Below are 56,644 nucleotides of genomic sequence, written 5' to 3'. Positions count from 1 at the left end.
CCGGTGGGGCGTGACGGGCAGCGCCGGCTTCTCGCTCGCCTGTCCGCACAACGTGCTGCGTGCCGACAGCGACCTTGACCTCGTCGTGCAGGCCGCACAACCCCTCCCGGCCCCGCATCTGGACCTGCTGGCCGAGCTGCAGCGCGCCGCGCCGGCCAGGCTCGATATACAGGTCGCGACCCCGTTTGGTGGCTTCTCGCTGCTGGAACGCCTGCGCAGCGGCGGCAAGGTGCTGCTGAAGACGGATCACGGCCCGCGGCTGTGCGACGATCCCTGGCAACCCACGGCATGAATGTCCTGCTTACCTTCCCCGGCCAGGGCACACAGCGGACCGGCATGCTGAAGGACCTGCCCGCGCATGCCGCGGTGGCAGCGGTGCTGGCCGAGGCGGAAGACGTGCTGCAAGTGCCGGCGGCGGAGATGGATACGCCGGCAAGCCTGCAGTCCACGGTATGGACCCAGCTTTGCCTGCTGACGGCGGGCGTGGCCATGGCGCGCTGCCTGGCCGCGCATGACGCCCGCGCCGACGCGGTGGCCGGTCTCTCCATCGGCGCCTATGCGGCGGCGGTGACCGCAGGTGTGCTGGACTTTGCCGATGCGTTGCGGCTGGTGCGTTTGCGCGGGGAGTTGATGGCGCAGGCCTTTCCGCATGGCTATGGCATGACGGCGATCCTCGGCCTGGACCGGAACCGGCTTGAACCGCTGGTGGCGCAGGTCTGCACGCCGCAGCAACCGGTGTACCTGGCCAATTTCAACGCCCCCACGCAGATTGTGATCGCGGGCAAGCTGTCGGCGCTGGCGGAAGTGTCGACGCTGGCGCTGGCGGCTGGTGCGCAGGCGGCCAGGCCGGTCGCCATCCACGTGCCGTCGCACTGTCCGCTGCTGGCTGACGCCGCGCGCTCCCTGGGCGAAGCCATGCAGGGGGTGGCGATTTCGGCGCCTGCGCTGCGCTACTTCAGTGCGAGCAAGGCGCGCGAACTGCGCGATCCACGCAGAATCGCGGAGGATCTCGCGCAGAACATGGCGACGCCAGTGCGCTGGCATGAAACCATGTTGCTGGCCCACGCCAATGGCGCCAGGCTGGTGGTGGAGGCACCGCCGGGCGATGTGCTGACACGGCTGGCGCAGCCGGTGTTTGCGGACGGCATGGCGCTGGCCTGTGACAGAACCCGGCTGGATTCGATCGTGGCAATCATGCGGCGCTGATTTTGCATCCGGCCGGCTACCCGACGCCGCACTACCGCACCGGGACACGCCGCGCCCTTCAACGCCCAAACCGTCCGACAAAGCTCTGTGCCTCCAGGGCATGCCCCTTGAGCGCAGCCATCAGTTCCTCGCGCGTCATGCCCGCAGGCAGGTTCGGCGCCAGATCCGTCGCGATGACCGTGACGACGTAGTGGTGGGGCGCCTCGCCGGTTGGCGCGCAGGGGCCGCGGTACGTTGCCTCGCCACGCACGTTCTTGCCGACCGTGATGCCTGGCCCGTCCGCCTTGCCTTCGCCTTCCTTCAGCTGGCCGCGATTTGCGGCAATGTTGTAGGCGACCCAATGCGAGACCCCGAGACCGGCGACGCCGTCCATGTCATACATCAGGATGGCGACAGACTTCGCGCCCGCGGGAAGCTTCGTCCACGAGACCTGCGGCGACACGCCCTTGCCACCGCAGGGCTTCTGGTCGCCGCCAACGCCATCATGCGCATACTGCGAGCCGATCGTGGCTCCCTCGGCGTACGAGGTGGACGACACCTGCATGCCGGCGGCGTGTGCGGTGCCGATGCACAGGCACATCAACGCCCCGGCCACCGGAGCGGAAACTGCGCTAGCGATCTTCATTCGAATTCTCCAGATAGGTAAGCAGCGGACCAGGAAAGGGAAGGCCCCGCTAACCGGAACCGACCTGCTGGCGCAGCACCTGTCTACGTGCCATCAGGTAGGTCAGGTTTCCTGACAGGAAAGCCGCCAGCAACAGGGCACCGGCACTCCAGGCCACGGCTGGCAGCCATGGCAGCAGGCTTGCCAGCACGGCGGTCTTGCTGGCGCCCGATGACACCAGGGCAATGCGCATGAACGCGGCAACCGCCAGGGCGGCAAATACGAGCCCGGTGTACATCCCTTCGCGGCCGACTTGACCGGCGTCGAGCGCCGCATTGGCCGTCGCGGCGAACATGATTCCCCACAGGCCGCCGGCAAGACATTGCACGGCGAGGATGGTCCGGAGCGAGCCCGCCACGGTGAAGCCGAACAACGACAGCGCGCCAAGGGCCGCGGCGGTCACCAGCAGCGTATAGGGCGGATAGCGCCGCAGCAACGATGTCGCGGGCAGCAGCGCGCCCAGCGCGAAGCCAATCCAGAACACCGGCGTCACGCGCTCCAGCCCGGCAGCCGTGACAAAGCGCAGGTAGGCCGGCGCGGAGTTGACGGTGGTGTGGATCTGGAAGCCGAGCGCAAGCACCCAGACTGCGGCAAAGAGCAGCCAGACGCGCCTGAGCGCAACGCCGGCTGCCGGCGCGGGCACGGCGTCGGCATCGTGGCGCGCCGGGCCGGATTCCATCCATCGCAGCGCGGCCACGGCCACCACCAGCCCCGCGCTGGCGGCCAGGAACGGCAGCATGGGCGACGCATCGCGCAGCCGGGCGGTCAGCAGCGGCGCCACGGCTCCGGCAAGGCCGACGCCGAGCAGCGAGCATCCCACCAGGAACGACGACGCGGTCGCGGGCAGCCGCCGGGCAATGATCACCATGGGCGGCGCGCGCAATGCCGAAGAGGTGGCCGCCCACAGCGCGGTCAGGCCCAGCAGCAGCACCGGTGAAGTTACCCGGGGCAGCAGCACGAACGCCATCGCGGAGATGACGGACAGCCCCAGCACCCAGCCTCCCAGCCTGCGCATTGCGTTGGCGACACGGTCGGCCGCGATGCCCAACGTGAAGTCCATCGCGACAAAGATCAACTGGTCCATCAGCAGGATCAAGGCGACGTGCGCGCGCGCGATGCCGGCCTGCGCGGCCAGCTGCGGCAGGAAGGCCACATAGAGGGTCCATGTCACCGCCAACAGGAACTGCACAGAGCAGAAGACCAACGCGCGCATGCCGCCCTCCCGCCGGGATTGACCAACAGCCGATTCCTGTGCCCGACGGCAGGATCGCCGCGCGGAGCCTCCCATAGCAAGGATAGGCCAGCGCCTTGCCATGGGAGTGGCGGGTTGTGCAGGTGCGATTGGGCCTCGCGAGTCGCTTGCGGCCCAACAGTCCTCGGGAAGTGCCGGGCCGGTGCCAACACCGGACCAATAGCGCCGCACCGGCGCCGCGCTCAACCGCCGCTCGCGCAGCCAATGCCGGGGCGTAATGTCATAAACGGGCGGTAGGCTGCACTTTTGGCATGGCCTGGCCAGGAACTTGCTTGGTCAATGCGTAGGATCGCAAGGCGACAACCATCCGTTGGGAGGATCTATGCAGCACGCACGCATCACCGCGCACAGGGGGATTCTGGTCGTCGAGCTGTTACCTGACCAGGAAAACGGCGAGACCACCTCGACCAACAAGCTCCGCAACCTGGCCACGGTCATTCATGACACAGGGCGGCACCTGGGGGTTTCAGAGGAAGCCCTGGCGCTGCTGAAGATGGTGAAGCGCGGCCTTGACGCCATCGGCGACTTCGCGTGGTTCCGGAGTGACGACGGGAGAGATCATTTTGCGTGGCTGGGCGGCCCGAAGCGGCTGGTGAATCCCGCCGCAGTGGCGGCTGCCCGGAGCTACGCGATACTCGCGCACCGCGTCATACCGAACGAGGTGCCAGAGGGCGCCAGGAAGGCCATCGAAGCCAATTTTTGAACGCGCGGCATCGCGCTCCGGGTCGGGCCGATCTTCCGAATGATCCGCGCAGCTAGAGCGTGGAGAGTGTGGAGCGATACCTTTCCCAGAGCTCTTGCAGGATGGATTCCGAAGGCGGTGTGATTTCAAAACCGGCGACGTTTCCGAAGACACCGAGAATGCGAGCCCGGAACGAAGCCATATCCGTCGTCGCCTTCGGTGAGAGCTGCGCGATATCGATAATCGTATGCAGTTGCTCGCCCGAGAGTTCGGCGATAGCGGACCACAAGCTATCAGGCTTGGCGCTGGGCTGGGAGGGCATCTTTCGTATCGGCGCCAGGCAGCGCTTGCTATCGGCTTGCCGGGCCATAGCTACGCTGGTACGACGACGAGAACGTGGCCAGCGCGCGCAGCGCCGCTGCCGGGTCGTGCCCGGGCTTGAGCGCAAAGCTGTTGAAACCGCAACGCGCCAGGTAGTGCACGGTGTCGATCATCACGTCACCCACGGCGCGCAGCTCTCCGGTCCAGCCTAGCTGGTGACGGAGCAGCTGTGCGATCGAATAGCCACGACCATCCGTGTAGACCGGGAAATCGATGGCAATGATCGCGATGCCTGTCGGGTCAACGGTCGTGGCACCAGGTTCCAGCAGGGTCTGAGGCTCCGCGTCCGGCGACAGGTAGACCGCGAGCGGATACTGTCGCAGCCGATATCGCTGGCGGTGGGCGATCCAGTTCTCCAGTGTCACCAGGTAGCCGGGCGCGTCGGGCGGGCAGGTGTTGTCGGCGTCTTGCGCATCCCAGATGTGAGCGAGCCAGTCATCCGCGATCAGTCGTCCGTCACGGATGACGTTGTGCCGGTCCTGCCCGGCGCAATGGTCATGGTCAGGCATTTACTGCCTCCTGGCGAGCTCGCCGCGCGCCGCTGTCAGGGTCCGGGTACACCGCGCGCTGGAAGGGTTCGATGCCGATACGGCCAACCACGTCGACAAAGCGTTCGGCTTCGCTGTCCCGATGCAGCAAATAGGTCTCGATCAGCCTCTCCACCATATCCGGAACCTGCTCCTGGGCAAAGGACGGCCCAATGATGCGGCCGATGGCTGCGCCGCTGGCCGCCACGCCATCCGGGCGGCGTTGGCCGTCGCCGCCGTTCTGCCGGCCGCCGATGGTGATCTGGTACCAGGCCTCGCCGGCCTTGTCGACGCCGAGGATGCCGATGTGGCCGATATGGTGGTGGCCGCAGGAGTTGATGCAGCCGGAGATGTTCAGGTCCAGCTCGCCGATGTCGTGTACATGGTCGAGGTCGTCGAAGCGCTCCTGGATCGCCTGTGCCAGAGGGATCGAGACCGCATTGGCCAGCGAGCAGAAGTCGCCCCCGGGGCAGGCGATGATGTTGGTAATCAGGCCCACGTTCGGCGTGGCCAGCCCGGCAGCGTCCAGCGCTTGCCACAAGGCGTGCAGGCCGCTGCGGCGGACATCGGCAAGGATCAGGTTCTGCTCATGCGACACGCGCAGTTCGCCGAAGCCGTGGCGCTCGGCCAGGTCAGCCATGATTTCCATCTGCTCCGCAGTGATGTCGCCGGGCGCCTGGCCCGCGGCTTTCAGCGATGCCGTGACGGCTGCGTAGCCAGGCACCCGGTGCCGATGCACATTGCTTTTCAGCCAGAGGCGGAAGGCACGGTCAGTCTTGGCCAGTTCGGCTGACTCGTCCGGCTCGTCGGCGGCCGCGGGCTCATACGGCGGGATCGTGAAGCGCTCGGCAATGGATGCGACAAAGCCTTCAGACACGGTGTCCGGGCCCCCGCGAATGCGTTGCCACTGCTCATCCACCTGCGCCCGGAACACTTCCGGGGTCAGGTCCTTCACCAGGATCTTGATGCGCGCCTTGTACTTGTTGTCGCGGCGGCCGTGCAGGTTGTAGACGCGCAGCGTGGCCTGCAGGTAGGTCAGCAGGTCCTGCCAGGGGACGAAGGGGTTGATCAGCTTGCCGACCATCGGCGTTCGGCCCATGCCGCCACCGACCCAGACCTTGAAGCCGGCCTGGCCGTCCTGTTCAACGGCCTGCAGCCCGATGTCATGGACGCCAACCGCGGCCCGGTCCGTCTGCGCGCCACTGATGGCAATCTTGAACTTGCGCGGCAGGAAGGCGAACTCCGGATGCAGCATCGACCATTGCCTGACGATCTCGCACCACACCAGCGGGTTCACCAGTTCGTCGGGCGCAATGCCGGCAAAGTGGTCGGTGGTGGTATTGCGGATGCAGTTGCCGCTGGTCTGGATCGCGTGCATCTGCACCGTGGCCAGCTCCGCGAGAATGGCAGGCGCATCCTCGAGCCGCGGCCAGTTGAACTGCAGGTTCTGCCGCGTGCTGAAGTGCCCGTAGCCGCGGTCCCAGCGGCGCGCGATCTCCGCAAGCTTGCGCAACTGCCGCGACGCCAGCATGCCGTAGGGAATCGCCACGCGCAGCATGGGTGCATGGCGCTGGATATAGAGGCCGTTCTGCAGCCGCAGCACGCGGAACTCATCCTCGGTGAGCTGGCCGCTCAGGAAGCGGCGGGTTTGGTCGGCGAACTGCACGACGCGTTCGTCGACGAGCTTCTGGTCAATGGCGTCATAGATATACATGGTGGAAAGCCTCCTTGCGCGCGAGCGCTAGTCTTTTGCACGTGCCCGTTCGATGGACATGTCGGTCGGCATCATGTTGATATCGGCGTTGTGCATCACCCACAGCGAGCCGGCCACGACGATGACGATCAGGAAGCCGGTACAGGCAAAGATGGCGGTGTTGCCGCGCTGGCCGGGACCGGCGCCCAGATGCAGGAAGTACACCAGCTGCACCAGCAGTTGCGCGACACAAAGGCCCACGACCAGCGCGATCGCGGCCTGCGTTGGCAGGGATCCGGTCATCACTGCCGCAAACGATGCCATCGTCAGCGCGACCGACAGCAGCAGTCCGATGGTGTAGCTGCGCACGCTGCCGTGCGCGGCCGTCTGGTCCGCATGCACCGAATGAAGGTGGGACGATTTCATGCGAACTCCCGCAGATAGACGAAGGTGAAGACACAGATCCAGACCAGGTCCAGGAAGTGCCAGAACAGGCTCAGGCAGGCCAGGCGGCGGCGCACGATATCGTCCAGCCCGAAATGCCTGATCTGGTGGATCATCACCGCAAGCCACAGCAGGCCAGACGTGACATGCAGCCCGTGCGTGCCGACCAGCGTGAAGAAGGCCGACAGGTAGGCGCTGACGCCGGGGCCCGCACCCTCATGCAACAGGTGCGCGAACTCATAGACCTCCATGGCGATGAACAGTGCGCCGAGCGCGAAGGTCACCGCCAGCCAGCGGATCATCCGCGGCGCGTCGTCGGCGCCCTGCCTGAGCATGGCCAGGCCGAAGGTATAACTGCTCAGCAGCAGCACCATGGTTTCGGCGAACACGAACGGCAGCTCGAACAGTTGCCGCCCGCCGGGGCCGCCGGCCGTGTTTCCGGACAGCACGCCGAAGGTGGCGAACAACACCGCGAAGATCAGGCAGTCGCTCATCAGGTAGAGCCAGAACCCCAGCGGAGTGTGCGCGCCGGCTTCGTGATGGTGGTGCGCCGCGTCGTGGGCCGCCTCGTGCCCGGGATGGTGCAGGGTAGGGGAGAGAGTCGGAGTCATGGTCAGGCAGCTTCCTGCAGTTGTGCATAGCGCGCGCGCTCGATCCGCTCGACTTCGGCGGCTGGCACGTAATAGTCGACGTCGCGGTCATAGCTGCGCACGATGAAGGTGGCGATGGCGCCGACCAGGCCGACGGCGGCCACCAGCCACATGTGCCAGACCAGCGCGAAGCAACACAGCAGCCCGAACGCCGACACGATGAAGCCTGCCGAGGTGTTGCGGGGCATGTGGATGTCTTCGTAGCGGGCCGGCTGGCGCCATGCGCGCCCGGCTTCCTTGTCGTCCCAGTGCTGTTCCAGCGAGGTGATATGCGGCACGTGCGCGAAGTTGTAGAACGGCGCGGGCGAGGCGGTCGACCATTCCAGGCTGCGGCCATCCCACGGGTCGCCGGTCAGGTCCTGGTTCTGCTTGCGGTCGCGGATACTGACCGCGAACTGCACGATCATCGCCAGGATGCCAGCGCCGATGACGAAGGCACCCACCAGCGCCACCACCAGGTAGGGATGCCAGTCGACGTTGGCATAGTGGTTCATCCGGCGGGTCATGCCCTTGAAGCCGAGCACGTAGAGCGGCATGAAGGCCAGGAAGAAGCCGGTCAGCCAGCACCAGAACGACACCTTGCCCCAGAACTCGTTCAGCTTGAAGCCGAACACCTTCGGGAACCAGAAGGTGATCGCGGCCAGGCAACCGAACAGCACGCCGCCGATGATCACGTTATGGAAGTGCGCGACCAGGAACAGGCTGTTGTGCAGCACGAAGTCGGCGCCGGGAATGGCGAGCAGCACGCCGGTCATGCCGCCGACCGCGAACGTCACCATAAAGCCGATGGTCCACATGGTCGAGGTATGGAAGCGGATCCGGCCCCGGTACATGGTGAACAGCCAGTTGAACAGCTTGACGCCAGTGGGGATCGAGATGATCGAGGTCATGATGCCGAAGAAGGCATTGACGTTCGCCCCGGAGCCCATGGTGAAGAAGTGGTGCAGCCAGACGAAGAACGACAGCACGCCGATCGAGGAGGTGGCGTACACCATCGACTTGTAGCCGAACAGTGGCTTGCGCGAGAACGTGGCGATGATCTCGGAGAAGGCGCCGAACGCCGGCAGGATCAGCACGTAGACCTCCGGGTGGCCCCAGATCCAGATCAGGTTCACGTACATCATGGCGTTGCCGCCCAGCTCGTTGGTGAAGAAATGCATGCCGAGGTAGCGGTCGGCGGTGAGCAGGGCGAGCGTGGCGGTCAGTACCGGGAAGATCGCCACGATCAGGATGTTGGTGATCAGGGCGGTCCAGGTGAAGACCGGCATCTTCATCAGGTTCAGGCCCGGCGCGCGCATGCGCAAGATCGTGACGATGAAGTTGATGCCCGTCAGCGTGGTGCCAAGCCCGGATATCTGCAGTGACCAGATGTAGTAGTCAACGCCTGGCGTGGGGCTGTAGCCCAGCTCGGACAACGGCGGGTAGGCGACCCAGCCGGTGGCGGCGAAGTCGCCGACGAACATCGACATCATCACCAGCACCGCGCCCATTGCCGACATCCAGAAGCTCAGCGAATTAACGAACGGGAAGGCAACGTCGCGCGCGCCGATCTGCAGCGGCACGATCACGTTCATCAGGCCGAGCACCAGCGGCGTCGCGACAAAGAAGATCATGATCACGCCGTGCGCCGTGAAGATCTGGTCGTAGTGGTGCGGCGGCAGGTAGCCCGCGGCATCGCCATAGGCGATCGCCTGCTGGGCGCGCATCATGATGGCATCGGCAAAGCCGCGCAGCAGCATCACCAGCGCCAGGATGATGTACATCACGCCGACCTTCTTGTGGTCGACCGAGCAGATCCAGTCGTTCCAGAGGGTCTTCCACTTGCCGTAGTACGTGATGGCGCCCATCAGTGCGATGCCCAGCACGATCACGACGGCCAGCGTCCCCATGATGATCGGCTCATGGAGAGGGATGGCGTCCAGGTTGAGTTTTCCAAGCATTCTTATTGCTCCATGCGGCCAGCGGGCGCCGGCGGGACGCGCTGGAAGGCCTGCAGAGATTCCGGGGTGTCCGCGCGGCAGATCTGGCCGTTTGCCAGCATGTATTTGTCGACGACCTGGTCGAACAGCTTCGGCGCGACGGCGGCGTACAGCGTCACGGGGTCCTTGCTGCTGGGCAGTTCAAGCGTGCGGTAGGTCTTGAGGTCGAGCGCCTGCGACGAAGCGCGGGCAGCCTGGATCCAGGCATCGAACTCCTCGCGCGAGGTGGCCAGGGTCTTGAAATGCATGTCCGAGAAGCCGGGGCCGCTGTAGGCGGCGGACTGGCCGAGATAGACGCCGGGGGTGTCGGCGATCAGGTGCAGGCGCGTCTGCATGCCCGCCATGGCGTAGACCATGCTGCCGAGCTGCGGGATGAAGAACGAGTTCATCATCGATTCCGCGGTCAGCCGGAAATTGACCGGCGTGCCGACCGGGATCGCAAGCTGGTTCAGCGACGCGACGCCGTATTCCGGATAAATGAACAGCCATTTCCAGTTCAGCGCGATTACATCGACCTGGATCGGCTTGACCTGCGATTCCAGGGGCCGATAGGGATCGAGCTTGTGCGTCGAGTCCCAGATCAGCACAGCCAGGCAGGCCACGATCACGCAGGGGATGCCCCAGACCACGACCTCGATCTTGGTGGAGTGCGCCCATTTGGGGGCATAGGGGGCGCTCGTATTGGTTTCGCGGTAGCGCCAGGCGAACCACAGCGTCAGGACGATCACGGGGATGACGACCATCAGCATGACGAACAGGGAGATCAGGATCAGTGACTTTTCCTGTTCCCCAATGCTGCCCTTGGGGTTGAGCAGTTCGAGGTTGCAGCCGCTCAGCAGGGCGCTCAGGCAGGCGCACAGCAACAGGGTGGGAAGACGGCGCTTCGAGCCGGGGGATGGGCGGGGGAGCGGGCCTTGTCGATTCTTGTCTGCCGGCCCGGCAATAGGTTTGAGCATTTCGGACACCTTGGTTACGGATCACCGAAGGCTCCCGGCCACGCGCTCCGATTCAAGTGCTGGCTCAGCCCCGCGCGGGCGTGGTTTGTATGGATTCCCTCGGTGATGTCTGGCATGCTAATGCAAGACAAAACCCATACATCGAAGAAATATACGGGATGAAATCCATGCAAGGAAGCGATGTCAGTGCTAAATGGGATCTTGAGATCACAATCGGTGGCGGTGCCCGCTACTTGCAGATCGTGGACTTTATCGAGCGGGCGATCGGCGAAGGCCGGCTGGTAACCGGCGATCGCGTGCCGCCACAGCGCAGCCTGGCCAAGACCCTCCGCGTGGACCTGACCACCGTCACGCGTGCCTACAACGAGGCCAAGCGCCGCCATCTGATCGATGCCCGCGGGGCCCTCGGCACCTTCATTGCCGCGCCGCGGGCGGAGCTGGCGCGGGTGATCGACATGAGCATGAACGTGCCGCCGCCACCGGCGGGGCTGGATTTCCAGGACCTGTTGCGGCGCGGCCTGTCGCAGGTGCTGCTGCATAGCGACCCGCACCTGCTGATGACCTACCAGCTCGGCGGCGGCAGTGCTGCCGACCGGTCGGCCGGAGCGCTCTGGCTCGCGCAGATATTCGGGCCCATCGCCACTGGGCGGCTGGTGGTATGCCCGGGCGCCCAGGCTGCGCTGGCCGCCGTGATCCTGGCCCGGACCCGGCCTGGCGATGCGATCGTGAGCGAGCCGCTGGCCTACCCCGGCATTCGCGCGGCCGCGGCACAACTCGGGCGGCGTGTGATCATCGCGCAGGTCGATGCCGACGGGATGCTCCCCGACGCCCTCGAAGCGGCCCGTGCCGACGGTGCAACGCTGGCCTACCTCAATCCGACAGCCCAGAATCCCACTACGCACACCATGCCGGCCTCACGCAGGGAGGCTATTGCCAGGGCCGCGGCGCACTGTGATGTCACCTTGCTGGAGGATGATCCCTACTGGCTGCTGACGCCGTCAGCGCCGCCGCCGCTGTCCAGCTTCGCTCCCGAGCGCACGTACTATGTCTCGACCCTGTCCAAGACGCTCAGTCCGGGGCTGCGGACCGCATATGTCATGCTGCCCGAGGGCAGGCGCGGCGACGATCTGCTGGCATCGCTGCGGGCTTTTGCCCTGATGGCGGCACCGATGACCGCCGCCCTGGCGACCCAATGGATCCACGATGGCTCGGCAATGCAGCTGCTCGACGGCATCAGGACCGAAGCGTTGGCCAGATGCGCGCTGGCAAGCCGATGGCTGAGCGGGATCGGCCAGCTCCCGCCCAGCGCCATCCACGCATGGCATCGCTTGCCCGAGCACTGGTCGGCGCAGCAGCTCACCAGGGCCGCGCTGGCGGAGGACCTGCGCGTGACGCCGTCCGACGCCTTCTGGGAGGGGCCCAACGCGCCGAATGCCATCCGCATCTCGCTCGGTGGCGTGGAGGACCGCGCGCAGTTATCGGCTGCGCTGCGCAGGCTGGCCGCATTGCTGGAACGCCGGCCGACGCCGGGTCTGGAAATGGTGGTGTGAATTGCGGCGTGCGTCGGCTTGCTAGTTGCCAGCATCGTCCGCAGGCGCAGACTGTTTTGTCGCAAACTCGCCCGCGGCTTCCAGCAGCCACTCGCGCAGCCGCTGCATCGCCTCGCTCATCGGCCGCGTATCCGGCGAGACCAGGTGATACGCGCTCGTGGAGCGCTGCGAATGGGCGACGGGCATGACCAGCTGGCGGTTTGCCAGGTATTCCCCCACGAGGAAGCGCGGCACCAGACCAACGCCCAGCCCGGTGCGTGCGGCGGCGATGACCATGGAGTGGTGGTCGAAGCGTGCACCGCGCATGGCGTTGACGTCGTCGATGCCGGCCGCTTCCATCCATTGCTTCCAGCCGAGAATGCGCGTGGCGAGGTGCAGCAGCGGGGACAGGGCGATGTCATGCGGGGTGATCCGCTTTTTGCCTTCGAAGAAGTCCGGATGGCAGACCGCGACCGATTCTTCGTCAAACATCCGGTCGGCACGCGCGCCGGGATAGACGGCCTCGCCAAAGTGAATCGCCGCGTCGTAGGGCGTGCCGTCGAACAGGAAGATGTCTGACTGCGCGCTGATATTGACGACGATCCCCGGATGGCGCGCATAAAAGGCCGGTAGCCGCGGTATCAGCCACTCGACCGCCAGCGTGGGCACGCAGGCCAGCTCGACGGTGCCGCCCGCGCCCTCGTGCGCCATCAGGTCGAGCGTGTCGCGCTGCAGCTTGCGCAGCAACTCCCGCACCTGCCCGCTGTAGAGCGTGCCGGCCGCCGTCAGCGTGATGCGCTGGTTGGCGCGGTGGAACAGCTGCACGCCCAGCAGCCCTTCCAGCGACGCAATCTGGCGCGACACCGCGCTCTCGGTGATAAACAGGTCCGCCGCCGCGCGGCGCAGGTTCAGGTGCAGCGCGGCTGCCTCGAAGGCGCGCAGGCTGGACAGGCTGGGGAGTCGTTGCCGCATCGGGGGGCTGAGTTGATGATTTTAGGTCATCATCCTATACGGAAATCTCGCTTGAAAGCTTGGAGTTGATGAGAAATCATTCGATCCTTGCGTTGCCGCCTCTTCTCGGCATCGTCATCGCGACAACCTCATAACGACAACCATCAGGTAGACAGGAGACTGCATGAAACACTTGTTCAGCGCGCTCGCCGCCGGCGCCCTTGCATTCGGCGCGACCATGCCCGGCATTGCCGGCGCGCTCGAGTTCCCGGCCAAGCCGGTGCGCATCATCGTGCCGTACCCGCCGGGCGGCACCACTGACATGGTGGCCCGGCTGATCGGTGAGCAACTTGCCACGCAATGGAAGCAGTCGGTGGTGGTCGACAACCGCCCCGGCGCGGGCGGCATCGTCGGCACCGGCACGGCGGCCAAGTCCACGGCGGACGGCTACACCTTGCTGATGGGCTCAGTGGGCGAGTTCGGCATCAACCCGGCGTTGTACAAGAAGCTGCCCTATGATGCCGACGCCGATTTCGCGCCGGTCGCGATGGTGGCGCGCGTACCCAACGTGGTGGTGCTCTCGCCGGCGTTTGCGGAACGCGCGCGCGTGCAGACGCTGCCCGAGTTCATCGCCTACCTGAAAGCCAATCCGAAGCGCGTCAACATGGCGTCGGCCGGAAACGGCACCTCCACGCACCTTGCGGGCGAGCTGTTCCAGCGCATGACCGGCACGGAGATGAGCCACGTCGCCTACAAGGGCAGCAGCCCGGCCATCGCCGACCTGATGGGCGGCAGCGTCGACGTGATGTTCGACAACCTGCCGGCGTCGCTGCCGTTTATCCGCTCGGGCAAGCTCAAGCCGCTGGCCGTGACCACGCCAGCGCGCTCGTCGGCGCTTCCGAATGTGCCGACGGTCGCCGCCGCGGGCCCCGTCCCCGGCTTCGATGCCAGCCCATGGTTCGGCCTGCTTGCGCCGCGCGGGGTGCCCGCCGCGGTGGCCCAGAAAATCAGCCAGGACCTGACGCGCGTGCTTAGCGAGCCAGGCGTGCAGGCAAAAATGCGCGAGCTGGGCGCGGAACCGGCGCCCAGCTCGCCGGAGGCGTTTGCCGACGTGTTGAAGAAGGACCGCCAGAAGTGGGGCGAGATCGTTCGCCTGTCCGGTGCTTCGGTGGACTGAAGCACGCCCATATCCAGCACGCTCTGCATCCGCTCATGATTTCCGACGCCGCTTATCCCTTCGTCCCCGCGCTGCGCGACCCGGCAGGCTCGCCAATCCGGGAACTGTTCAAGTACCTGTCCGACCCCGGGATGATCTCGTTCGCCGGCGGCTACCCGTGCGCCACGCTGTTCGATGTCGACGGCATTGGCGCGGCGTCGTCGACGGTGCTGCGCGAGCGGCCCGCCGAATGCCTGCAGTACGGCGCCACCGAAGGCGCGCCGGCGCTGCGCCAGGCGCTGGCGTCGTTGATGGCCGGGCGCGGCGCGCCTGTGGCCCAGGACGAACTGCTCGTGACCAGCGGCTCGCAGCAGGGCTTCGATTTCCTCGTGCGTGCACTGGTCGAGCCCGGCAGCGTGGTGCTGGTCGAGGAGCCGACCTATTCCGCGACGCTGCAGGCATTGCGGCTGGCCGGCGCCGACATACGCGGCGTGCCGTCTAATCACGACGGCATGGACGTGGCTGCACTTGAAGCCATGCTGGCCGAGCCGTCGTTGCGGCCCCGGCTGATCTATACGGTGCCAACCTTCGCCAACCCCACCGGCGCCACGCTGTCGCCCGCACGCCGGCTGCAGTTGCTGAAGCTGGTGGCGCGGCACCGCGTGGTGCTGGTCGAGGACGATCCCTACGGGGCGCTGAGCTTCGATGGCGCACCGCCGCCTTCGCTGCTGGCGCTGTGCGCGTCGGTACCCGAGGCGCGGCCGTGGCTCGTGCACCTGGCCAGCCTGTCGAAGACGCTGGCCCCCGGCCTGAGGATCGGCTGGATGGTCGCCGCGCCCGGGATCGTGCGCCGCGCGGTGATTGCCAAGCAGGTATCCGACCTGTGCACGCCGCCATGGATCCAGCTGGCCGCGGCGCAGTATCTGGAAGCGGGCCGGCTGCCGGCACAGGTCGCGCGGGAAGTCGCGGCCTATCGTGACAAGCGCGACCAGCTCGCGGCGGCGCTGCGCCAGGCCTTTGGCGACCGCATCCGCTTCGCATCGCCGGCGGGAGGGATGTTCCTTTGGGCCGCGCTGGATGGCATCGACGATGCCGCCGCACTACTGCCGCACGCGATCGCGGAAAAGGTGCTGTTCGTCGCCGGTGCCGGATTCTATGTGGAGCGGCGCCAGCGCGCCGCATTCCGGCTGTCCTTCGCGAGCACGAACCTGACGCAGATCGGGGAGGGCGTCGCACGGCTCGCGCGGGCGGTTGCGCGGGCCGGATGAGGGCACCCACGACGCAAGCGGTTTGTGGCAGCCGGCGGATGCTATCCTGCTGCGGTCGAAACCACACGGCCGAACGCGGCAGGAGGACGGTATGACCATGACGCTCTACTACAACCCCCAAAGCCGCGCCTCGGTGGCGCGCTGGATGCTGGAGGAGGTCGGGGCTGACTACAAGCTGCAGCACATCGATTTCACCAAGGGCGAGAGCCGCTCGCCGGAGTTCCTGGCGATCAATCCGATGGGGAAGATTCCAACGCTGGTCTTGCAGGACGGCACGGTCCTGACCGAGAACGGCGCGATCATCGCCTGGCTTGCAGATGCCTTTCCGCAGGCCGGGTTGATGCCGCCCGCAGGCTCGTCCGCGCGCGGCACGGTGCTGCGGTGGCTGTTCTTCTGCGGCAGTTGCTTCGAACCGGCGCTGACTGACCGGATGATGCGCAAAGAGGCGCCGCTGCCGAAGCAGGCGGTCGGCTGGAGCGACTATGACGATGTGATCGACACCATCGAGAAAGCCCTGACTCCCGGCCCCTTCGTGCTCGGCGCAACCTTCAGCGCGGCGGACGTCTATCTCGGTGCCTCGCTGGCATGGGCGGGGCGATTCGGTGCGCCGCGCATCAGCGAGAGCCCGTGCATCCAGGACTACGTCAAGCGGATCACTGCGCGCGACGCGTTCGTGCGCGCGGCGCAGGCCCGGTGAGACGCGGCATGTCCTGCGGCCTCAGTCCAGCGCAATGTTCGCCTTGCTGATCACCTCGCGCCAGCGCTGGGTCTCGAAGCGCACCAGGTTGGCATAGTCGGCACTGGTGCCGGGCAGCGGGACCGCCCCTTGGGCAGCGAGACTGTCGGCAGTCGACTTCTCCTTCGCGATCTTGTTGATCTGGAGCGAGAGCTTGTCGATCACAGCCTTGGGCGTTCCCGCGGGCGCCAGCACGCCGGACCAGGAGTCGACCACGAAGTCAGGGACGCCAGCTTCCGCCATGGTCGGCACGTCCGGCAGCGAAGCGGCCCGTCGCGCGCTCGCGACCGCGAGGGCGCGCATCTTCCCGCTCTGGATGTGCGGCAAGACGTTAGGCAAGTTCACGAACATCAGGTCGATCTGCCCCGACAGGAGGTCGACTGTCGCAGGGCCCGCGCCCTTGAACGGCACATGCTCGAAACTGGTGCCGGTCTTGTGCTGGAAGAGTTCGCCGACCATCTGGTTGACGCTGCCGTTGCCGGCGGAGCCCATGAACAGTGTCTTGCCGCCTGCTTTGGAATAGGCGATGAACTCCTTGACAGTCTTCGCCGGTACCTTGTTCGAGACCACGAGCACGTTTGGCACGGCCGCGAACAGCGCCACCTGGACAAAGTCCTTGTTCGCGTCGTAGGGCAGCTTCTTGTAGATGAGCGGGTGGATGGACTGGTGGCTCGATGACGCGAGCAGGAGCGTATAGCCGTCAGCCAGCGACTTGGCGACCACGTCCGCACCCAGCGTGCCGCCCGCGCCGGGCTTGTTCTCCACAATGACCTGCTGGCCCAGGGTCTCCGAGAGACGTTGTGCCAGCACACGGCCAATGAGGTTCACGGTGCCTCCCGCCGCGAACGGGACGATGAGGCGGATCGGCTTGTCCGGGTACGCGGCGGAGGCGCCAGGGGCAACGCAAGCAGCGGTAAGCGCCGCAATCAGGAACTTGGCGATGAGCTTCATGGTTCTTGGCGATAGAAGGACGGGTTGGTGAATCAGGCGGCTGCCAATGCGGCGATGTCACGCTTCATCCGATCGCGCGCTGCATCGAGGCGCGCTCGGGTGGACTTCACCGAAGCCAGCACGGTGTCAACGTGGCCGCGTTGCCGCTGGATGGCGAGGGTGACCTCCGAAGGCGCCGGACCGCCGTTGCCGCGCGCGTTGACGCTCTCGACGGGATCCAGGTACTGCCGCAGCTTGTGCTCGGGCCATTCGATTGCCCGCCCGATCACGTCCACCGCGGCACGGTCCAGCATGGCACTGGTCAGCTCGCCTGCGGATTGTCCGGAATCGAGTGCCAAGCGCACCAGTCCGCCCACAACGTGGTGAGCGTCCCGGAACGACAGTCCGGCCTCGGCCACAAGCCCATCGGCCAGGTCCGTCGCCACGGAAAAGTCGAGGCTGACGCGCTGCAGCATGTTCGGCAGCCTCGGCTCCACGCTGCCGAGGATCAGCTCGAACAGGGACAGGCAGCGCGCGGTTTCCTCGCTGCATTCCCAGAAGCTGCGGATGCTCTCCCGGCTGCTGTCACCGGTGTGCGTGAAGTGCGTTCCCTTGACGGTAACCAGGGACGTCGTCAACAGGCCAACGATATGGGCGCTCTTGCCACGCAAGTACTCCAGCACTGCGGGATTCTTCTTCTGCGGCATGATGCTCGAGGTACTTGCCACCCGGTCGGGAAATGCAAGGAGGCCGAACTCGGGCGTGGACCACACGTAGAAGTCCTGCGCGACCCGGCCCCACGTCAGCGCGATGATGGCCATGGCGGACATCGCCTCCCAGGCGAAGTCGCGCGACGCCACCGCATCCAGCGTGTTGTGCACCAGCGAGCCGAAGCCAAGCCCGTCCGCCGTGACTTGCCTGTCGATCGGGAAACGCGTGCCGGCCAGCGCTCCCGCACCCAGCGGCATGGCGTCGATCCTCGGCAATGCCGCATGGAGCCGGTCCATGTCCCGGCCCAGGGCCTCGGACACGGCGCTCAGGTAGAAGCCGAAGGTGATCGGCTGCGCAGGCTGCAGGTGCGTGTATCCCGGCATGACGGCATCGGCGAATTCGCTGGCGCGCTGCAGCGCCACCTTGCGCAGCCTGCCCAGCGCCTCGATGGTGTCGATAACGATGGTGCGGGCGCGCATCCGGTCAATGGTGGCCGCAATATCGTTCCTGCTGCGCGCCATGTGCAGCCGCCCGCCGATGTCCCGGCTGGTCACCGTCATCAGCCTGGCTTCGTAGTTGAAATATGGGTCTTCCTTGGCGGGATCGAGGGTCACCGCGCTGGGGCCTTCATTTTCCATCTGCTGCAGGCCGCTGGCCAGCTTCCTGGCGATCTCCGGTGACACCAGGCCGGTCTTGTGCAGCATCAGCAGGTGTGCCTGGTTCACCTCGGTGAGGTAGGCGAATTGCCTGGAGAAGTCACGCGCAAGGCGCGGACCGTAAATGTGCTCGCAGATTTCTTTTCCAAGCGGCTCCTTGAGCCGGCGGCTGACTTTCGATTCCATGGTTTCCGATACGTTCTGTGGTGAATTGAGTATCGGAGGCCGATGGCATACCGGTCAAATGACAGATTTTGCCGTCGGCATGCATTTTTGATATGGACACGAAGGAAGGGCTGTACCATTGCGGGCATGAACTTCAAACAGATCGAGACCTTCCGGGCCGTCATGCTGACCGGCTCCATGACAGTTGCCGCGCAGCAGTTGCACACGTCCCAGCCAAACGTGAGCCGGGTCATCGGCAAGCTCGAGGCGGAGCTCGGCTTCGAGCTGTTCGACCGGCTGCCCGGACGTGTCGTGGCGACCAAAGGGGCCGAGGCGCTGTTCAAGGAAGTGGAGCGCGCCTTCGTAGGGCTGGACAGCCTGGGCGAATCGGCGCGGGCCATCCGCGACGCCGGCGTCGGAACGCTGCGTGTGGCGGCTGCCGCGTCGATATCGCTGAGCGTGCTCCCGCTGGCGGTCCGGATGTTCAGCGAAAAGTACCCCCTGGTCCGCATTGTTCTCGATACCAGTGAGTCCCACGTCATCGCCAACTGGATCGCCACCCAGCACTGCGACATCGGCTTCGTCTCCAACATTGCCGATAAGCCGGGGGTCGTCGCGTCCGTCATACACACCGAAAGCGCGGTTTGTGTCGTGCCGGCACGACACCCGCTGGCGAGGAAGAAGCGGCTCGTTCCGCAGGATCTGACCGGCGAGCGCTTCATTTCCCTGCCCAGCGGCAGCATGTCAAGGCGCGCAATCGATGCCGCCTTCAGCGACGGGGCCCGGATCATGGCGCTTGAAACCCCCTTCGCGGCGACAATCTGCAGGATGGTCAGCGAAGGTCTGGGGGTAAGCCTGGTGAATCCCATCGTCAGCCGGACGATGAAGTTCCCGGGCGTCGTGGCAATCCCGTTCAAGCCGGAAATCCCGTTCAGGAGCTACATGCTGCGCGCGAAACTGGCGCCACGCGACACGCACGTCAATGACTTTGTCGCCTGCATGCGAGCCGCCTTCAAGTCCATGTGACAGAGGCCGCTGGCGGCTCCTCAGTCCACCCTTTGCGCAGCCTGCGCCCGCCATCGGAATATGAGACATTGGAGTCCCGGTCGCGGATTCCCGGTGCTCGACTTTCCAGGAGACACGAAAATGCAAAGCAAGAACACAATCTGCTTATGGTACGACCACGACGCCCTTGATGCCGCAAACTTCTACGCTGAAACATTTCCCGACAGCGCTGTCAGCGCCGTCCACCGCGCGCCGGGCGACTATCCCGACGGCAAGCAGGGCGATGTCCTGACGGTCGAGTTCACCGTCGCCGGCATTCCCTGCCTCGGGCTGAACGGCGGCCCGCATTTCAAGCACAACGAAGCCTTCTCTTTTCAGATTGCGACGGACGACCAGGCCGAAACCGACCGCTTGTGGAATGCGATCGTCGGCAATGGCGGCCAGGAAAGCGAATGCGGCTGGTGCAAGGACCGGTGGGGACTGTCATGGCAGATCACCCCGCGCGCGCTCAGCGCGGCGATCACCGACCCTGACCGCGCGGCGGCCAAGCGCGCATTTGACGCCATGATGACGATGAAAAAGATCGATATCGCCACGATCGAGGCGGCACGGCAGGGCAGAAGCCCATCCTAGAATTGAGGTAGCGGGTCTCAGTGCCAGACCGCAATGAGGGCTGGGGCAGGGCCGCTTTTCCATCGACCGGGAGAGACCATCATGAGTCGTTTGCTGCTAGGCAACATCGAACCTGGCACCTCGGACGAGGAAATCGCGGCCTTCCTGGAAAAGTATGGGTTTCCCCCGTTCGACAACCTCGAACACGAGGAAGGCGATGGCTCGCAGCCTGCCGTGCTGTTGACCTATGGCAGCCTCGACCCCATGGTGCTGGGCAAATTGCAGCAGCGCATCCACCACATGTACTGGAAGAAGCGCGAATTGACCGCCTCTATCCTGCACGACCGCTTTGCATGAGCCGAAGATGCCTCGGGGTGGCTTACGCGGCTCACGCATCCGGCCCCATCCGCTAGAATCCTGACCGGTAGCCGTTTCCCAAAGTACCTAACGTGGCACTTCAGCAGGGTTTCATCCTGACCCGACACTGGCGCGATACGCCGGCCGGCACCGAAGTCGAATTCTGGCTGGCGACCGATGATGGTCCGCGCCGCCTGCGCCTGTCCTGTCAGCCGTCAGTCGCGTTTATCCCCGAGTCGCAGCGTGAGCGTGCCGAGGCGCTGCTGTGCCGCGAGCGCGATGTCGAGCTGCGCCCGCTCAGGCTCCAGGATTTCCAGCGCCGGCCCGTACTGGGCCTGTACTGCCGCCAGCATCGGCAACTGATCCAGCTCAGCCGTTCATTGCGCGACGCCGGCGTGGATGTCTACGAAGCCGATATCCGTCCGCCCGAGCGCTACCTGATGGAGCGTTTCATCACCGCTCCGGTCTGGTTCGACGGCGAGCCGGATGCCGGCGGCGCGCTGCGCAATGCCCAGATGAAGCCGTCGGTGGACTACCGGCCCAAGCTGCGCCTGGTCTCGCTCGATATCGAGACCAACGCGTTCGGCGAACTCTATTCGATTGCGCTCGAAGGCTGCGGTCAGCGCCAGGTCTACATGCTGGGCGCGGCGCCGCAGATGCCCGCCGACGTCGGTTTCTCGCTCGCATACTGCGCCACACGGCCCGAGTTGCTGGAGCAGCTGAACCAGTGGCTGGCCGATCACGATCCCGACGCGATCATCGGCTGGAATCTGGTCCAGTTCGACCTGCGCGTGCTGCAAGAGCATGCGCGCAAGTTCCAGATCCCGCTGCGCCTCGGCCGCGGCGGTGCCGAGATGGAATGGCGCGAGCACAACGCCCAGCAGCACTATTTCGCCAGCGCACCGGGCCGGTTGATCATCGACGGCATCGAGGCGCTGCGTTCCGCCACGTGGAGCTTCCCGTCGTTCAGCCTGGAGTCGGTGGCGCAGACACTGCTCGGCGAGGGCAAGGCGGTCGACAACCCGTACGACCGCATGGACGCCATCGACCGCATGTTCGAGCAGGACAAGCCGGCGCTGGCCCGCTACAACCTGCGCGATTGCGAGCTGGTGACGCGGATCTTCGAAAACACGGAGCTGTTGCCGTTCCTGCTGGAGCGCGCCACGGTCACGGGCCTGCCGGCCGACCGGAACGGCGGCTCGGTCGCCGCTTTCACGCATCTCTACATGCCGCTGATGCACCGCCAGGGGTATGTCGCGCCCAACCTCGGCGAGAAGGCGCCCGAGGCCAGCCCCGGCGGCTTCGTCATGGACTCGCGGCCGGGGCTCTACGAATCGGTGCTTGTGCTGGACTACAAGAGCCTCTACCCGTCGATCATCCGCACCTTCCTGATCGACCCGATCGGCCTGGTCGAAGGCCTGGCGCATCCGGACGATGCCGATTCGGTGCCTGGCTTCCGCGGTGCGCGGTTTTCCCGGACGAAGCACTGCCTGCCGGCGATCGTCGCCAGGGTCTGGCAAGGCCGCGAGGCCGCCAAGCGTGACCGGAACAAGCCGCTCTCGCAGGCGCTCAAGATCATCATGAACGCGTTCTACGGCGTGCTCGGGTCCAGCGGCTGCCGGTTCTTCGATGCGCGGCTGGCGTCGTCGATCACCATGCGCGGGCACGAGATCATGCGACAGACCCGCGCGCTGATCGAGGCCCGCGGCTATGAGGTGATCTATGGCGACACGGATTCCACATTCGTCTGGCTGCGCCGCGCGCGAACGGAAGCCGATGCCAACCAGATCGGCCGCAGCCTGGTCGCCTACGTCAACGACTGGTGGCGCGATCACCTCGGGCAGACCTATGGACTGGAAAGCGCGCTGGAACTCCAGTTCGAAACGCACTTCCGGCGTTTCCTGATGCCGACCATCCGCGGCACGGACCTTGGCAGCAAGAAGCGCTATGCCGGCCAGGTGGAACGGCCCGACGGGAAGGTCGAGATGGTCTTCAAGGGGCTTGAGACGGTCCGTACAGACTGGTCGCCGCTCGCCCAGCGTTTCCAGCAGACCCTATACGAAAAGATCTTCAACCGCGAGCCGTACGCGGATTATGTGCGGGACATCGTGCGCCGCACCCTGGCCGGCGAGCTCGACGAGCAACTGGTCTATCGCAAGCGGCTGCGCCGCAAGCTCGATGACTACCAGCGCAACGTGCCGCCGCACGTCCGCGCCGCCCGTATTGCCGATGCCTATAACGAGCGCCAGGGACGTCCGCGCCAGTATCAGCATGGCGGCTGGATCAGTTATGTGATGACCGTTTCAGGGCCGGAGCCGCTTGAGACCCGGTCGGCGCCGGTCGACTATGACCACTACGTCAACAAGCAGTTGCAGCCGATCGCCGACGCGATCCTGCCGTTCCTGGACGACGATTTCGAGACGCTGCTGGCTGGGCAGATGTCGCTGTTTCCGCAATAGCCCGGGCGCCGGGTGTGCCGTGATCGCGGAGCGCCTTGTGCCTGCGCTTTCCCGTGTTGCGCGGCTCACGCCGGATCGCGATGTAAGTTCTTGAAATATGGGTAGCCGATAATCGGCCGAACCATTTCTTCGAGTCGGGATAGACTTTCTCGGCTACGTCTTCTGCAATTGGCGCTGGCGCAACGGCGGGCATGGCCCTTGCTTCATCCCGCTGTTCCGCTCTGGCACAGGTCAACCGACTTGCCGGTGACGTTTTGACTCGGCCTTGATTCTTACGCAGGAAATCGCAATGCAACGATCACGCGGCTGCAGCGCCTGGGTTTCGGTCACGCTGGCCATCGCCATGTCAATGCTTGCCGGATGCGGAAGCAAGAAAGAGGCCGCCGCCCCGCCGCCACCGCAAGTGAGCGTGGTCACGCTCAAGACCGAGCCGCTGACGCTGGATACCGAGCTGCCGGGGCGCACCACGGCGTTCCGCATTGCCGAAGTCAGGCCGCAGGTGGACGGCATCATCCTGCGCCGCCTGTTCAAGGAGGGCAGCGACGTCACGCAGGGGCAGCAGCTCTACCAGATCGACCCGTCCACCTACGAGGCCACCTACAAGAGCGCCAGGGCGACGCTGGAATCCACCCGCCTGCTGGCAGAGCGGTACGGGCGCCTGGTCGGTGACGAGGCCGTCAGCAAGCAGCAGTACGACGAGGCCAGGGCCGCTTGGCTGCAGGCGCAGGCGGCGGTGGACCGTGCCGAGATCAACCTGCGCTATACCAGGGTGCTGTCGCCGATTTCCGGGCGCATCGGGCGCTCGAATGTGACGGAAGGTGCGCTGGTCACCAACGGCCAGGCTACCGCGCTGTCGGTGGTGCAGCAGCTCGACCCGATCTACGTCGACGTGACCCAGCCCTCTGCCTCCCTGCTGCGGCTGCGGCGCGAACTGGCCAATGGTGCGCTGCAAAGTGCCGGCACCAACGCGGCCCAGGTCAGCCTGGTGCTGGAAGACGGTACCCGCTATCCCGAAACCGGCCGCCTGGAGTTCTCCGAAGTGGCCGTGGACCAGGGCACCGGCTCGGTGACGCTGCGCGCGGTGTTTCCCAACCCGCGCCATGACCTGTTGCCGGGCATGTTCGTCCATGCCCGCCTGCGTGAAGGCGTGAAGACCAATGCCCTGCTCGTGCCCCAGCAGGGTGTGACGCGCGACCTCAAGGGCCAGGCCACGGCGCTGGTGGTCAATGCCAGGGACGAGGTGGAACTGCGCCAGATCCGCACCGACCGCGCCGTTGGCGACAAGTGGCTGGTTTCCGAGGGCCTCGGAGCCGGCGACCGCGTCATCGTTGAGGGCCTGCAGTTCGTGCGGCCAGGCGCGAAAGTGCGCGTCGCCCAGGCCGGGAGCGGCGCGGGCGCCCCGGTGGCCGCCGCGTCGGCCCCGTCCGCGGCCAAGCCCTGAGCGCGCTGCCAGGGCAAGGGAGTAGCCATGTCCAACTTCTTTATCGATCGGCCCATCTTCGCGTGGGTGATCGCCCTGGTCATCATGCTGGCCGGCGTGCTGTCGATCCGCGCGCTGCCCATCAGCCAATATCCGGCCATCGCGCCGCCCACCATCGCGATCTCGGTCAACTACCCCGGCGCCTCGGCCGAGACGGTGCAGGACACCGTGGTGCAGGTGATCGAGCAGCAGCTCAACGGCCTGGACCGCCTGCGCTACATCTCCTCGGAAAGCAATGCCGACGGCAGCATGACGATCACGGTGACCTTCGAGCAGGGCACCAATCCGGATATTGCCCAGGTGCAGGTGCAGAACAAGCTGGCACTGGCGCAGCCCCTGCTGCCGCAGGAAGTGCAGCAGCAAGGCATCCGCGTGACCAAGTCGGTGCGCAACTTCCTGGTCATCGTGGGCCTGATTTCCACTGACCCCAAGGTCACGCGGGAAGACCTGTCGAACTACATCGTCTCGAATCTCCAGGACCCGCTTTCGCGCACCTACGGCGTGGGCGACTTCCAGGTGTTCGGCGCGCAGTATGCGATGCGGGTATGGATCGACCCGGCCCGGCTCAACAGCTACCAGCTCACGCCGCTGGATGTGAGCACTGCCATTAGGGCGCAGAACGTCCAGGTGGCCTCCGGCCAGCTGGGCGGCCTGCCGGCGGTGCGGGGCCAGCAACTCAATGCCAGCGTGATCGGCAAGACCCGGCTGCAGACCGGCGAGCAGTTCGGCAACATCCTGCTCAAGGTCAACCCCGACGGCTCCCAGGTGCGCCTGAAGGACGTGGCAGAGGTGGGCCTGGGTGGGCAGGACTACAACATCAACGCGCAATACAACGGCCAGGCCGCCTCGGGCATTGCCGTGCGGCTGGCCGCGGGGGCCAACGCGCTGGAGACCGTGCGCGCCATCCGCAAGACGCTGGACGGGCTGGAGCCTTTCTTCCCGCCCGGGATGAAGGTGGTGTTCCCGTATGACACCTCGCCGGTGATCGCGGGCTCCATCCATGAAGTGGTGAAGACGCTGATGGAAGCCATCGTGCTGGTGTTCCTGGTGATGTACCTGTTCCTGCAGAACGTCCGCGCCACGCTGATCCCCACCATCGCCGTGCCGGTGGTGCTGCTGGGCACCTTCGGCGTGCTGGCGGCGTTCGGCTACACCATCAACACGCTGACCATGTTCGGCATGGTGCTGGCCATCGGGCTGCTGGTGGATGACGCCATCGTCGTGGTGGAGAACGTCGAACGCGTGATGGCGGAGGACGGCCTGCCGCCCAGGGAGGCCGCAAGGCGCTCCATGGGCCAGATCCAGGGCGCGCTGGTGGGCATTGCCATGGTGCTCTCGGCGGTGTTCCTGCCGATGGCGTTCTTCGGTGGCTCGACCGGCGTGATCTACCGGCAGTTCTCCATCACCATTGTCTCGTCCATGGTGCTGTCCGTGCTGGTCGCACTGATACTGACGCCGGCCCTGTGCGCGACCATGCTCCAGCCCATCGAAAAGGGCGACCATGGAGAGAACAAGGGCGGCTTCTTCGGCTGGTTCAACCGCAAATTCAACTCGACCGTCCAAAGCTACGAGCGCAGCGTGTCGGGCATCCTGAAGCGCCGCCTGCCTTTCCTGCTGATTTACGTGGCCATCCTGGTGGTGATGGGCTTCCTGTTCACGCGCATCCCCACATCGTTCCTGCCGGAAGAAGACCAGGGCGTGCTGTACGCCCAGGTGCAGACGCCGGCCGGCGCCACGGCCGAGCGCACGCAGAAGGTACTCGACCAGATGCGAGAGTACATGCTGAAGGAGGAGGGCGGCGTGGTGAGCTCCCTGTTCACCGTCAACGGCTTCAACTTTGCCGGTCGCGGCCAGAACTCGGGCCTGGCCTTCATCCTGCTCAAGCCATGGGAGCAGCGCAGCGGGGACAGCACCAGCGTGTTTGACCTGGCCGCGCGCGCGCAGCGCAAGTTCATGACCTTCCGCGATTCGATGTCGTTCGCGTTCGCCCCGCCCGCGGTGCAGGAACTGGGCAATGCCATCGGCTTTGACCTCTACCTGCAGGACCAGGCCGGCATTGGTCACGTGGCGCTGATGAACGCGCGTGACAAGTTCCTCGCGCTGGCCTCGCAAAGCCCGGTGCTGCAGCGCGTGCGTCCCAATGGCCTGAATGACCAGCCGCAGTACCAGCTGGTGATCGACGATGAAAAAGCGCGCGCGCTTCGCGTTTCGCTGGCAGACATCAACAGCACGGTGTCGATCGCGTGGGGTTCCAGCTACGTCAACGACTTTATCGACCGCGGCCGGGTCAAGCGCGTCTACGTGCAGGGCCGCCCGGATTCCCGGATGAATCCGGACGATATCGACAAGTGGTTCGTGCGCAACGACAAGGGCGAGATGGTGCCGTTCTCCGCCTTTGCCGACGGCAAGTGGGCCTATGGCTCGCCCAAGCTCCAGCGCTACAACGGCGTGGCGGCGGTGGAACTGCTGGGGGAGCCCGCGCCCGGGCGCAGCTCCGGCGAGGCCATGGCGGCGATCGAGGAGATCATGAAGCAGATGCCGCCGGGCGTAGGCTATGCCTGGACCGGCCTGTCCTATGAGGAACGGCTGTCGGGCTCGCAGGCGCCGGCGCTCTATGCGCTCTCGCTGCTGGTGGTGTTCCTGTGCCTGGCCGCGCTGTACGAGAGCTGGTCGATCCCGTTCTCGGTGATGCTGGTGGTGCCGCTCGGCGTGATCGGCGCACTGCTGGCCACGCTGGGGCGTGGCTTGTCCAATGACGTGTTCTTCCAGGTGGGCCTCTTGACCACAATCGGCCTGTCCGCCAAGAACGCCATCCTGATCGTGGAATTCGCCAGGAGCCAGTACGAACAGGGCAGGGGCCTGGTCGAGGCCACCGTGGAGGCGTGCCGCATGCGCCTGCGCCCCATCGTGATGACCTCGCTGGCCTTCATGCTCGGCGTGTTTCCGCTGGCCGTGTCGACCGGCGCCGGGGCCGGCAGCCAGCACGCCATCGGCACCGGCGTGATCGGCGGCATGATCACTGCCACGGTGCTGGCGATCTTCTGGGTGCCGCTGTTTTTCGTCGTCGTCACCTCCATGTTCGGGCGCAAGCGCAGGCCGGAGCCGCCGGGGCCGCATGTGGCCTCCCTGGAAGAAGAGGCGCTTGAATGAAGAAGACCTTGCTCTGCGCTGCCGCCATGGCCATGCTGGCCGGCTGCAGCCTGATCCCCAAATTCGAGCGGCCGGACTCGCCGGTGGAGGCAGCCTACCCGCAGGGCCCGGCCTACCTGCCTGCCGATGCCGCAGCCGATGCCGGCCAGGTGCCCGCGGTCGAGCTGGGCTGGCACGATTTCTTCGCTGATCCGCGCCTGCGCCGTTTCATCGAACTGGCGCTGCAGAACAACCGTGACCTGCGCGTGGCCGCCCTCAACGTGGAGGCGTTCGGTGCACAGTACCGCATCCAGCGCGCCGACCTGTTTCCCGCCGTCGGCGCGGCCGCACAGGGCACGCGCCAGCGCATTCCCGCCGACCTGTCTCCCACCGGACAGCGGACGATCGGCAGCCAGTACGGCGTGTCGATAGGCACCACGGCATGGGAGATCGACCTGTTCGGCCGCCTGCGCAGCCTCAGCGAAGCCGCGCTCGAGCAATATTTCGCCAGCGACGAAGCGCGCCGCAGCGCCCAGATCTCGCTGGTGGCGAGCGTTGCCAGCGCCTACCTGACCCAGCGCGCCGATGAAGCCCTGCTGCAGCTCACCCGTGAAACGCTGGCCAATTACGAGCGCAGCTATGGCCTGACCCGGCGCAGCTACGAGGAAGGGATCGCTTCCCGGCTGGACCTGCGCCAGGCGCAGACCGCCGTGGAAACCGCCCGCGCGAGCCTTGCGCGCTATACCCGGCTGGTTGCCCAGGACCAGAATGCCCTGGTGCTGCTGCTCGGCACGTCCCCGCCCGCGGACCTGCCGGAAGGCCTGCCGCTGGAGCAGAAGCTGTTTGCCGATGTGCCGGCCGGACTGCCCTCAGACCTGCTGCAGAACCGTCCCGACGTGCTCGCGGCCGAGCACCGGCTGCGCTCCGCCAACGCCGACATCGGCGCCGCGCGTGCGGCGTTCTTCCCCAGTATCAGCCTGACCGCATCGGCGGGCACCGCCAGCAGCCAGCTTTCGGGCCTGTTCGCGGCAGGCTCCGGCACGTGGCTGTTCCAGCCGCGGATCAACCTGCCGCTGTTTACCGCCGGCAGCCTGCGGGCCAGCCTGGACTTCGCCACCATCCAGAAGGACGTCAACGTCGCCCAGTACGAGCGTACGGTGCAGACCGCCTTCCGCGAGGTCGCCGACGGGCTGGCGGCACGCGGCACCTACACCAGCCAGCTCCAGGCCCAGATCCGCTTCGTGGAAGCCGCCCAGGACGCCTATGGTCTGGCCGACCGGCGCTACCGCACCGGTGTCGACAGCTACCTTGCCGTGCTGGACGCGCAGCGCTCGCTTTACAACGCGCAGCAACTGCTGATCCAGGCACGGCTCGAGCAGCTGACCAGCGAAGTCAACCTGTACAAGGCCCTGGGCGGCGGCTGGCACGAGCCGACCGGCAAGCGCGCCGATACGTCTGCGGCAGCCGTCGGACCAAGCTGACGCGCTGGCCGGGCGGCCAGCCTGCGCCGTCGCGCGAGCATCGGCACGAACGGTCGGTGGCCTGCGTTGCACAGCCAATCCTGGTGCCGGACCCGCGATGGCGCCCAGGGAAGCGGGGCAAGTGTTGCGCGATAGCGCCAACCACGTGTTCGCATTCGCGCTGCGGCACTTCCCGACCTAATATAGGCCATGCCATCGGCAGCACGGGGCCTTTCTATGATGATCGATCCGCCAGTCTTGCCATGTTGACGCGCAGAGCCTTCCTGCTCGGCGGTGCGGGCGCTGCCGGTGCGCTGGTGATCGGATGGGCCTGGCTGCCGCCGCGCCAGCGCCTGGCGGGCGGCGAGCCGCTGGCCGTGCGCGACGGGCAGGTCGCGCTGAACGGCTGGGTCAAGGTGGCGTCCGACAACACCGTCACGGTTGTCATGAACAAGGCCGAGATGGGGCAGGGCGTGCATACCGGCGCGGCGATGCTGCTGGCCGAGGAGATGGAGGCCGACTGGTCGCAGATCCGCGTCGAGCCGTCGCCTGTCGACAACCTGTACAACAACATCGAGGGCGTGGTCGCCAACCTGCCATTCCGTCCGGACGATAAGGGGTGGCCCAGGCGCGCCGCCGAATGGTTCACGCGCAAGGGCGTGCGCGAGGTGGGCCTGATGTTCACCGGCGGCTCTACCAGCATCAGAGACCTGTGGACGCCGATGCGCGAGGCCGGCGCCGCTGCGCGCATGATGCTGTGCGCGGCAGCGGCGAAGCAGTGGGACGTCAAGGCGGAGGCGTGCCGCGCGCAGGCCGGCAAGGTGGTGCATCCGTCGGGGCGCAGTGCCACCTTCGGCGAACTGGCCGCGGCAGCTGCGCGTGAGCCTTTGCCCCGCCAGGTCGAACTGAAGGATCCGGCCAGCTACAGGCTCATCGGCACCCGCGCGGCGCGCCTTGATGCCGCTGCCAAGCTCCATGGCACGGCCAGTTTCGGTATCGACGTGGTGGCGGACGCGATGGTCTACGCCAGCGTGCAGATGTGTCCGACCCTGGGCGGCACGCTGCAGGGATCCCCGCCCGACGACGTCAAGAAGTTGCCCGGCGTGCTCGACGTGGTCGCGCTGCCTCCGCTCCAGGGCGGCAGCGGCGGCGTGGCGGTGATCGCCAGCGATGCGTGGATCGCCATGCAGGCGGTGGAGAAGGTCCAGTGCAAGTGGGACGAGGGCGGGGCGCGGACCCTGTCGAGCGACGGCATCCGCGATACGCTGGTGAAGGCGCTTGACGCCTCCAACCCGCGCGTCTGGTACGAGCATGGCAATGGGCGCGCCATGAAGCAGGGCAAGCCCGCCATTCAGGTCTTGTACTCGGCGCCTTATCTCGCTCACGCCGCGCTGGAGCCGGTCAACTGCACGGTACTGGTCCAGGAGGGCCGCGCCATCGTGTGGGCCGCCACGCAGATGCCCGGACTGGCTCGCCGCTGCGTGGCGAAGACGCTCAGGCTGGACACGGACAAGGTCGAACTGCGCCAGCAATCCATCGGCGGCGCCTTCGGGCGCCGGCTCGAAGTCGATTTCATCTGCCAGGCGGCCGCCATCGCCGCGCAGCGCAAGGGCGTGCCGGTGCAGACGATCTGGTCTCGCCCCGAGGACATGCGGCATGACTTCTACCGTCCGGCCAGCGTGTCGCGCTTCGAGGCCTGGCTCGACGGGAACCGCAAGGTCATTGCCGTGCGCAATATCTCGGCCAGCCAGTCAGTGCTGGAGGGCGTCGCGAAGCGCAACTTTGGCCTGCCCGACATCTTCGTGTCGCGGCTGGACAAGTCCACGGTGGAAGGCGCCTTCGACCAGGCTTATGACTGGCCGGACGTGTGGGTCGGCCACCAGACGGTGGACCTCGCCATCCCCGTGGGCTACTGGCGCTCGGTGGGGCACTCGCACCATGCCTTCTTCATGGAGAGCTTCGTCGACGAGCTGGCGGTGGCGGTCGGGGTGGACCCGCTCGACTACCGCATGAGCCTGCTCAGGGATGAGCGCCAGCGCGCGGTGCTGGAGCAGGCAAGAAAGATGTCGGGCTGGGGCCAGCCCCTGCGCAAGCAGCCTGGTGTGGTGAAGGTGGGGCGCGGCGTGGCCCTGCACGAGTCGTTCGGCAGCGTGGTGGCGCAGGTCGCCGAGGTGTCGGTGGACAACGCGGGGCAGGTCCGCGTGGATCGCGTTTACTGCGCCATCGATTGCGGCATGCCGGTCAACCCGACCCTGATCGAGCAGCAGGTCGAGGGCGGCATCGTGTTCGGGCTGTCGGCGGCGCTGTGGCAGAAGATCACGCTGAAGGCAGGTAAGGTGCAGGAGGACTACTACACCGCCTTTCCGGCCATGCGCCTGCGAGACTGCCCGGACATCCAGGTGCACGTGATGCCTTCGATGCGCTCGCCACAGGGCGTGGGCGAGTCCACCACGCCGCCGATCGCGCCGGCGGTGGCGAACGCCTTGTTCCATGCGACCGGCGAGCGCTTGCGCGACCTGCCGCTGCTGAAGACCCTACCGCCTTCCGGAGCCTGCGATGCCCGACAATCAGATCAGTGTCAACGGTAAGAGCGTCGAAATCCGCTCGGACGGCTGCACGCCGCTGTTGTGGGTGCTGCGCTGCGAGCTCAAGCTGACGGGCACCAAGTTCGGCTGCGGCGTGGGGGTGTGCGGCGCCTGCGCGGTGCATGCCAACGGCAAGATGCTGCTGTCGTGCCAGCACCACGCGAGCGAGATGGAAGGGAAGAAGATCGTCACCATCGAAGGACTCGACGGCCCCGAGGCGAGCGCCCTGCGGGCGGCCTGGCTGAAGCACGAGGTGGTGCAGTGTGGCTACTGCCAGAGCGCGCAACTGATGGCGGCGAGCGCGCTGCTCAAGCGCACACGGAATCCGAAGGAGACGGAGATCGCCGACCAGATGAGCTGCGTGATCTGCCGGTGCGGCACGTACCCGCGGATCAGGCGGGCGATTGCGGAAGCGGTGGGGATGTTAAGGGGATGATGGTGGAACATTCCGGGTCAGCACCAGCGTCGCTATATCCGGGTGGTTCGCAAGCGGCGACCGATGCTGCCGGCTCCGCGGCGATCCCTTCCGCATCTGCTGCGACCGGGCGCGTGGAACTCTACACCCAAAGAACAATGGTGAACTGGCTGAGCCCGCTACAGCTGCCGTTCACCGCCATGCGCGTCGCCGTGGCGATGGCAATCGGCGCCTTTGCCGACCAGCGCATGGTGCAGGCGGCACTCACCACACTGAATCCGAATCCACCGCTCCCGGTGCCCGCTGACGAGCACGGCGGTGTCTGGGTCGACTATCTGGCCGACACCGGCGACGGTTGGAACTCGACCTACTCCATGGCCTTGTGCGTCAGTCACGCGGTGACGCTGCGCGAGCAAGGTGTGACGCTGCCGCGGGCAAAGGTGCTGTTGCTGGGCGGCGACCAGGTGTATCCGACGCCTGCTCATGATGGCTATCGGACGCGCTTCGTCGATCCTTTCCGGGCGGCGTTCCCTGCGCCAGTCGAGGCTGTTCACCCCGTGTACAGCGACCAGACGATCAAGTTGCCGCTGGACGCGCCGTGGATGGTCGCCACGCCTGGCAATCACGACTGGTACGATGGCTTGCGTGGCTTCGCCCGCTTGTTCTGCAGCGGCAAGCCCGTGGGCGGCTGGGAGACACGCCAGCGCACCGGCTACTATGCCTTGCAGTTGCCCGGCGGCTGGTGGATCTGGGGCCTGGACCTGCAACTGGAGTCGGAAATCGACCGGCCGCAGCGCGAGTACTTCCAGAAGCTGTGCACGGCGCTGCAGCCCGGTGACCGCGTGGTCTTGTGCGCGCCCGAGGCGAGCTGGATCGACGAGATGGAGCGCGTGCGCCGCGGCGAGCGGCGGGCCATGCCTTCGATCGAGACCAAGACCCCGCGCTTTCGGAGCCTGAGCGAGATCGAGGGGATGCTGGGCGATCGGCTCGCACTGGTGCTGGCCGGCAACTCGCACCACTACGCGCACTACGTGCCGCGAGCGGGCACGGCGGGACCGCATCGCATCACCTGCGGCGGCGGCGGCGCATTTCTTCACGGCACACACCTGCTGCCGGATCCACCGAGGCCTATCGTGGTGGGTCCGGCCAGACAGTTCTACGAGCTGAAGTCGGCGTATCCGGAAAAGGCGACCGCCCGGAAATTGCGCAATCGCGCGTGGCAACTGCCTGCGCGCAACCTCTCGTTCTGTGCGCTGGTGGCGATCCTGTACTTGCTGTTCGACTGGATCATTCAAAGCGCGAGCCTGGTATCTGTTCCCGGGCGCGATCAACACGGCTTCGTGGACCGGCTGGCCGGCCTCGAAGTGACATTCGGGAATATCGGCGAGGTGTTCCACCAACTGTTCCGGGTCATGGCGCACAGTCCGGCGTCGGTGGTGTTCGCAGCGGCCATCACCTTTAGTTGTGCTGCGCTGTCGACCAGGGATGTCAGGCGCGGCGTCCGGCTGGCGTGCGTTGTCGGCGCGTTGCACGGGCTGCTGCACCTGGCACTGGCAGTCGCGCTGCTATGGCTCGTCTTGCGCCTCAACTTCCATGTCTTTGGCGCCGACAACGCGCCCCCCGTCTTGCTGTTCGTGGTCGAGGCCATGCTGCTGGGCGGCGCCCTCGGCGGCCTGCTGTTTGGCGTCTGGATGGTGTTGGGCAATGCCCTGTGGCGTCTGCACCCCGAGGAGGTGTTCTCCTCCCAGCGCATCGCCGATTACAAGTGCTTCCTGCGGATGCGGTTCGAGGGTGGGCAATTGACAATCTACCCGCTCAAGCTGGAGAAGGTTTGCCGCCATTGGCAGCTGGGCGAGGGCGTCGCGCGCCTGGCGAAGGTTAACAGCACCTGGCGCGTGCGCGCCCAGCCCGGCGCAGCCGGCCCCCGCTTCGTGCCGGCAGACGGCCAGGTATCGCCGCCGGAGGCGGTGCGGATGATTGAGGAGAAGCCAATCATCATCCAACGACAGGGAGCGTCATGATGAGCCATGCCCTGGCCTACGATGTCGTCGTCATCGGCAGCGGCTTCGGTGGTGCGGTCTCGGCGTGCCGGCTCGCGCAGGCCGGCCGCAAAGTGCTGGTGCTGGAGCGCGGCCGGCGCTGGAGCCCCGCGACTTACCCGCGCGACGAAAGTGATCCCTGGCTGTGGAACCAGGAGCGCGCCAATCGCTTCAATGGCTGGGCCGATATCCGGACATTCTCTGATGTATGGGTCATCGCCGGGGCCGGAGTCGGCGGCGGCTCGCTGATCTACGCCAACGTTTCCGTGGAAGCCAGGCCGGAAGCCTTTGAGAACGGCTGGCCGAAAGAGGTGACCTATGCCGGCCTGCAGGCCCACTACGAGGAGGTCGGGCGCATGCTCGCAGTGAGCGAAGTGCCGGATAACCAGTTGAGCGAGCGAACCCGGCTATTGCGCGAGGGCGCGGAAGCCTGCGGATGGGGCGGGCGCTTCCGCAAATTGCCGCTGGCGGTGACATTTTCCGAGCATTGGGACCCCACACGGCAAGACCCCCGCGATGACCGTCATTCGGAGAGATTCCTGAACCAGCACGGCAGGTGGCAGGGCACTTGTGTCCATTGCGGCAACTGCGACGTGGGGTGCCAGGTATCGGCCAGGAATACGCTGGACCTGAATTACCTGGCGGTGGCTGAAGACAATGGCGCCGAGATTCTCCCGTTGCACCTGGTAGACAGGATCGAGCCGCTGCAGCAGGGCTGGCGGGTCTGCTTCAGGAAGATCGACCCGGAAAACGAAACGACGAGCCCTGGCACAGTCACGGCCGCCAGGGTGATACTGGCCGCCGGCTCCATCGGCAGCACCGAGCTACTGCTGCGCTGTCGGGATGAGCATCGCACGCTGCCCGCTCTTTCACCAAGGTTGGGATTTGGCTGGGCCCACAATGGCGACTTCGTGACGCCAGCCTTCTATGGCAACAGGACGATCTCTCCTTCTCATGGCGTGACCATCTCCGCCGCGATCGACCTGCTGGACCACGGCGGCCCGAACGGACAGGCGCTCTTCGTCGAGGACGGCGGCATCCCGAACCTCGCAGGCAACTTTATTCGACGCCATATGAAGAGAACGCGTTCCCGCAAGCTGCGCGCCGTGTGGAAGGAGGTCGGAGGACTGTTTGACGACGGCGATCCGGTCGAGCGGATGATGCCCTGGTTCGGGCAAGGCGTGGACCCTGGCGATGGCCAGCTGAAGCTGGGCCGCAGGTGGTACGCGCCGTGGCGTCGGGTGCTGCGGCTCGACTGGTCGTATCAGGCATCGGTGGCCATTATCGAGGCCATGATTGCAGCGCATACGCAGCTCTCGGAAGCGACCGGCGGGGATCCGTGGGTGCCGCTCACCTGGCGACGGTGGCACAACCTGATCACCCCGCACCCGCTGGGAGGCTGCAACATGGGAACCTCCGCCGCGGACGGAGTCGTCGATGCATGGGGCCGGGTATTTGGCTACAAGGGCCTCTATGTCATGGACGGCGCGATCGTCCCGCGCCCGCTCGGCCTGAACCCTTCGCGCACCATCGCGGCGCTCGCGGAGCGTAACGTGGCGATGCTCTTGCGCGAGCAAGATTGACGCGGGGGCCGCGACGCTCGCATTCCTGTGTCTTCAGCCCCTTTGCCTATACCGCGGAAACGCCGCCCGATTGCTGCGCCGTGCCAGAGGCCGGCGGCGCGGTGACAATCGAGCGCAGCGACGGGTTGGCGGGCCTGAGGGCGGCGAGGTCGGGAACGGGACGGCGCAACGCTGGCAGCATGGCAAACGCAGCTTCCATCGCCTGGGCCGCTCCCAGCGTCTCCAGGTCGCCCCGGAAGCGGCCGGTCACCTGCAGCCCGAACGGCATGCCGGCCTCGTCAGTGCCGCACGGCAGAGAAATGGCAGGGTGCGTGGTCAGTGTCACGACATAGGTCAAGGCCAGCCAGCGGTAATAATTTTCCTGCTTTTCGCCATTGATGGTGTCCGCGAACAGCCTGGTCCATGCGAAGGGCGACACCGGCGTGGTTGGCGACAGGATCAGGTCGTATTCCTGGTAGGCCCCCTGGAAGCGCTGCAGGATACGGTTCTGCTCGGCCTGCGCCCATGCGCTGTCGCCCAGTGACATCTTCGCGCCGAGCTCGTAGTTGGCGCGGGTATTGGGGCCGAGAGAGGCGGGGTCGCGCTGGTAGGCGTCATGCAAGCCGGCGACAAAGCTCTCGGCGCGCAGGACATCGAAGCAGCGGTGCACATCGCCAAGCTCGAAGCGGACCTCGTCGCATTGCCGGAACAGGTGGCGCATCTCTGCGATCCTGGCGCGGAACACGCGGCGGACACCGTCGTCGACCGCGCAGCTGCCGAAGTCTTCGGTCCAGCCGACCCGCAAGCTCGACAGGTCCACCGGTGCCGGCGACAGGTACGCTGCGGCGTCCACCGCGTAGCTCAAGGGATCGGTCACCGACACCCCGGCCGAAGCCGCCAGCTGCAGGCAGGTATCGGCAACGGTGCGTCCCATCGGCCCGACCACCGAGATCGGCGTCCAGCCCAGCAGTTTGCGCGAGTTGGGGACGATGCCCGGCGAGGGCCGGAATCCGACCACGCCGCACTTGGCCGCGGGAATGCGCAGCGAGCCACCGGTGTCCGACCCGGTGCAGACCGGCAGGAAGTCCGCGGCCAGCGCCGCGGCCGAGCCGCCGGAGGAGCCGCCCGCATTGAGGTTCGGGTTGAAAGGATTGCCGGTCGCGCCCCAGACCGCGTTGCGCGAGTTCGCGCCGGCGCCCATTTCGGGAATATTGGTCTTGCCCACCACGATGGCACCGGCCGCCCGCAGCCGTTTCACCAGCACGTTGTCGTCGGTCGGCACGTGGTTGCGGAACAGCGGCGAGCCATAGGTGGTCAGCAGGCCCTCGGTGGCCTCCAGGTCCTTGACCCCTAGCGGCAGCCCGTGCAGCAGCCCGAGCGGTTCGCCCCGCAGCATGGCCTGTTCGGCGGCGCGCGCTTCCTTGCGGGCGCGCTCGAAGCAGGTTGCCGTGATGGCATTGATCAGCGGGTTATAGGTCTCGATGCGCGCGATGCACGCCTCCAGCAGTTCTACCGGCGAGATTTCCCTGGAGCCGATCAGTCGTCGGAGTTCGACCGCCGAGGCCGAGGTCAGTCTGTCTTGCGTGGTCATGGAACAGGTGTCTCCGGGGCCTTGCTGTCAGTCAAGCTTGATATGGGCGCGTTGCGCGATGGCACGCATCTGCGGGATTTCCTTGTCGATCATGGCCGCGACCTGCTTGCCGGGCGCGTAGAAGGGCTCGATGCCGTTCTCCGCCAGCTGGCTGCGCGTTGCCGGATCGGCGATGGTGTCTGCCAGTGCCTTTTCCAGCCTGGCCCGGACCTCCGCTGGCAGGCCGCGAGGCGCGACCAGCGCGATCCAGGTACTGGTGTCCATGCCCGGATAGCCGCTTTCGGCGACGGTCGGCACATTCGGCAGCAGCGACGAGCGCTTCGCCGTAGTGACCGCAATGGCCTTGATCTTGCCGGACTTGAGCTGTGGAATGGCCGCAGCCACCGTATCCACGCTGAAGGGGATCTGGCCCCCCATCAGGTCGGTCATCGCCGGCGCGCTGCCCTTATAGGGCACATGCAGCAGTTTGGTGCCGGTGAGGTTCAGCAGCTCTTCGCCGGCAAAGTGGGCAGTGGTGCCGGCGCCGAACGAGCCGTAGGAATACTTGCCCGGGTCTGCCTTGACCGCGGCGACAAACTCCTTGAGGTTGTTCACCGGCACGTCGCGGTTTGCCAGAAGGATCAAGCCGGTCGACCCGATCATGCCGATGGGCTCGAAGTTCTTCTGAGGGTCGTAGGGCAGCTTTGCATAGACCGCCGGATTGACCGTGAACGTGGTGCCGGACGTGGCCATCAGCGTGTAGCCGTCCGGTGCCGCTTTGGCCACGTAGCTCGCCGCGACAATGGTGCCGGCCCCGGGCCGGTTCTCAACCACCACGGTCTGGCCAAGACGCTCGCCGAGTCTGCGGGCGATGGTGCGGCCGACGATGTCTGTGGCACCGCCTGGCGGAAACGGCAGGACCAGCTGGATCGGCTTGGATGGATAGCCACCCTGCGCAGTGGCAGGGGCGGGCGCCAGCGCGGTTCCGGCAGCCACGCTGCAGGCCGTGAGGAGGAGGAACAAGGTGCGGTGGGCGGGGGATCGCATGTTGATGCTCCGGCAGGGTAGGTATCGCGCAGCGCAGTAGGTGGGGGCACCGCGTGATCTCATCGTACGATCAATCCGGCGTGACATCGTCGCAATGTTTCGAAAGCTTGATTGCCGAAAAGGCAATCCATAAAATGAATCTGACCTTGGCTTCGCTTTCGCCCCGACAATGTCGTATCGCATCCTGCAGGAAACCGCCGTCCGCTACTTCCTTGAGGTCGTACGCACCGGCTCGGTCAAGGACGCCGCCCTCAAGCTGAACGTGGCGCCATCGGCGGTCAGCCGGCAGATCGCCAAGCTGGAGAGCGAGCTGGACACATTGCTGTTCGACCGGCGCGCGCGCGGCCTGGTACCCAATGCGGCGGGGGAGATGCTGGCGGCGCACGCCAAGCGCGCCCAGCAGGAGATCGATCGCGTCACGGGTGACATCCAGGCACTGCGTGGCTTGCGCGTGGGGCAGGTCCACCTGGCAAGCGTCGAGGGCATCGCGCACGATTTCCTTCCGGCTCTGGCCGCCAGTTTCCGGGAGAAATACGATGGCATCCGCTTCGACCTGGACGTGTGCCCGCAAGGCGACATTGCCAAGCGCATTCGCGACGGCGAGGCGGATATCGGCGTCACGCTGAGCGGCCTCCCCGAACTCGATATCGAGGTGGAACTGCGCCACCCGGCCCCGGTGCTCGCGGTCATGGCGCCGGACCACCCGCTGGCGGGCCAGCGCCAGATCTCGCTGTCGCAGGTCATCGGCTATCCGCTCGCGCTGCCGCCCAAGGACAGCTCACTGCGGCAGTTGCTGGACACCAGTTGCAGCCGCCAGGGGCTCAGCTACCAGACCGTTTTTTCCAGCAATCACCTGGACTCGCTGGTCGGATTCGCTGCGGCGGGGGCCGGTGTCATCACTTTCTATGGGGAGCTTTCGGTCCGGCGGCGGTTGAAGGAAGGGTCCATTGTCGCGGTGCCGCTACGCGACCGGGAAATGAACGAGCGCTATATCGAGATCCAGACACTGGCCCGGCGCAACCTCCCGCCCGCGGGGCGCGCCTTCGTGCAGCATCTGGCCGATGCCATCACGCGCATAGGCGACCCATGATTGCCGGATCGGCAACCATGGATTCCAATAATTGATTGCGACGGATATTCCGCCCGGACGCGCCGGCATTGCAGAATCAGGGCATTAGCATCCATTGCCTGACTCCCTATGACCCGGACCGCAAACCTGCCCTCCAGGATCCGCATCTGCCATGGCTTCTAAAGACATTCTGGTACTTGGTGCGGGCATGGTCGGCGTCTGCACGGCGCTGGCGTTGCGCCAGCGCGGCCATGCGGTCGTACTGGTCGACCGGCAGGCGCCCGGCAGGGAAACATCCTATGGCAACGCCGGCATCATCCAGCGCGAAGCGGTGCAGCCCTACGCCTTCCCGCGCGAGTGGATGGCGGTCCTTCGCGTCATCACCCGCCAGGGCAACGATGTCCACTATCACCCCGCGGCACTCGCCAGCCTGCTGCCCGCGCTGGCGCGCTACTGGCGTGAATCGGCGCCTGACCGGTACGCGGCCACCGTCACGGCATACAGTGCCCTGATCCGGCACTGCCTGACTGAGCACGAGCGGCTGATCGCGCTGGCCGGCGCACAGGAACTTGTGCGCAGATCGGGATGGCTGCAGGCGTATCGCAGCGCTGCGCCGTTCGACCAGGCGGCGCGCGCTGCGACGGAAGTCACGCAGCGGCACGGACTCGATTGCCGGATTCTCGACCAGGCCGGGCTGATCGCTACCGAGCCAGCGTATTGCGGGCCAGTGGCCGGCGCCATTCACTGGCGCGATCCCTGGACCATCGTTGATCCCGGCGAGCTGGTAAGCCGCTACGCGGCGCTGTTCAGCAAGGAGGGCGGAATCTTTAGCCGCGGTGATGCCGCAACGTTGAAACAGACGGAAGGCGGCTGGACCGTGGAGACGGAAGATGGCCCGGTCAAAGCTGCCGAGGCCGTGATTGCACTTGGGCCGTGGGCCACGACCCTGACCAGACCGCTTGGCTATCGTTTCCCGCTATTCGTCAAGCGGGGATACCATCGCCACTATGCCGCTGAGCCGATGCCGTCCATGCCGCTGCTCGATGTCGAGAACGGCTATATGCTGGCGCCGATGCAGCGCGGCCTGCGCCTGACCACGGGGGCCGAGTTCGCGCACCACGATGCCACGCCGACCCCCATCCAGCTGCAGAATGCCGAGCGCCACGCCCGCGAGCTGGTGCGCCTCGGTGCGCCAGTCGAAGACACGCCCTGGCTCGGCGCCCGGCCATGTGTCGCCGACATGCGGCCGATCGTCGGCAGGGCACCGCGCCATCGTGGCCTCTGGTTCAACTTTGGACATGGCCACCAGGGCTTCACGCTCGGCCCCGTCACGGCCCGGCTGCTTGCCGAACTGATGGACGGTGAGCAACCGTATGTCGATGCCCGCCCGTATGATCCGATCCGCTTCGGCGCGTGAGACGGCTATGCTGAAAGGGGAGTGAAAGCGGATCATGCACCCTCGACACCTTCAGCCCGGCACGCTGTGGCCGGCAATCACGCAGCGGACGGCGCACGCCCTGCAGAGCGGGGCGTTGTGCCCGATCGAAACCTCCCAGGCGGCAATTGAGGACGGCGGTGTGCGGTTCCTGGTCCGCCAGGTGTCCAGCCTGGCGCGCAAGGACAAGGCACGCGGGACGAGCAGTGCCGGGGGCAATCCATTCCTGCCGTATGACCCGGATCTGTTTGTCGCGGATATCTCCGACACCCATGTGGCCTTGCTCAACAAGTTCAATGTCATCGAGCATCATCTGCTCATTGTCACCCGGCACTTCGAGCCGCAGGAATGCCTGCTGGTCGTGGCTGACTTTGAAGCGCTGCTGGCTTGCATGGCGGAATTCCCGAGCCTGGGCTTCTACAACGGTGGGGCAGCCGCGGGAGCGAGCCAGGGCCACAAACATCTGCAGATCGTGCCGTTGCCGCTCGCCGAGGGTGGCCCGGCGCTGCCGATCGGCCCCTTGCTGGCGTCGGCGCGGATCGCCGGCGCCATCGGCGTCGTTCCCGGCCTGGCATTCGCGCATGCGTTCGCGCCGCTGGATCTGTTTGCGGCGCCCGTCGAAGAGGTGGCGCGCACGGCGTGCGAGCGCTACCGCGCGCTGCTTGATGCGGTTGGCGTGCGGGCGGTGGATGTCGAGGGCGGCCTGCGCCAGTCGGCGCCGTACAACCTGCTGGTCATGTCCGCAGGGCTGCTGCTGGTGCCGAGAACCAGGGAGTGCGTGGAAGGCATATCGATCAATGCCCTGGCGTTCGCCGGCTCGCTATTTGTCCGGGATGCTGCGCAGATGCAAACCATTGAGAACCTTGGCCCGATGCGTCTCCTGCGGCGAGCCGCGGCAGGGGCGGGGCAGGGCGGGACAGCCGCCTGGCTGCCCCTGACGTGACCCTACGCAGCCTGATTCGCAGCCGGCTGCCGCGCGGCCGCTTTTTGCCCGGCATGCTTGCTGCGCCGAGTTGCACGCAGCACCAGCAGCACTACTGGCAGGATCAGGACACCCTTGATCAGTTCCGGGTCCAGCGGGAGATGCACCGCATGCAGCGCCTTGAGCCCCGTACCCGCCAGCGACAGCACGTAGTAGGAAATGGCCGCGACCGACAGGCCTTCGACCGCGTGCTGCAGCCGCAGCTGGCTGCGCGCGGTCTGGTCCATGCCTTCGAGCAGGCGCGTGGTGTCCTGCTCCTGCGCGAGGTTGACGCGCGTGCGCAGCAGGTCGAGCGCGCGCGCCACGCGGCCGGCAAACTGCTCGTGCCGCGCCCAGACCGACCTGCACGTCTCCATGGCAGGCGCGAAGCGGCGCTCCATGAATTCGGCGATGGTCGGTATGCCTTCGATGCGCTCTTCACGCAATTCCTGGATGCGCGCCAGCACCAGCTTCTCGTAGGCGCGCGACGCGCTGAAGCGGTTGCCGGATTCCGCCAGTGCCTCGATGCGGACCGCCAGGTGCGTCAGCCGCTCCAGCAACTCGGCATCGTGGCGGCCGCCCTGGCTGGTGTCCATGCTGCGCATCAGCGGCGCGAGCGAGCGCTGCAGGTTGTCCACGCTGCGGCCCAGGTCACGCGCCACCGGCAAGGCCAGCAGCGCCATCATCCGGTAGGTCTCGATTTCATACAACCGCTGCAGCAGCCGTCCGCCTTGGACTTCGCGGAAGCCGTTGTCGATGACCAGGAAGCGCGAAAAGCCGTCGGGCGGGATGGTCCAGTCGCAGAACACCTCACCGCCGCCCAGAACGTGGCTGCCCGCCAGGATGGGGCCGTCGATCCATTGCCTCACGTTGTCGCGGGCATGGGCTGCGGCCTCGCCCGAGACCAGTTCCATGCGCAGCGCCACCAGGCGTTTGCCGGCGAAGCTGTCGAACCAGTCGGCCGGGATATGGGAGGTGGCCAGGTCGGAGAAGTAGTCCGCGTCACCACGCCGCGCCACGAACGTGAAGGTGGAGAACTCGGTGTGCCGCTCCCACTTCAGCTGCTTGTCATCGCCCCATCGTCCTGAATAGTGGGTCACGCCGTCGGCCGGGTCTTCCAGCCCGGTCAGCCGGCACAAGGAGGCCAGCAAGGCATGGTGGACCGCGGTATCGCCGTCCGCATAGATGGCGAAGTGCGTCAGCGAGGCGGAGCCGCCAATGCGCAGGAAGGGGCGGGCATGCAGTTCGCGCGCAAGGCTGTCGCGCAAGGGGTGGTCCATGATCGGCTGTGGCATAGGTCGTCAACGTTTCTGGCCAGTATGCCCGAGGGCCCTTGATTAAGAAAAACGCGTAAAATTGATCTGTTGCTTCAGTTTTTCTGATACCAATGAAAGCGCTTGACCTCGATGTGCTGGCCATGATGGTGGCGGTTGCCGATACGGGCAGCATTTCCCGTGCGGCGGAACTCGTGCATCGGTCGCAGTCGGCAGTCAGCATGCAGATCAAGGCGCTAGAGCGGGCTTTGGGCAAGCCACTGTTCGTGCGCAAGCCGAGAAACGTAGTGCTGACCCCGGAAGGCGAAGTCCTGCTGGGCTTTGCGCGCCGCATGCTGGCCTTGCGTGACGAGGCCTGGGCGGCCGTGGTCCGCCCCGACGTGACCGGGCGTGTGGTGCTCGGCATGCCGGACGACTATGCCTCATCCCTGCTGCCCACGATCCTGAAGAAATTCTCCGCGACTTACCCCAAGGTCGAGATCCAGGTCATTGGCTTGCCGAGCGTGGCCCTGGCGCCCATGGTCAAGGACGGATCGGTCGACTTGGTCTGTGCAACGAGAGTGAAGGGGCTGTCCGGGGAGTTCATCCGGCTGGAACCGATGGTGTGGGCCGCCTCGCCGGCGGCGCACGAGATCTGGAACGAGCGGCCGCTGCCCATTGCCGTGTTCCAGTCGGGCAGCGTCGCCCGCGACATTGCGATCCGCAGCCTGGAGCAGGCCAGGATCGCTTATCGCATGTCCTATGAAAGTCCCAGCCTGCTCGGCCTGCTCAGCATGGTCGAAGCGGGACTGGCGGTGGCGCCGCTCGCGCGATGTGCTGTCCCGGCGCATTTCACCATCCTTGGCCAGGCCCAGGGGCTGCCAGAGTTGGCCGGGCTGGAGCTGGTGCTGGCGCGCAGCGCAAAGTCGAAGCGGCCGCCTTGTGACTTCCTTGCCGAACAGATCCTGGCGGAGCTGCAGCGCTGACAAGCGTAGAGTGGTGCTCGCCATCGTGCAGCAGCGGCCTAGGGGCGACTGAAGCAATGCGCGAATCGCGATACCAGGGTAGCGGCTATTTTGCGTGCAGGATGACGGTCCCCTCCGAAATCGCCGGCGGGCTGGCGCTGGTGCCGGCGGCATTCGCAGCGATCCAGTCCTTTGCCTTCTGGACGCTCTCGTCCACGCCCGCCTTGTCATTGCAGGTCGTGACCGAGAAGCCGCCAGTACTATTCCGGCTGAATCCCCGCCTTCTTGACCACATTTCCCCACTTCGCCAGGTCAGACTTGATCAGCGCCGCGTAAGCCTGCGGCGTGCCGCCCTGGGCCTCGATCCCGGCCGCTTCCAGCTTGGCGCGCACCTCGGGCAGCTTCAACACCGCATTGATCTCGGTGTTGAGCCTGGCAACGATCTCCTTCGGCGTCCCCGCGGGCGCCAGGAAGCCCCCATTGGTGTTGGCGTCATATCCCTTGAGTCCTTGTTCTTCGGCAGTCGGCACATTGGGCAGGGCCTTGGAGCGCTTTCGGGTCGATACCGCGACGGCGCGCACGTTACCAACCTTGAGCTGCTCCTGTATGGCGCTGAGGGAGTCGATGTAGAGGACGGTGCGGCCGGCCAGCAGGTCGGGGTGGGCGGCGGATGATCCCTTGTAGGGGACCAGCAGCATGGGCGCACCGCTGACCATGCGGAACATTTCGGCGGCCATTTCCTGGGCGCTACCGCGGCCGGAGGTGGCGACCTTGGCCTCGCCGGGATTGGCCTTCATCCAGCTGACCAGTTCGGGCATCGTTTTGACCGGGAGTTTCGGGTAGACCGCGAACACCAGGGGGATTTCGTGGGTGTAGACGATGGGCTCGAAGCTCTTTTCCGGATCCCAGCCGAGGTTCTTGAAGAGGAATTTGTTGATGTTGTGGCTGCCGCCTACGATGCCGATCGTATAGCCGTCGGGTTTGGCGTTGGCCAGTATCGCGGTGCCCAGGTTGTTGGACGCGCCCGGACGGTTGTCGACAATAAAGGGCTGCTCAAGCTTGATTGAGAGCTTTTCTCCCACCACGCGGGCAATCAGGTCGATGCCGCCCCCGGGCGGCGCCGGGACGATGATGGTGACGGGTCGGGTCGGGTAGTTCTGTGCCGACGCCAGGCCGGGTGCCAGTAGCAAGGCGGCCGGGACGGCCAGGAATTTGATCCGCTTGGTAAATTGCATCGTTGTCTCCGTTTGCATTTGGTCAACTTGTGTCGACTCTGATGACACACCCACGATTGCCAGGGAGGCCGGGGCGCGGTAGCGGCTGTCAGCCGCGCCCGACGAACGGCATGGCGCTCGCCATGACGGTCATGGTCAGCACGTTGGCATCCAGCGGTAGCGAGGCCATGTGCCGCACGGCGTTGGCGACATGGCTGGCATCCATCATGGGTTCTGGCGCGATCGTGCCGTTGGCCTGCGGCACGCCCCGCGTCATCCGTTCGGACAGTTCGGTCAGCGCGTTGCCGATGTCGATCTGGCTGGCCACGATATTGAAGGCGCGGCCGTCCAGCGCCAGCGCCTTGGTCAGGCCAGTGACCGCGTGCTTGCTGGCGGTGTAGGGCGCCGTGAAGGGGCGTGGAGTGTGCGCGGAGATCGAGCCGTTGTTGATGATGCGGCCGCCCTGCGGCGACTGGCGGCGCATGAGCCCGAAGGCCGCACGCGCGCAGAGGAAGACGCCGGTGACGTTGGTGTTGATGACGCTGAACCATTTGTCGAGCGGCAGCTCGTCCATCGGCACGGCAGGGGCATTGACGCCGGCGTTGTTGAACAGCAAGTCCAGTCGGCCAAACTCGCGCTCGATGGTGTCGAACAAGGCTTGCACGCTGCAGGGGTCGGTGACGTCGGCGGGCACGGCCACCGCAGTCTGGCCGCGCGCGGCAGCCTCGGCTGCCAGGGATTGCAGGGGATCGGTGCGGCGGCCGGCCAGCACCACCGTCCAGCCGTCATTGAGCAAGGCAATCGCGGTGACGCGGCCAACGCCGCTGCCGGCTCCGGTGACGAGGGCGATCTTGCGGGAAGCGGTCAAGCGAGGTCTCCTAAAGTAGTGTGAGGTCGCGGAACTCGGCCGTGCATTCAGGTGGTCAGGCTCATGGTCGGACGCTCGCCGGCCAGGGCCTGGGCGACGCTGTCGAGCACCATGTGCGCCATGGCGGTACGGGTTTCCCAGGTCGCGCTGGCGCGGTGGGCCTGCAGCGTCGTGCGGTCGGACTGGCGCAGCGTCAACGGCACGCGCGGCTCGTCGACGAACACGTCGAGTCCAGCGCCCGCGATGCGGCCGGCGGCCACGGCCTCGGCCAGGTCAGATTCGTTGACCAGCCGGCCACGCGCCACGTTGACGAGATAGCCGCGCGGGCCCAGCGCGTCCAGCACCGCGGCATCGACGATGCCTTCGGCCTTGTCGGCCGCCGCGCACAGCACGAGCGCATCGCTGTCGCGCGCCAGGTCCTGCAGGTACGGCACGAACGCATGCGGCACGTCATCCATGCGGCGCAGGTCGGTATAGCGGATGGGGCAGCCAAAGGCTGCCGCCCGCGTCGCGACCGCGCGGCCGACGCGCCCCATGCCGACGATGCCGAGGCGCATGCCACTGAAGCGCCGGGCCAGCGGGATGGCGTTGGGCTGGGGGTGCAGTTCCCACTGGCCCGCGCGCACAAAGCGGTCGCCGGCGCAGAGGTTGCGGCAGGCTGCGATCAGCAAGCCGATGGCCAGGTCAGCCACGTCTTCGGTCAGCGCCCCCAGTGTCGCCGTGACGGGCAGGCCACGGCCACGGCAGTAGGCCAGGTCCACCGCGTCGGTGCCGACGCCATTGACGGCCACCACCTTCAGTGCGGGCAGCTGTTCCAGCATCGCCCGCGAGATCCCGGTGTGTCCGCCGGTAATGACGGCCTCGATGGCAGCACCATGTTGCCGCAGCCAGGCCGCCTGGTCTGCGATCTCGAAGTACTTGTGCACCTCATAAAGTGCGGCGAGCTTGTCGTTGACCGCCGGGATCAGGATGGGATTGAGTTGCAGGATCTGGGGCTTCATATCCGTGGCAGGAAGGGCGCGTTGAACGTGACTGCATAGTAAGTAATAGTTGATTGACAAGGCAATATTGATCTATAAAATCAATATAAAATCTTGCAACAAGTCATCATGGGATCCTGGATATCGATGGACGAGGCCTGCAGCCGCCTTGGCGTGCGCCCGCAGACGATCTACGCTTACGTCAGCCGAGGCAAGCTGGAAGTCATTTCCGATCCGGCCGACACGCGCCGCAGCCTCTACCGCGCCGAAGATGTCGCCACCCTCGCCAAACGCAAGCAGGCCGGGCGCAAGCACGAGACCGTGGCGACCAATACGCTGTTTGGCGCGGAACCCAGCATCCCGACCGCTCTCTCCACGTTCGTGCGCGAGCGCTTGTACTACCGCGGACAAGACGCGGTGACCCTGGCCGGCTCGGCCAGCCTGGAGGAGGTGGCGCAATTGCTGTGGGACGCCGAGCAAGCCGTCGACTTTTCATGCTCGGCACGCATCGGCAAGCCGCCCGGGCGCGTGGCGGCGTTCACGGGCCTGGCTACACTGGCCGCCACCGGACACTCCACGCACGGGCGCATGACACGCGTCCTGCACCAGGAATGCCAAAGCCTGGTGGGCCAACTGGCCAATGCCTTTGGTGCGCACGCGGGGCAACAACCCTTGCACCTGCGTCTTGCGCAAGGGTGGAAACAATCCCTGCAGGTGGCAGAGCTGCTGCGGACCGCCATGGTGCTACTGGTCGACCACGAACTGACGAGCTCGGCCTTTGCCGCGCGCATCGCGGCGTCCACTGGCGCATCCTTGCCGGCCTGCCTGCTGTCCGGCCTGACCACGCTGTCCGGGCCCTTGCATGGCGATGCCTCGGGCCGCGTCAAGGCGCTGTTCAACGAAGTGGAACGGCAAGGCGAGGATCAGGTGATCGCCCACCATCTGTCCACCGGATTGCCCCTGGCAGGCTTCGGACATCACCTCTATCCCGATGGCGATCCTCGCGCGGCAGCCCTGTTGGCCCTGTTCGACCCACCGGAAGTCATTCGGCGCTTTATCGAGAAGGCAACCAAACTGACCGGCTTGCAGCCCAATATGGACGTGGCCCTGGCGGCCCTCGTCACACACTATGGGCTGCCGGACGATGCCGCGTTCGGGATGTTTGCCACGGCACGCAGCATTGGACTGCTGGCCCACAGCCTGGAGCAGTTGGGCGTGGGGCAGGTGATACGTCCGCGGGGGCGCTATGTCGGGACGATGCCTGAAAAGGTTGGCGAGCGTTGAATCACAGGTAGCGGCCGGGCCTGATTGGCAGATCAATTCAGGCCGGTAATGTAGTTGGCGAGATTCCTGATGTCGTCATCACTTAGGTTGCGCGACACGCTGGTCATGCTCCCCGCGTCATTGGTACGCCGCCTGGCGCGGAAATCCTCCAGCTGCTTGACGATATACGCGTACTGCTGCCCGGCTACCCGCGGTATTTCGTTCTGCCCGGCAAATCCTCCGAGGTGGCACATCGTGCACAGCACTTCTTCGGACTTGCTGCGCCCGGCGGCGACCCGCGCTGCGTCGACCTTGTAGGTCGACGCTGTCGGCGTCTGCGCGGCAAAGTAGTCGGACAGGTCCTGCATGTCCTCTTTTGACAAAGGCGTGGCCATTGGCGACATGGCAGGGTCGCTGCGCCGTCCTTCCTTGAAGTCACGCAACTGCAGGTAGAGGTAGCGCGCGGTCTGTCCCGCCAGATGCGGATAGGCAGGATTGGTGGAATTGCCCTGCGGACCATGGCAGGCAACGCAGACCTGCGCCTTGGCCTGCCCGGCGGCCGCTTCGGCACGGGTATTGCCGCTTGCGGCCAACAGTGCCAGCAGTGCAGTCACCATGGCGGGCACCGCGGCGCGCCGCGCCGCGGGAAGGCGGCGGCGCGGACGGAGCGGGATAGTCGGCATTCCGGGATCGCTTTCGGCGAACCTATTGCACCGCAAAGACAAAGATGCTGTTGCCACGCTTGAAGTCGAGCTGGGTGTTGCCGCCGGCCGCGACGGCAATGTACTGCTTGCCGCCGACGGTATAGGACACTGGCGGCGAATTCACGCCGGCCCCGCACTGGAACTGCCACAGCATCTTGCCGTTGGCCGCATCGAATGCCTTGAACAGGCCGTTGCCTTCGCCAGTGAAGACGAGGCCGCCGGCCGTTGCCAGCACGCCGCCGATCAGCGGCTGCTCGGTCTTGTAATCCCACGCCACCTTGCCGCTATCGATATTGACCGCCGAGAGCTTGCCCCACTGCTGCTCGCTCGGGATGACCTTGAAGGCGCCGCCCAGCCACAGCTTGCCGCCTGGATAGGGGACATCTTCGACCTGGTAGGTCATTGGCTGATGCAGGTTGGCGGCATAGGCAAGCCGCATCTTGGGGTTGAACGCCATCGGCGACCATTCCACTCCCCCGTTGGCGCCCGGCAGCATGCGCGCACCTTGCGGGGTGGGCAGGGTCCACATGTTCTCCTGCGGGATCATTGCCTGCGAGAAGCGGATCAGTCGGCCGTCGCGGCGGTCGTGCACATAGACGTGCCCGGTCTTGCCGCCGTGGATGACGCCCGGGATCATCTGGCCTTTTTCATCGCGCACGTCGACGAGGATCGGCGGACTGGCTGCATCCAGGTCCCACACGTCATGGGCGATATATTGCGAGTGCCACTTGTAGGCGCCGGTGTTCAGGTCGACCGCGACCAGGGAATCGGTGTACAGGTTGTCTCCGGGACGGATCGCGCCGTACAGGTCGGGCGACGGATTGCCCACCACGAAGATCGCCAGCTTGTTGGCGCGGTCGACCGCCGGGGCCATCCACACGCCACCACCAAGCGTCTTGTAGAAGTCGCCGCCCTTGTCGGCCAGCATCTTCTTCTCGGCGGCGATGTCGCGCTTCATGTCGCGCCCGGTGGCGTCCTTGGTGGCCCACACCCCTTCATGGCCCTTCTCGGGGATGGTGTGGAAGGTCCACAGCAGCTTGCCGTCGGTCGTGCTGAACGCCTTGACGAAGCCGCGGATGCCGTATTCGCCGCCATTGGTGCCGATCAGGACCTTGTCGTCGACGACCACCGGCGCCATGGTCTCGGAGTAGCCGAGTTCCGGGTCAGCGATCTGGGTTTCCCACAGCAGCTTGCCGGTCCTGGCATCAAGCGCGACCAGCTTGGCATCGAGCGTGCCCATGTAGAGGCGATCGCCGCTGATTGCCACGCCACGGTTGTTAGGCCCGCAGCAGAACGTGGTGACCGGTCCCATCTTGTGCTTGTAGTGCCAGAACTCCTTCCCCGTCACCGCGTCGATGGCATAGACGTGGTTGTAGGAAGTCGTCAGGAACATGACCCCGTTTACGACGATCGGCGCAGTCTCCATCGACTCCATCACTGCCGTCTGGAAGATGAAGGCGGGGCGCAGCCTGGCGACGTTCTTCGTGTTGATCTGCGCCGCTGGATGGTAGCGCATCTGCACGTACGACCCGTTGGAGTGCAGCCAGTCGTTGCCGTTGGTGCCTGCAGCATCCAACTGTGCCTGGGTGACCGGGCGCAGCGCACTGGACATAGGCGCGCCTGGCGTGGTCGCGCTGCCCTGGATATCCTCGGCGGCGAGCGCGGCGGATGCATGGAAGGCGAGGAACAGCAAGGGGAGGGTGTGCCGGGAGAGGCGAGAGAATGAGAGCATGGGGCGCTCCTTATTCGATTCTTGTCGACCTGGCCGCTTGGGTGAGCGACACGCACAAGCCGATGCGTATCGTGGCGAGGCAAAGCAGGCCCTGCCGCGCGTCGAAGCGGCCCCGAGGTGAAGTGCAGTATAGGCAAGAACCCAAGCAAAACAACAAGCACATGCAGCGCGGCTTTCTGCACTGCAAGGACATCGTTGAACCGATGCATCGCAGCATGAAAAGGCCGCTTGAATTTGTGCTTCCTGCGCACCAGACTTAGCGGGCGGGTAAGCAGAAGACACCGGGAATTGCCTTGCGTTGCGGTACCCGTCTTGCGCAATGCATCGCGCCGGTTGTCATCGGAGGAGCCGGATATGAATCGTGATCTGCGAAGGATTTCAATGGTGTGCGTGTGCGCGCTTGGCCTGCTTGCAGCTCGGGCACTTGCCGATGACGACATCAGCCTGAACGCGCGGTTGCTGGCTTCGGCGCGCGCCGGGGACGAGGCCGGGGTGCTCGGCGCGCTGAAGCAGGGCGCCGCGCCGGACTCGCGCAGCCGCATCGGCGACACGCCATTGCTGACGGCATCAAAGCGCGGCCTGACCGGCATGGCGCGTGTGCTGGTGGAACACGGCGCTAACGTCAGCCTGCCGAACGTGCAAGGCGTGACGCCGCTGATGGCGGCTGCGTTTGGTGGCTACCAGGAGATCACCGCGATGCTGCTGGCGCGTCATGCCGAGCTGAACGCCACCGACCGCGTCAGCAAGACCGCCATGATCTACGCAGCGGGAGAGGGCCGCACGGCGGTGGTGAGGCAGTTGCTCGATGCCGGCGTCGATATCAACGCGCGCTACGCACATGGCCTGACGGCACTGATGTGGGCGGCCGGCTATGACATGAGTGACGTGGTCCAGTTGCTGCTCTCGCGTGGCGCAAATGCCTCGTTGCGGGATGATCGCGGGCTGACTGCGCGCGAGATTGCCGAGCAGGCTGGTGCGAAGAACGTGGCCGCCGCGCTGGCGGGCAGCCAGACCGCAGCGGCACCGGCGAAGTAGCGCCGCTGCGCTTACGGCGAATCGATCGAACCCACGCTCTTGGGATAGGTCACGATGCCCCAGCTCAGCGGCAGCCCGTCGAACTGGCGCACCGGCTCGTAGGTGCGTGCGTCGATGACATAGACCGCATTGGAGCGCCCGCAGGCCACCAGCAGCCGCGCATCGTCCGGCGTGAAGCTGAAATGCCAGCAGCGCTTGCCTATCGCGATGTCGGCCAGCGACGCGAAGGTCTGCGCATCGAACACCTGCAGCGTGTCGGCGCGCGAGGCGGCGACGAACAGGCGCTCACCGGCGCGATCGAACGCCACCCCGTAGGGACCCGTGCGCGTCGGCACGGTGCGCAGCACGCGGAAGTTCGTGGCGTCGAGCACGACGAAGGCATTGGCTGATTCCAGCGTCACCACATAGCGGTTGCCGTCCGGGCTTGCCTTGATGCCGCGCGGGCGCGAACCGGCGGGCATTGGCAGCAGCTTTACTTGCCTGCCGCTGGCGTTCTCATAGACCGTGACGGTGTCGTCGCCTTCATTGGTGACCAGCATCAGCTTGCCGTCGCGCGAGAACTCAATACCTTCGGTTTCCAGCCCGCTGCGGATCCTACGGTTCACGCGCCAGTCCTTGAGGTCGATCACGGCGATTTCCGCCGGCAGGGGCTTGTCGTCATCGCTTTTACCCTTCGCGGATGGGGGCGGCGCGGCCCCGGGCGGGCCGGAGCGCTCGCCCGGTTCGTAGGTGACGAAGGCCTGGTTCCCGGCCACGCGCACGAACTCCGGGTTCTGTCCGATCGGCACGCGGCGAACCAGCTGCCCCGTGGCAAGGTCAATTACCGACAGGTCGCCCGTGCCCTTGTTGGCCGCCAGCAGGTATTTGCCATCCGTGGTCACAGCCAGTCCGCGCGGCCCCTTGCCCCCGGCCGCGAGGCTGGGCATGACTTCGAGCCGGTCCAGGTCGATGACGGCGATGCCGCCGCCTTCGGTCGACACATAGGCCTGCGCTGCGTCGGCGGCGACCGGGCACACCAGCGCCAGGAGGCCAGCGGCCAGCATGTGTCGCGTACGGGATGGAAGGTGCGAAGGCATGACGTTCTCCTCGTTGCCCGGATGCATGGCGGCCCGCTCAGGGCCCGCCCCATTCATAACGCACGCCGACCAAGAACAGCCGGGGCGCGCCCGGTGCCACAAAGCGCTCGACGGGTACGGCCGCGCCGGGCAACAGCAGCGTGCCGCCCGGGAACAGGTTGTAGCCCGCCTGTCCGTAAGTCTCGTAGCGGCGGTCGAACAGGTTGTCGATGCGCCCATAGAGTTGCCAGCGCGGCGAGAACTGCCAGCTGGCGCGCAGGTTCAGTAGCAGGTAGCCAGCGGTGCGGGCAAGGCCGGGGTTCTGCGCGCTGAGCGCGCCATCCTCGTTACCCGCGACTGGACGCGATGACGATACGATCACGTCGCCGCCCACGCTGATGGTGGCAGTCGCGCGCCAGTCTGCGCCGAGCTTGAAGCTGTGCAGCGGGATTCCTGCCATGCGCGTGCCCGGATGCACCGCCACCGGCGCAGCGAAGGGGGTCTGCAACTGGCCGTCCGCCTGGTAGGTCGCTTGCGTGTAGCCGTAGCCGGCGCGCAGCGTCAGCCGGCCCAGCCGCTGCCGCAAGCCCAGCTCAAGGCCCTGGTTGCGGGTCTTCGGGAAGTTCGAGAAATAGCCCAGCGGACTGAACGGCGAGCGCTGAAAGATGATGTCGTCGGTGTTGTTGCTGCGGTATAGCGCCAGGGTCAGTTCAGTGGTGTCAGCCGGCTGCCAGCGTCCGCCCAGCTCCAAGGTGCGCGTGACCACCTGGCGCAGGGGGGGATCGGCCTGCAGGCCGGTAGGAAGCTGGCAGGCATTTGCAGGGTCCGCGCAACCCAGCTCGATCGCCGTGGGCATGCGTGTGCCCTGCGAAGCGGAGCCGAAGATCGTCAGGCTGTCGAGCAGCGCGTGCGATGCGCCCACCGACGGGTTGAGCCGTGTGAACGTGAAGCGTTCGTCCGATGGCGTGGGCGCGCCCAGCACTGTATGCCGTCGCCCTTCGTTCCAGCGGGCGGCCAGCGTCAGGAAGGTCTGGGGAAGCAGTCGGATGGTGTCGGTAGCGTACAGCCCCACCGTGCCGTCGTGGCCGTCCAGCAAAGCATTGGTGACCACTGGCGCATTGGGATCGCCAAGCGCCCTGCGCGCTGCGTCGAAGCTGGCCAACTGCGTCGTTTGCGCGTAGCGCGACTGGTTCAGGTCCAGCGCGGCACCCAGTGCGAAACGATGCGTCTCGCCATCGTGCGACCACTGCGCAGACACGCCATAGCTGGTCTCGCTCACGGTGGAGGCGTTGAGCACGGCATTGGCGGGCGCCTCGTCCGCTTCGCAGCCTGCGGCGCCGGGGGTGCCCTGGCAGTCGCGCAGGGTGTCCAGGTAGTCGTCGTGGATATCGCCGCTGTTGGTGCGCGAGCGCGTGCGGCGCACATAAGCCGTTAGCAGTAGCTGGTCCTGCGCATTGAACTGGTGCGCACCATTGAGCGTCAGCTGCAGCGATTTCGCGCGCGTGACATCGGGCGCGGTGTAGATGGCGCTTCGGTCGGCGCGGTAGATGCTATCCGGCGTCAGGCCGTTGCCCGACAGCCGGCTGTTGCTGCCGAGCAGGCTGAGGCTCCATTGGGTGGCGCTGGTCGAGCGGCCCAGCTTGAAGAAGAGGTTGCCCAGATCGCTGTCGGAGCTGTCGCGCCAGCCATCCTCACGCCAGCCGGTGCCGCCAAAGTAGGCGTGCCAGCCGTCGCCCAGCGACTTGCCCGTGCTGACATCGAGCCGCGCTCGGCCATGGCTGCCGATGCTTAGGTCGGCCTCCACGCCCTGGTGCGTTTCGCCCGACTTGGTGACCAGCGCAAGCGCGCCGCCCAGCGTATTGAGCCCGTACAGCGGGTTGCTGCCCGGCACCAGCGTTACCGTGCTGATGGCGGCCTCCGGCATGCCGGCCCAGTTGATGACGTCGCCCAGGGCCGCGTTCTGGCGCACGCCGTCCAGGTATAGCGACAGCCCTTGTGCCGAACCCAGCGTCGGCGAGAGCCGGTAGCCGCGATACAGGATGTCCTGCGCGAACGGATTGCCCTGCGCGTCATTGACCACGATGCCGGTCATGTTCTCCGCCAGGAAGGACGGGAGGTTGACGGACTTCGCGCGTTCCAGGTCGCCATCGGTGGCGGTCTGGACGTTGGCGGGAAAAGCCTGGCGCTCGATGGTGAAGCCGGGCAACGGCGTCGGGGCGACCACAGTGACCTCCTTCAGGTTGTGGACCTGGTCCGCCAGCCTGCCCGCGTCAGGCTGGCTGGCCTGCTGCGCCGCGACAGGCGCGGCCGCCACCAGCGCAATGGCGACCATGCCTGGCGCATGCCGGGGCGGGCGGGTGCGGCGGCGGGCGCAGGCCATGAGGTTCCCCTCTCGTGCAGCATCGCGTGGGCAGCTGTGGCTGTGATGGAGACTTCCTAGAGTGGCGCAAATGCTACCTAATCTAATCCAGCGCGCAGGCGGTGCCAAGGATTGCCCGGCAGGTCGTTTTTTCGCCTAGAGTTTTTTGGGCGGCCAGTGTGCAGGAGGAGATCTTGCGTACTGGCCGCAGGGCCAGGCAATCCTCGCAGGAGCGCGCGATGCAAGATCCGGCAGTTGTCATCGATCCTGAACGCCGCCGCATGCTGTTGCGGGTGGGCGCACTGGCCATCCTGGCGCTGAGCCTTCCGCCGCTGGGCGCCTGCGCTCAGGGAGCGGGCGCCGCGGGTCACGCGGGGCCGGCGCGCATCGGCGTAATCGGATCGGGGCGCATCGGCGGGACGGTCGGAGGGCTCTGGGTCAAGGCAGGGCACCCGGTCCTGTTCTCGTCGCGTCATCCTGAATCGCTCAAGCCGCTGGTCGACGGCCTCGGCCCGCTGGCTCGGGCGGGCACGGTCGCGGAGGCCATCGCCTTTGCCGACGTGCTGTTCCTCGCCACCCCCTACGGCGCGTTGCCGCAACTCAGCCAGGAGAATGCCGGGGCATGGTCAGGCAAGATCGTGCTGGATGCCACCAATGCCATTCCCCAGCGCGACGGCGCGATTGCCGAAGAAGCCCAGCGCAACGGCATTGGCATCACCACGGCGAAATACCTGCGCGGCGCACGTGTGGTGCGGGCGTTTAATTTCATGGGGGCGACCAACTTCGCCAGTGAACATCACCGGCCCGGCGGCCTGATTGCCGTGCCGATTGCCGGTGACGACCAGGTGGCGCTGCAGGTGGCGGCACAACTGGTTCGCGATGCGGGTTTCGAGCCGGTGATGGTGGGACCGCTGGCCAGCGCGGACAGGTTCGCGCCGGGCGGGCCGCTGTTCCGGCAGATTGGCACCGCCGAGGAATTTCGCAGGAAGATGAGCGGGAATTAGGGGCTAGTCCCGGTGCTCGCCGATGTGTTCACCTTTCGGGTCGCAGGGGAGGGCACTTAAGTGGCAAAAGAGGCGCTTTCAGGTTTTCCTCAAAAACGCTTGCAAGGCAGGCATCCAGGCATTAAGATTCGCCCCCTCGTTCGCAAGGCACCGCGCAACGGGGGTGGGAAAAGACTTGCAAGGATTAACTCGGTTCGAAAGAGCGAGCCTTCCAGAATAAAAGAATTTCTCGAAAATGATTGATTAATCGCAGAAAGTTCTTTATAGTCTCGTTTCTCCGCTGCAAACAAAACGCAGCGACGCAAACGGCAAAGCCGGATGCGGTGCCCGAAAGGGCGGGTTCTTTAACAACCAAACAACCGATAAGTGTGGGCGCTTGATAACGGATGCGGAAGACTTCGGTCTTTTAGCTTTACAAGTTATACAGTGCTCGCACAGCAAAACGTGACTGGGTCTTCGGATCTGGTCAGTCAGTTTTCTGAGAGTGAGCG

At 66.0% G+C, this 56,644-nt stretch carries 47 protein-coding genes (1 of these 47 cut by a window edge); 25 read left to right on the top strand and 22 right to left on the bottom strand.

Annotated features, from left to right (window positions below; genetic code table 11):
• Both AC3WL8_RS14355 and mdcH read left to right on the top strand, forming a co-directional pair.
• Positions 1-292, top strand: the 3' portion of a protein-coding gene (locus AC3WL8_RS14355; RefSeq protein WP_013956626.1) for a malonate decarboxylase holo-ACP synthase. Its footprint begins 356 nt before the window's first position; 292 of the gene's 648 nt are visible here — the last part of the coding sequence; its start codon lies off the left edge, out of view; it ends in the stop codon at positions 290-292.
• Positions 289-1,206 carry a malonate decarboxylase subunit epsilon gene (mdcH, locus tag AC3WL8_RS14350; protein WP_013956627.1) on the top strand — a complete coding sequence of 306 codons (918 nt, stop codon included), beginning with the start codon at positions 289-291 and terminating at the stop codon, positions 1,204-1,206. The genes AC3WL8_RS14355 and mdcH overlap by 4 nt, the downstream gene beginning before the upstream one ends.
• Positions 1,207-1,264: 58 nt before the next feature.
• Here mdcH and AC3WL8_RS14345 read toward each other — a convergent pair whose 3' ends face one another.
• Together AC3WL8_RS14345 and AC3WL8_RS14340 are read right to left on the bottom strand one after the other, a co-directional pair.
• Positions 1,265-1,831, bottom strand: coding sequence for a YbhB/YbcL family Raf kinase inhibitor-like protein (locus tag AC3WL8_RS14345; protein ID WP_013956628.1), 567 nt, complete (start codon positions 1,829-1,831; stop codon positions 1,265-1,267).
• A 49-nt stretch (positions 1,832-1,880) separates the two neighbouring features.
• On the bottom strand, positions 1,881-3,083 hold the full coding sequence (locus AC3WL8_RS14340) for an MFS transporter (RefSeq protein ID WP_153954799.1): 1,203 nt from the start codon (positions 3,081-3,083) through the stop codon (positions 1,881-1,883).
• A gap of 361 nt (positions 3,084-3,444) precedes the next feature.
• Between AC3WL8_RS14340 and AC3WL8_RS14335 the strand changes: the two genes are divergently transcribed.
• Entirely contained in the window at positions 3,445-3,825 is a 381-nt protein-coding gene (locus tag AC3WL8_RS14335) for a hypothetical protein (protein WP_013956630.1), read from the top strand.
• A gap of 52 nt (positions 3,826-3,877) precedes the next feature.
• Here AC3WL8_RS14335 and AC3WL8_RS14330 read toward each other — a convergent pair whose 3' ends face one another.
• From AC3WL8_RS14330 to cyoA, 7 genes are read right to left on the bottom strand one after another with little or no spacing between them, the layout of a single operon-like run.
• Positions 3,878-4,126 carry a hypothetical protein gene (locus AC3WL8_RS14330; protein ID WP_153954798.1) on the bottom strand — a complete coding sequence of 83 codons (249 nt, stop codon included), beginning with the start codon at positions 4,124-4,126 and terminating at the stop codon, positions 3,878-3,880.
• A 28-nt stretch (positions 4,127-4,154) separates the two neighbouring features.
• Positions 4,155-4,694: a DUF934 domain-containing protein gene (locus AC3WL8_RS14325; RefSeq protein WP_153954797.1), complete on the bottom strand. Its 540-nt coding sequence runs from the start codon at positions 4,692-4,694 to the stop codon at positions 4,155-4,157.
• The gene (locus tag AC3WL8_RS14320; RefSeq protein WP_153954796.1) at positions 4,687-6,426 is read right to left on the bottom strand and encodes a nitrite/sulfite reductase; all 1,740 of its coding nucleotides are present in this window, start codon (positions 6,424-6,426) and stop codon (positions 4,687-4,689) included. The genes AC3WL8_RS14325 and AC3WL8_RS14320 overlap by 8 nt, the downstream gene beginning before the upstream one ends.
• Before the next feature lie 27 nt (positions 6,427-6,453).
• Entirely contained in the window at positions 6,454-6,831 is a 378-nt protein-coding gene (gene cyoD, locus AC3WL8_RS14315) for a cytochrome o ubiquinol oxidase subunit IV (protein WP_492378366.1), read from the bottom strand.
• Positions 6,828-7,460, bottom strand: a complete 633-nt coding sequence (gene cyoC, locus AC3WL8_RS14310) for a cytochrome o ubiquinol oxidase subunit III (RefSeq protein WP_013956634.1) — start codon at positions 7,458-7,460, stop codon at positions 6,828-6,830. Before cyoC ends, cyoD begins: the two co-directional genes overlap by 4 nt.
• Before the next feature lie 2 nt (positions 7,461-7,462).
• Positions 7,463-9,439, bottom strand: a complete 1,977-nt coding sequence (gene cyoB / locus AC3WL8_RS14305; RefSeq protein WP_013956635.1) for a cytochrome o ubiquinol oxidase subunit I — start codon at positions 9,437-9,439, stop codon at positions 7,463-7,465.
• A gap of 2 nt (positions 9,440-9,441) precedes the next feature.
• The gene (gene cyoA / locus AC3WL8_RS14300; protein ID WP_013956636.1) at positions 9,442-10,434 is read right to left on the bottom strand and encodes a ubiquinol oxidase subunit II; all 993 of its coding nucleotides are present in this window, start codon (positions 10,432-10,434) and stop codon (positions 9,442-9,444) included.
• A 167-nt stretch (positions 10,435-10,601) separates the two neighbouring features.
• Between cyoA and AC3WL8_RS14295 the strand changes: the two genes are divergently transcribed.
• Positions 10,602-11,984, top strand: coding sequence for an aminotransferase-like domain-containing protein (locus AC3WL8_RS14295; protein WP_013956637.1), 1,383 nt, complete (start codon positions 10,602-10,604; stop codon positions 11,982-11,984).
• A gap of 21 nt (positions 11,985-12,005) precedes the next feature.
• Here the strand turns inward: AC3WL8_RS14295 and AC3WL8_RS14290 are convergent, their stop codons facing one another.
• Positions 12,006-12,935, bottom strand: coding sequence for a LysR substrate-binding domain-containing protein (locus AC3WL8_RS14290; protein ID WP_153954795.1), 930 nt, complete (start codon positions 12,933-12,935; stop codon positions 12,006-12,008).
• Between the two features lie 163 nt (positions 12,936-13,098).
• On the opposite strand from AC3WL8_RS14290, the gene AC3WL8_RS14285 reads away from it, so the two are divergent.
• The 3 genes from AC3WL8_RS14285 (at position 13,099) to AC3WL8_RS14275 (ending at position 16,035) form a co-directional block, all read left to right on the top strand.
• The gene (locus AC3WL8_RS14285; RefSeq protein ID WP_013956639.1) at positions 13,099-14,091 is read left to right on the top strand and encodes a tripartite tricarboxylate transporter substrate binding protein; all 993 of its coding nucleotides are present in this window, start codon (positions 13,099-13,101) and stop codon (positions 14,089-14,091) included.
• A 35-nt stretch (positions 14,092-14,126) separates the two neighbouring features.
• Complete coding sequence (locus AC3WL8_RS14280; protein WP_013956640.1) at positions 14,127-15,338, top strand: aminotransferase-like domain-containing protein; 1,212 nt, start codon at positions 14,127-14,129, stop codon at positions 15,336-15,338.
• Positions 15,339-15,429: 91 nt separating this feature from the next.
• Entirely contained in the window at positions 15,430-16,035 is a 606-nt protein-coding gene (locus AC3WL8_RS14275; RefSeq protein ID WP_013956641.1) for a glutathione S-transferase family protein, read from the top strand.
• A 21-nt stretch (positions 16,036-16,056) separates the two neighbouring features.
• Here AC3WL8_RS14275 and AC3WL8_RS14270 read toward each other — a convergent pair whose 3' ends face one another.
• Positions 16,057-17,025, bottom strand: coding sequence for a Bug family tripartite tricarboxylate transporter substrate binding protein (locus AC3WL8_RS14270; RefSeq protein ID WP_153954794.1), 969 nt, complete (start codon positions 17,023-17,025; stop codon positions 16,057-16,059).
• 32 nt (positions 17,026-17,057) lie between these two features.
• Positions 17,058-18,557, bottom strand: coding sequence for an argininosuccinate lyase (gene argH, locus AC3WL8_RS14265; protein ID WP_492378365.1), 1,500 nt, complete (start codon positions 18,555-18,557; stop codon positions 17,058-17,060).
• Between the two features lie 126 nt (positions 18,558-18,683).
• Between argH and AC3WL8_RS14260 the strand changes: the two genes are divergently transcribed.
• From AC3WL8_RS14260 to AC3WL8_RS14210, 11 genes are all read left to right on the top strand, one after another.
• Positions 18,684-19,562, top strand: coding sequence for a LysR substrate-binding domain-containing protein (locus AC3WL8_RS14260; protein ID WP_013956644.1), 879 nt, complete (start codon positions 18,684-18,686; stop codon positions 19,560-19,562).
• Between the two features lie 120 nt (positions 19,563-19,682).
• Positions 19,683-20,174, top strand: coding sequence for a VOC family protein (locus AC3WL8_RS14255; RefSeq protein WP_013956645.1), 492 nt, complete (start codon positions 19,683-19,685; stop codon positions 20,172-20,174).
• A gap of 81 nt (positions 20,175-20,255) precedes the next feature.
• The gene (locus tag AC3WL8_RS14250; RefSeq protein WP_013956646.1) at positions 20,256-20,510 is read left to right on the top strand and encodes a hypothetical protein; all 255 of its coding nucleotides are present in this window, start codon (positions 20,256-20,258) and stop codon (positions 20,508-20,510) included.
• A gap of 92 nt (positions 20,511-20,602) precedes the next feature.
• Positions 20,603-22,969, top strand: a complete 2,367-nt coding sequence (locus AC3WL8_RS14245; protein ID WP_492378364.1) for a DNA polymerase II — start codon at positions 20,603-20,605, stop codon at positions 22,967-22,969.
• Positions 22,970-23,258: 289 nt separating this feature from the next.
• Entirely contained in the window at positions 23,259-24,410 is a 1,152-nt protein-coding gene (locus AC3WL8_RS14240) for an efflux RND transporter periplasmic adaptor subunit (RefSeq protein ID WP_013956648.1), read from the top strand.
• 27 nt (positions 24,411-24,437) lie between these two features.
• The gene (locus tag AC3WL8_RS14235; protein WP_013956649.1) at positions 24,438-27,599 is read left to right on the top strand and encodes an efflux RND transporter permease subunit; all 3,162 of its coding nucleotides are present in this window, start codon (positions 24,438-24,440) and stop codon (positions 27,597-27,599) included.
• Complete coding sequence (locus tag AC3WL8_RS14230) at positions 27,596-29,059, top strand: AdeC/AdeK/OprM family multidrug efflux complex outer membrane factor (protein WP_013956650.1); 1,464 nt, start codon at positions 27,596-27,598, stop codon at positions 29,057-29,059. The genes AC3WL8_RS14235 and AC3WL8_RS14230 overlap by 4 nt, the downstream gene beginning before the upstream one ends.
• A gap of 242 nt (positions 29,060-29,301) precedes the next feature.
• Positions 29,302-31,626 carry a xanthine dehydrogenase family protein molybdopterin-binding subunit gene (locus AC3WL8_RS14225; RefSeq protein WP_492378363.1) on the top strand — a complete coding sequence of 775 codons (2,325 nt, stop codon included), beginning with the start codon at positions 29,302-29,304 and terminating at the stop codon, positions 31,624-31,626.
• Positions 31,595-32,059: a (2Fe-2S)-binding protein gene (locus tag AC3WL8_RS14220; protein WP_492378362.1), complete on the top strand. Its 465-nt coding sequence runs from the start codon at positions 31,595-31,597 to the stop codon at positions 32,057-32,059. Before AC3WL8_RS14225 ends, AC3WL8_RS14220 begins: the two co-directional genes overlap by 32 nt.
• 113 nt (positions 32,060-32,172) lie before the next feature.
• Positions 32,173-34,059: a preprotein translocase subunit YajC gene (locus AC3WL8_RS14215; protein WP_492378361.1), complete on the top strand. Its 1,887-nt coding sequence runs from the start codon at positions 32,173-32,175 to the stop codon at positions 34,057-34,059.
• Positions 34,056-35,660: a GMC oxidoreductase gene (locus tag AC3WL8_RS14210; protein ID WP_153954790.1), complete on the top strand. Its 1,605-nt coding sequence runs from the start codon at positions 34,056-34,058 to the stop codon at positions 35,658-35,660. Before AC3WL8_RS14215 ends, AC3WL8_RS14210 begins: the two co-directional genes overlap by 4 nt.
• 46 nt (positions 35,661-35,706) lie before the next feature.
• On the opposite strand, the gene AC3WL8_RS14205 is transcribed toward AC3WL8_RS14210, so the two are convergent.
• Positions 35,707-37,230, bottom strand: a complete 1,524-nt coding sequence (locus AC3WL8_RS14205) for an amidase (protein ID WP_153954789.1) — start codon at positions 37,228-37,230, stop codon at positions 35,707-35,709.
• 27 nt (positions 37,231-37,257) lie between these two features.
• Complete coding sequence (locus tag AC3WL8_RS14200; protein WP_153954788.1) at positions 37,258-38,256, bottom strand: Bug family tripartite tricarboxylate transporter substrate binding protein; 999 nt, start codon at positions 38,254-38,256, stop codon at positions 37,258-37,260.
• A 169-nt stretch (positions 38,257-38,425) separates the two neighbouring features.
• Between AC3WL8_RS14200 and AC3WL8_RS14195 the strand changes: the two genes are divergently transcribed.
• The 3 genes from AC3WL8_RS14195 (at position 38,426) to AC3WL8_RS14185 (ending at position 41,703) form a co-directional block, all read left to right on the top strand.
• Complete coding sequence (locus AC3WL8_RS14195; RefSeq protein ID WP_153954787.1) at positions 38,426-39,346, top strand: LysR family transcriptional regulator; 921 nt, start codon at positions 38,426-38,428, stop codon at positions 39,344-39,346.
• 151 nt (positions 39,347-39,497) lie between these two features.
• On the top strand, positions 39,498-40,742 hold the full coding sequence (locus AC3WL8_RS14190) for an NAD(P)/FAD-dependent oxidoreductase (RefSeq protein WP_153954786.1): 1,245 nt from the start codon (positions 39,498-39,500) through the stop codon (positions 40,740-40,742).
• Positions 40,743-40,776: 34 nt separating this feature from the next.
• Positions 40,777-41,703 carry an ATP adenylyltransferase family protein gene (locus AC3WL8_RS14185; RefSeq protein WP_153954785.1) on the top strand — a complete coding sequence of 309 codons (927 nt, stop codon included), beginning with the start codon at positions 40,777-40,779 and terminating at the stop codon, positions 41,701-41,703.
• Between the two features lie 2 nt (positions 41,704-41,705).
• Here AC3WL8_RS14185 and AC3WL8_RS14180 read toward each other — a convergent pair whose 3' ends face one another.
• Positions 41,706-43,001: a DUF3422 family protein gene (locus AC3WL8_RS14180; protein WP_228772494.1), complete on the bottom strand. Its 1,296-nt coding sequence runs from the start codon at positions 42,999-43,001 to the stop codon at positions 41,706-41,708.
• A 107-nt stretch (positions 43,002-43,108) separates the two neighbouring features.
• On the opposite strand from AC3WL8_RS14180, the gene AC3WL8_RS14175 reads away from it, so the two are divergent.
• Positions 43,109-43,960 carry a LysR family transcriptional regulator gene (locus AC3WL8_RS14175; protein ID WP_013956661.1) on the top strand — a complete coding sequence of 284 codons (852 nt, stop codon included), beginning with the start codon at positions 43,109-43,111 and terminating at the stop codon, positions 43,958-43,960.
• 239 nt (positions 43,961-44,199) lie between these two features.
• Here the strand turns inward: AC3WL8_RS14175 and AC3WL8_RS14170 are convergent, their stop codons facing one another.
• The 3 genes from AC3WL8_RS14170 to AC3WL8_RS14160 all read right to left on the bottom strand — a co-directional run bounded on the left by AC3WL8_RS14170 (position 44,200) and on the right by AC3WL8_RS14160 (position 47,022).
• Entirely contained in the window at positions 44,200-45,174 is a 975-nt protein-coding gene (locus AC3WL8_RS14170) for a Bug family tripartite tricarboxylate transporter substrate binding protein (protein ID WP_013956662.1), read from the bottom strand.
• 88 nt (positions 45,175-45,262) lie between these two features.
• Positions 45,263-46,021 (bottom strand): SDR family oxidoreductase, encoded by a 759-nt coding sequence (locus AC3WL8_RS14165; RefSeq protein WP_211981007.1) that lies wholly within the window; start codon positions 46,019-46,021, stop codon positions 45,263-45,265.
• 47 nt (positions 46,022-46,068) lie between these two features.
• Positions 46,069-47,022 (bottom strand): 2-hydroxyacid dehydrogenase, encoded by a 954-nt coding sequence (locus tag AC3WL8_RS14160; RefSeq protein ID WP_013956664.1) that lies wholly within the window; start codon positions 47,020-47,022, stop codon positions 46,069-46,071.
• Positions 47,023-47,130: 108 nt separating this feature from the next.
• Here AC3WL8_RS14160 and AC3WL8_RS14155 point away from each other — a divergent pair, with 108 nt between their 5' ends.
• On the top strand, positions 47,131-48,285 hold the full coding sequence (locus tag AC3WL8_RS14155) for a citrate/2-methylcitrate synthase (RefSeq protein WP_153954783.1): 1,155 nt from the start codon (positions 47,131-47,133) through the stop codon (positions 48,283-48,285).
• Between the two features lie 32 nt (positions 48,286-48,317).
• Here AC3WL8_RS14155 and AC3WL8_RS14150 read toward each other — a convergent pair whose 3' ends face one another.
• On the bottom strand, positions 48,318-48,881 hold the full coding sequence (locus tag AC3WL8_RS14150) for a c-type cytochrome (protein WP_228772493.1): 564 nt from the start codon (positions 48,879-48,881) through the stop codon (positions 48,318-48,320).
• An 88-nt stretch (positions 48,882-48,969) separates the two neighbouring features.
• Positions 48,970-50,700, bottom strand: coding sequence for a pyrroloquinoline quinone-dependent dehydrogenase (locus AC3WL8_RS14145; protein WP_013956667.1), 1,731 nt, complete (start codon positions 50,698-50,700; stop codon positions 48,970-48,972).
• Positions 50,701-51,054: 354 nt separating this feature from the next.
• Between AC3WL8_RS14145 and AC3WL8_RS14140 the strand changes: the two genes are divergently transcribed.
• Entirely contained in the window at positions 51,055-51,735 is a 681-nt protein-coding gene (locus AC3WL8_RS14140; protein ID WP_153954781.1) for an ankyrin repeat domain-containing protein, read from the top strand.
• Positions 51,736-51,746: 11 nt separating this feature from the next.
• Here the strand turns inward: AC3WL8_RS14140 and AC3WL8_RS14135 are convergent, their stop codons facing one another.
• Complete coding sequence (locus tag AC3WL8_RS14135; protein WP_492378360.1) at positions 51,747-52,811, bottom strand: YVTN family beta-propeller repeat protein; 1,065 nt, start codon at positions 52,809-52,811, stop codon at positions 51,747-51,749.
• Between the two features lie 37 nt (positions 52,812-52,848).
• Positions 52,849-55,170 carry a TonB-dependent receptor gene (locus AC3WL8_RS14130; RefSeq protein ID WP_153954779.1) on the bottom strand — a complete coding sequence of 774 codons (2,322 nt, stop codon included), beginning with the start codon at positions 55,168-55,170 and terminating at the stop codon, positions 52,849-52,851.
• A 218-nt stretch (positions 55,171-55,388) separates the two neighbouring features.
• On the opposite strand from AC3WL8_RS14130, the gene AC3WL8_RS14125 reads away from it, so the two are divergent.
• The gene (locus AC3WL8_RS14125; protein ID WP_153954778.1) at positions 55,389-56,153 is read left to right on the top strand and encodes an NADPH-dependent F420 reductase; all 765 of its coding nucleotides are present in this window, start codon (positions 55,389-55,391) and stop codon (positions 56,151-56,153) included.
• Positions 56,154-56,644 lie beyond the last annotated feature (491 nt).

The sequence above is a fragment of the Cupriavidus sp. FW305-F7 genome (genome assembly GCF_058782875.1).
The sequence above is the reverse complement of the archived record's forward strand: the minus strand, read 5'-3'. Positions and strand labels throughout refer to the sequence as shown.

Excerpts from the sequence above, each read along its gene's own strand:
- AC3WL8_RS14220 (WP_492378362.1), top strand. The coding sequence starts at position 31,595 with ATGCCCGACAATCAGATCAGTGTCAACGGTAAGAGCGTCGAAATCCGC.
- AC3WL8_RS14150 (WP_228772493.1), bottom strand. The coding sequence starts at position 48,881 with ATGGTGACTGCACTGCTGGCACTGTTGGCCGCAAGCGGCAATACCCGT.
- AC3WL8_RS14255 (WP_013956645.1), top strand. The coding sequence starts at position 19,683 with ATGCAAAGCAAGAACACAATCTGCTTATGGTACGACCACGACGCCCTT.
- AC3WL8_RS14330 (WP_153954798.1), bottom strand. The coding sequence starts at position 4,126 with ATGCCCTCCCAGCCCAGCGCCAAGCCTGATAGCTTGTGGTCCGCTATC.
- AC3WL8_RS14230 (WP_013956650.1), top strand. The coding sequence starts at position 27,596 with ATGAAGAAGACCTTGCTCTGCGCTGCCGCCATGGCCATGCTGGCCGGC.
- AC3WL8_RS14335 (WP_013956630.1), top strand. The coding sequence starts at position 3,445 with ATGCAGCACGCACGCATCACCGCGCACAGGGGGATTCTGGTCGTCGAG.
- AC3WL8_RS14260 (WP_013956644.1), top strand. The coding sequence starts at position 18,684 with ATGAACTTCAAACAGATCGAGACCTTCCGGGCCGTCATGCTGACCGGC.
- AC3WL8_RS14325 (WP_153954797.1), bottom strand. The coding sequence starts at position 4,694 with ATGCCTGACCATGACCATTGCGCCGGGCAGGACCGGCACAACGTCATC.
- AC3WL8_RS14285 (WP_013956639.1), top strand. The coding sequence starts at position 13,099 with ATGAAACACTTGTTCAGCGCGCTCGCCGCCGGCGCCCTTGCATTCGGC.
- AC3WL8_RS14205 (WP_153954789.1), bottom strand. The coding sequence starts at position 37,230 with ATGACCACGCAAGACAGACTGACCTCGGCCTCGGCGGTCGAACTCCGA.
- AC3WL8_RS14140 (WP_153954781.1), top strand. The coding sequence starts at position 51,055 with ATGAATCGTGATCTGCGAAGGATTTCAATGGTGTGCGTGTGCGCGCTT.
- AC3WL8_RS14345 (WP_013956628.1), bottom strand. The coding sequence starts at position 1,831 with ATGAAGATCGCTAGCGCAGTTTCCGCTCCGGTGGCCGGGGCGTTGATG.
- AC3WL8_RS14130 (WP_153954779.1), bottom strand. The coding sequence starts at position 55,170 with ATGGCCTGCGCCCGCCGCCGCACCCGCCCGCCCCGGCATGCGCCAGGC.
- mdcH (WP_013956627.1), top strand. The coding sequence starts at position 289 with ATGAATGTCCTGCTTACCTTCCCCGGCCAGGGCACACAGCGGACCGGC.
- AC3WL8_RS14210 (WP_153954790.1), top strand. The coding sequence starts at position 34,056 with ATGATGAGCCATGCCCTGGCCTACGATGTCGTCGTCATCGGCAGCGGC.
- cyoC (WP_013956634.1), bottom strand. The coding sequence starts at position 7,460 with ATGACTCCGACTCTCTCCCCTACCCTGCACCATCCCGGGCACGAGGCG.
- cyoD (WP_492378366.1), bottom strand. The coding sequence starts at position 6,831 with ATGAAATCGTCCCACCTTCATTCGGTGCATGCGGACCAGACGGCCGCG.
- AC3WL8_RS14125 (WP_153954778.1), top strand. The coding sequence starts at position 55,389 with ATGCAAGATCCGGCAGTTGTCATCGATCCTGAACGCCGCCGCATGCTG.
- AC3WL8_RS14160 (WP_013956664.1), bottom strand. The coding sequence starts at position 47,022 with ATGAAGCCCCAGATCCTGCAACTCAATCCCATCCTGATCCCGGCGGTC.
- argH (WP_492378365.1), bottom strand. The coding sequence starts at position 18,557 with ATGGAATCGAAAGTCAGCCGCCGGCTCAAGGAGCCGCTTGGAAAAGAA.
- AC3WL8_RS14190 (WP_153954786.1), top strand. The coding sequence starts at position 39,498 with ATGGCTTCTAAAGACATTCTGGTACTTGGTGCGGGCATGGTCGGCGTC.
- AC3WL8_RS14275 (WP_013956641.1), top strand. The coding sequence starts at position 15,430 with ATGACCATGACGCTCTACTACAACCCCCAAAGCCGCGCCTCGGTGGCG.
- AC3WL8_RS14235 (WP_013956649.1), top strand. The coding sequence starts at position 24,438 with ATGTCCAACTTCTTTATCGATCGGCCCATCTTCGCGTGGGTGATCGCC.
- AC3WL8_RS14280 (WP_013956640.1), top strand. The coding sequence starts at position 14,127 with ATGATTTCCGACGCCGCTTATCCCTTCGTCCCCGCGCTGCGCGACCCG.
- cyoB (WP_013956635.1), bottom strand. The coding sequence starts at position 9,439 with ATGCTTGGAAAACTCAACCTGGACGCCATCCCTCTCCATGAGCCGATC.
- AC3WL8_RS14250 (WP_013956646.1), top strand. The coding sequence starts at position 20,256 with ATGAGTCGTTTGCTGCTAGGCAACATCGAACCTGGCACCTCGGACGAG.
- AC3WL8_RS14295 (WP_013956637.1), top strand. The coding sequence starts at position 10,602 with ATGCAAGGAAGCGATGTCAGTGCTAAATGGGATCTTGAGATCACAATC.
- AC3WL8_RS14185 (WP_153954785.1), top strand. The coding sequence starts at position 40,777 with ATGCACCCTCGACACCTTCAGCCCGGCACGCTGTGGCCGGCAATCACG.
- AC3WL8_RS14195 (WP_153954787.1), top strand. The coding sequence starts at position 38,426 with ATGTCGTATCGCATCCTGCAGGAAACCGCCGTCCGCTACTTCCTTGAG.
- AC3WL8_RS14135 (WP_492378360.1), bottom strand. The coding sequence starts at position 52,811 with ATGCCTTCGCACCTTCCATCCCGTACGCGACACATGCTGGCCGCTGGC.
- AC3WL8_RS14340 (WP_153954799.1), bottom strand. The coding sequence starts at position 3,083 with ATGCGCGCGTTGGTCTTCTGCTCTGTGCAGTTCCTGTTGGCGGTGACA.
- AC3WL8_RS14225 (WP_492378363.1), top strand. The coding sequence starts at position 29,302 with ATGTTGACGCGCAGAGCCTTCCTGCTCGGCGGTGCGGGCGCTGCCGGT.
- AC3WL8_RS14200 (WP_153954788.1), bottom strand. The coding sequence starts at position 38,256 with ATGCGATCCCCCGCCCACCGCACCTTGTTCCTCCTCCTCACGGCCTGC.
- AC3WL8_RS14175 (WP_013956661.1), top strand. The coding sequence starts at position 43,109 with ATGAAAGCGCTTGACCTCGATGTGCTGGCCATGATGGTGGCGGTTGCC.
- AC3WL8_RS14180 (WP_228772494.1), bottom strand. The coding sequence starts at position 43,001 with ATGGACCACCCCTTGCGCGACAGCCTTGCGCGCGAACTGCATGCCCGC.
- AC3WL8_RS14290 (WP_153954795.1), bottom strand. The coding sequence starts at position 12,935 with ATGCGGCAACGACTCCCCAGCCTGTCCAGCCTGCGCGCCTTCGAGGCA.
- AC3WL8_RS14270 (WP_153954794.1), bottom strand. The coding sequence starts at position 17,025 with ATGAAGCTCATCGCCAAGTTCCTGATTGCGGCGCTTACCGCTGCTTGC.
- AC3WL8_RS14320 (WP_153954796.1), bottom strand. The coding sequence starts at position 6,426 with ATGTATATCTATGACGCCATTGACCAGAAGCTCGTCGACGAACGCGTC.
- AC3WL8_RS14170 (WP_013956662.1), bottom strand. The coding sequence starts at position 45,174 with ATGCAATTTACCAAGCGGATCAAATTCCTGGCCGTCCCGGCCGCCTTG.
- AC3WL8_RS14145 (WP_013956667.1), bottom strand. The coding sequence starts at position 50,700 with ATGCTCTCATTCTCTCGCCTCTCCCGGCACACCCTCCCCTTGCTGTTC.
- cyoA (WP_013956636.1), bottom strand. The coding sequence starts at position 10,434 with ATGCTCAAACCTATTGCCGGGCCGGCAGACAAGAATCGACAAGGCCCG.
- AC3WL8_RS14155 (WP_153954783.1), top strand. The coding sequence starts at position 47,131 with ATGGGATCCTGGATATCGATGGACGAGGCCTGCAGCCGCCTTGGCGTG.
- AC3WL8_RS14240 (WP_013956648.1), top strand. The coding sequence starts at position 23,259 with ATGCAACGATCACGCGGCTGCAGCGCCTGGGTTTCGGTCACGCTGGCC.